The following is a 54,653-nucleotide window of genomic DNA, read 5'->3' as shown; positions in this document are numbered from 1 at the left end:
CGTAGGCATCGCCGACTTGTACACCCATGAGGGTGAGCTCGATTGTATCCACGCGGTCGAGGGCGGAGCTATAAAGTTGGCCACCGCCGATGATCCAGGCGTCGTCAAGCGTGGCGTCAAGTGCGGCGTTGAGGTTGTCCACCACGGTGGCGCCCGCAGACCACTCGTCGGGCTCGCGGCTGGACAGCACGATGTTCTCCCGGCCCGGCAGCGGGCGGAACTTGGGGTTGAGGGATTCCCATGTCTTGCGGCCCATGATGACGGGCGCGCCCATGGTCACTTCCTTGAAGTGCTTGAGATCCTCCGGCACGTGCCAGGGCATGACCACGCCGTCACCAATGATGCCGTCAAGGGACTGGGCCCAGATTGCGCCCAGCATTAAACGGACACCTGCGCCTTGATGGTGGGGTGAGGGTCGTAGCCGATGACCTCAAAATCATCGAAGTCATAGGAGAACATGTCCTGCGCCTTGTGGAGCTTGAGCTGCGGGTATGCACGGGGCTCGCGAGAAAGCTGCTCCTTGACCTGTTCGATGTGGTCGTTGTAGATGTGGCAATCGCCGCCGGTCCAGATGAGCTCGCCCACCTTCAGGCCTGCTTGCTGTGCAAACATGTGGGTCAGCGCGGCATAGGAGGCCAAGTTGAAAGGAACGCCCAAGAACATGTCCGCGGAGCGTTGGTAGACCTGCATGGAGAGTGCACCGTCAGCGACGTAGAGCTGGAACAGCAGGTGGCAGGGCATGAGCGCCATCTTGTCCAGCTCAGAGACATTCCACGCGGAGACCAGGTTGCGGCGGGAATCCGGGTTGTTCTTGAGCGTGTCCAGGGCGGCCTGAATTTGGTCGATGTGCTGGCCATCCGGCGTGGGCCAGGAGCGCCATTGGACGCCGTAGACAGGGCCCAACTCACCGTCCTCATCGGCCCACTCGTTCCAGATGCGGACCTTGTTCTCCTGCAGCCACGTCACGTTGGATTCGCCGCGCAAGAACCACAGCAGCTCACCAATCACGCCGTGGAAGTAGACCTTCTTGGTGGTCAGCAGGGGAAAAGACTCCGCCAAGTTATAACGAAGTTGGGCACCGAACAGGGAGAGGGTACCGGTACCAGTGCGGTCGCCTTTGGGAGCGCCTTCTTCCAGGACGCGGCGCAGGAGGTCCTCATATGGTGTTGTGAGGGCTGAAGAAGCGGTGGGAGTGTCACTCATGATGTCCAAGTGTAGAACGTTGGAGAAATCTTAGGTAGAGCGGTAGGGGTACTGGTGATGAGATTTGTTATTTCGACAGCTGGGCTTGATAAATAACCTCTAGAGCCTCGTCGGTTGGGGTCGCCTGCCATGAGGACGTGGCGCCGGTAAGAATTGAGGGACGGTCCCACAGGTATCTCATTTCTTGTAGGCCTCGCAGGTCCGTGCTGACAATGCCACCTAGCTTCAGCATCCATGGGCGAATCGTGATGGGGGAGTGTTGGCATCCGGCGCGTCGAGCAAATTCAGCTTGGGTGAGCGCGGGCGCGCAAGGCGTGGAAACTATAGGGGGTGTCGATTCGTTCAGTAGTGCGTCAGCTAGCGCACGGGCGAAATCGGGAAGGTACGTGACCGAGTGTTTAGCGTGTGCGTTAAAAAGAGCAAGGGGACGCTTCTTCCCAATGATGAGCTGATGGTAAACGCATCCGGGGCCGGCATCGGGTCCGTACAGATCGGCCGCGATTACCGAGGTAGTGCGCGAGGGAGAGGCTAAGCGGTTCTCGATTAGGGTCGCTCGAACACCGGGTTTGCCATTGTGGGATCGGGTTCGGGGCGTGTCAGGCGAAATTACCTCGTAAGTCTGGTCGAACCCATACATCGATTCGGGAAAGACAACGGGGATGCCCCGTTGGGCGGCTACCTCTAGCACGGTTTCTTCAGCTGGAATGAGCAGGTCGCGCCACTTTTGTGCGTCGTATGGGGCATGGATGCAGTGGGCAATTCCGTCGATCTTTTCTGGGTACGCGTCACTGTGTGTTGCATCGCCTTTCTTGAACTGCACGTTCCTACTGGCGGCGAAATGGGGCTGCCGTCGCGTCATGATTGTGCATGTGTGCCCTCTTTTAGCGAGTTCGCGTGAAAGTGATCGGCCCACGGGGCCTGCCCCGGTGATGAGAAAATGCATTAGGTGACCTCTGCTCTAAATAGTGACTAGTGCTCTCTAATTCTATAATTGCAGTTACTCAGATTCAAGAGCAGTGCTCTCTTTCTTGTTGATATAGTTTCTATATGTCAATGACCCCAAGAGCGCGTGCTCGCGAACAGACGATGTTGCGCATTGTTGAGGTAGGGCGGGAGCAGCTTGATAAAGGCGGCCCAGAAGCCTTGAATCTTCGTGCAATTGCACGTGATTTGGGGATAGTTTCTTCGGGTATCTACCGCTATGTGCCCGACAGGGCCCACCTATTAACGATGCTGATCGTTGATGCGTTTGAAGCACTTGATGATGCCGTCGCGCGAGGAATCGGTGAGGCTACCGAGACGCGGGACAGATTCCTGCGCCTTGTGTTTGCTATGAGGGCGTGGGCCTTGGAGTTTCCTCAAAGGTGGGCGCTTATTTATGGCACACCCATCATTGGATACGAAGCGCCTGCTTCAGAGACAACGGGCGCGGGTACGAAAGTTAGTAGGCGTCTGGCCGAGTTGTTAACTGAGGCCTCGGTTGAACAGTTAGAACCGCGTTCCTCTCAGTTCTCGCGCGACCTTGCCGCAGCCGCTGATGAGCTTGATGTAGAACTTTCCGCTGACGTCATGGAAAAGGCGCTTGAAGCGTGGATAAGTATTATTGGCGTAATAAATGCCGAGGTATTTGGATACCTCGGCAAAGACACGCTGCATGACCACCACGAGTTAAATGCTCGAATGGTCTCTCGTCTTGCAGATGAGTTGGGGATTTAACCTAGCTGTGCTGCATAGAAGGGTAACGCAGCACGAGAAACCTAGTAACCGCCGTTGGCCTCCGCGTAGGCGGCGGCGTGTTCCAGAATCTCGTCTGCTAGCTCCGGGCGGCAAATCAACAGATCCGGGATGAAGGTGTCCTCGTTATTGAACTTGATGGGGGAGCCGTCCAAGCGCGAGCAGTGCAGACCCGCGGCCAGGGCCACACCCACCGGGGCGGCCTGGTCCCACTCGTACTGGCCACCGGCGTGGATATAGGCGTCATAGTCACCCAAGAGCACATGGATGGCCTTCGCGCCCGCGGAGCCCGCGCCGACAGTTTCAAAGCCCATCTTCTCAGCGACATAACCCGCTACCTTCGGCGGGCGGTTGCGGGAGACCACGAACTTCTTCGACAGCGGACCCGTCACTGCGCGCACATCGGAGGACTTAAAGGTCACGCCCATGTCCGGCATTCCGACGGCCGCGTGGATCGGGGTGCCGTTTTCCACCAGCGCGATGTGGACGGCCCAATCCTGGCGGCCGGTGGCGAACTCCTTGGTGCCGTCGAGCGGGTCTATGATCCAGACGCGGTCCTTCTTCAAACGGCTCAGGTCATCGGCGGCTTCCTCCGACAGGACGCCGTCCTGCGGGCGGTGCTGCTCAAGGACGCGGGCGATCCATTCCTGAGCGGCTTCATCGCCGGCATCACCCAGCGCCAAGCCGCGCAGCAGGCCACCGTTGCGCACGCCTTTGAGGATCTCGCCACAGCCATCGGCGAGGGAGTTGGTTAGACGGGAATCAGAAATCTCAACGGTCATAGTGACCAGATTAGCGCGCGCGATACAGTAGGGCATGTCCAAAAACGTTCTGGCGAAATTCCGCCCGCAGGTGGCCGGTTGGTTCCAGGACGTTTTCGCCGCCCCCACCCCGGTCCAAGAGCAGGCGTGGGAGGCGATTTCCGGCGGCGCGAATGCACTGGTTGTAGCGCCAACTGGCTCCGGTAAGACGCTCGCGGCTTTCCTGTGGTCCTTGAATTCCCTGGTGGAGCGCGAAGGTCAAACCGCCCTGCCGCTGAGCAATGAACCGTCCCGCGAGGGTGCTCATGATGGCGTGAGAGTGCTGTATATCTCACCACTCAAGGCCCTGGGCGTGGACGTGGAGAACAATTTGCGCGCCCCGCTCAACGGCATTGCTCGCACCGCCGAACGGCTGGGCCTGGAGGTGCCGGATATTACCGTCGGCGTGCGCTCAGGCGATACCCCGCAGGCTGAGCGCGCCCGCCAGGTGCGCAAGCCGTCGGACATCCTCATCACCACGCCGGAATCGGCCTACCTGATGCTCACCTCCAAGGCGGCGGGGATTTTGAAGACCGTGGATACCGTCATCATTGATGAGATCCACGCCCTGGCTGGTACTAAGCGCGGCGTGCACCTGGCGCTGACTTTGGAGCGCCTCGGGCTTATCGCCGGGGAGTTCCAGCGCATCGGGCTGTCGGCGACGGTGCGTCCGCTGAGTGCTGTCGCGAACTTCTTGGGCGGCGACCGTCCCGTCGACATCATCGCACCACCCGCCAAGAAGCGCTGGCGGCTCGACATCCACGTGCCGGTCGAGGACATGTCGGACCTGCCCACCCCGGAGCAAGGCTCGCCCATCGGGGAGGCGACTGTCGACGATCCCCTAGGCATCACCCAAGGCCCCCAGGATGCGTTGCGCGTGCAACGCGGGTCAGGAGACTCTGCCCTGCCCACTGCGAAGTCCATCTGGCCCTTCATCGAAGAGGAGCTGTACGCCGAAATCATGGAGCAGCGCTCCACCCTCGTCTTCGTCAACTCGCGTCGCACCGCCGAGAGGCTTACTAGCCGGCTCAACGAGCTTTACGCCCAAGAGCACGATCCGGAATCCTTGAGCCCAGCGACCCGGCGCGACCCGGCCCAGCTGATGAAACAGGTCGACGTCGCCGGGAAGGCACCTGCCGTTATCGCCCGGGCGCACCACGGTTCGGTGTCCAAGGACGAGCGCGCGCTGACGGAGACGATGCTCAAAGAAGGCACGCTCAAGGCCGTGGTGGCCACGAGCTCCCTGGAGCTGGGCATCGACATGGGCGCGGTGGAGCTGGTGGTGCAGGTGGAATCGCCGCCCTCGGTGGCCTCCGGCCTGCAGCGCGTGGGCCGCGCCGGGCACTCCGTCGGCGCGGTCTCCCATGGCTCCTTCTATCCCAAGCACCGCGCGGACCTCGTGCAATCAGCACTCACCGTCGCCCGCATGGAGGAGGGCCTCATCGAGGAGATGCACGCCCCGCGCAACCCGTTGGATGTCTTGGCACAGCAGACGGTGGCGGCGGTGGTGGCGTCGGCAAGCGCGGGCACGAGCGAGGGACTCGACGCCGACAGTTGGTACGACACCGTGCGCCGCGCCTGGCCCTATAAGGACCTAGCACGCGAGGTCTTCGACTCCGTTCTGGACTTGGTCAGTGGTGTGTACCCGTCGACGGATTTTGCGGAGCTCAAACCCCGGGTGGTCTATGACCGCGTGACGGGCGTGCTCACCCCGCGCCCCGGCGCGCAACGCGTGGCGGTGACCAACGGCGGCACCATCCCGGACCGCGGCATGTTCGGCGTCTTCCTGGTGGGTACTGGTGAGGCTGGTTCCGCGCCGCGCCGCGTGGGTGAGCTCGATGAGGAAATGGTCTATGAAACCCGGGTGGGGGATATCTTCACGCTCGGTGCGACGAGCTGGCGTGTGGAGGAGATCACGCGCGACCAGGTGTTGGTGACACCCGCGCCGGGGCACACCGGGCGTTTGCCTTTCTGGAACGGTGACCAAGCTGGGCGTCCCTATGAGCTGGGCAAGGCGTTGGGTGCGTTCCGGCGTGAAGCATTTTCGGACCCGTCTATCGTGCACGGCGCCGATGAGAACGCGCGGCGTAACATCGCCGCCTACCTGCAGGAGCAGAACGAGGCCACCGGGCTCATCCCGGATGAGAAGACGCTTCTGCTGGAGCGCTTCACAGATGAGCTGGGGGATTGGCGCGTGCTGCTGCACACCCCGTTTGGTCGGCCGGTGAACGCGGCGTGGGCGCTGGCGGTGGGGCAGCGCGTGGCGGAGCGCACCGGGATGGATGCGCAGGCCGTGGCGGGCGATGATGGCATCGTGCTGCGCTTGCCGCAGGGGGAGCAGGACCCGGATGCCGCGCTCTTTCTGTTCAACGCCGATGAGATCGCCGACATTGTCACCGAGCAGGTGGGAAACTCCGCGCTCTTTGCTTCCCGGTTTAGGGAGTGCGCGGCGCGTGCGCTGCTTTTGCCTCGGCGCAACCCGGGCAAGCGCGCGCCCTTGTGGCAGCAGCGCCAGCGCGCGGAGCAGCTTCTCGACGTCGCCCGCAACTACCCCTCTTTCCCCATCATCCTGGAGACCGTGCGCGAGTGTGTGCAGGATGTCTATGACTTGCCGGCGCTCACGGAGGTCATGCGGGAGCTGGTGCACCGCCGCATTCGCATCGCGGAGGTCACCACGGAGCAGCCTTCGCCATTCGCATCTTCGCTGCTGTTCAACTACACCGGCGCGTTCATGTACGAGGGGGATTCGCCCCTGGCGGAAAAGCGCGCGGCGGCCTTGGCGCTGGACCCGGCGTTGCTAGCGAAGCTTTTGGGCACAGTGGAGCTGCGCGAGCTTCTCGACGGCTCCATCATCGCCGAGGTCCATGCCCAGCTACAGCGCACCACCCTGGAACGCCAGGCGCGTACCACCGAGGAGGTCGCGGACCTCCTGCGCGTGCTGGGCCCCATCCCGGTCGAGGAGTTTGGTGCGCACGCCACGGTGCCTCTGCGCGCACTCGATGCGCTGGGCGCGCGCATCATGCGGGTGCGCATCAACGGCCGCGAGCACGTGGCGCAAGCGCTCGATGCGCCGCTGCTTCGCGACGGCCTGGGCATCCCCGTCCCGCCCGGCATCCCCGCCCAGCAGGCCACGATTACCGACGCCCTGGATCAACTGGTCAGTCGCTGGGCGCGCACGCGCGGGCCGTTTGTGGCGCGCGATGTGCAGGAGGCCTTTGGCCTCTCGGCTGCGGTGGCGCACTCGACGCTCAACGGTCTGGACTCCATCCTGGCGGGGCACTACCGGCAAGGCGTGGAGGAGCAGGAATACTGCGCGGCTGAAGTTCTCAAGGTCATCCGCTCGCGCTCGCTGGCGGCAGCCCGGGCGGCCACGCAGCCGGTCTCGCCTGCGGCCTTCGCGCGCTTCCTCCCGGACTGGCAGCAGGTGGCCGCGGTAGGCCGGCGCCCTGTGCTGCGCGGGGTGGACGGCGTCTTTGCCGTCATTGAGCAGCTGGCCGGGGTGCGCCTGCCGGCCTCGGCCTGGGAGAGCCTCATCCTGCCTGCGCGCGTAGGGGATTATTCGCCGACGATGCTGGATGAGCTCACCGCCAGCGGCGAGGTTCTTATCGTGGGCGCGGGCAAGGCTGGCTCCAACGACCCCTGGATCATGCTGCTGCCGGCGGACTATGCCGCGCAACTCGCCCCGCAGGTTTCTGCGGAGGAGGCTGGCGTGTCCATGCTGCAGACCCAGCTGCTGGAGGCTTTACAGGGCGGCGGCAGCTACCTCATTTCCGATGTCCAACCGCAGCTGAGCGGTACGCCTGAGGAGGTCCGCGAGGCCCTCTGGGGCTTGGTGGAGGCAGGCTTGGTCAGCCCTGATTCCTTCGCTCCTATCCGGGCCCACCTTGCCGCAGGCGGTCCCGCCGGGCGTGCGGCGCATCGCGCGCGGCGCAGACCTTCGCGCTCACGACTGCGCATGGGGCGTACTTCCTTTGCACAATCGCACAACGCATCTGGTGCGCAGGCCGCGCCCGACGTGGTGGGGCGGTGGTCGCTGTCCGTGCCCGCCGCGACGGATGCAACGTCGCGTTCCATCGCGCACGGCGAGGCCTGGCTGGACCGCTACGGCGTGCTCACCCGCGGCTCTGTGGTGGCCGAGGATGTTCTCGGCGGCTTCGCCCTGGCCTATAAGGTGCTCTCCGGTTTCGAGGAATCCGGCAAGGCGATGCGCGGCTACGTCATTGAGGGCTTGGGTGCCGCGCAGTTCTCCACGCCCGCGGTTATTGACCGCTTGCGCGGCGTGGATGATTCGCCGGACGTCACCGGCTGGCCCTCCGGCACCCGCGAGCCGCAGACTTATGTTCTGGCCGCGACCGACTCCGCGAACCCCTATGGTGCGGCGCTGCCCTGGCCCACTACCGACGCCGGCGAATCCGCGGCCCGCCCCACCCGCGCCGCGGGTGCCTTGGTGGTGCTTATAGATGGACTGCCGGTGGCTCACCTGACCCGGGGCGGGAAGACGTTGACTACGTTCTTTAACGCTTTGCCCGAGGGCATCGAGCGCACCGAGGTACTAGCCGCAGTTCTTGCAGGCCTCAACGAGCTGGTGGCCGCTGGGCGCTTGAGCAAGGTGGTTATTGAGAAGGCGAACGGGCGGCCCATCTTCGAGTCGAAGCTGGGCAGCGAGCTGCGCGCACTGGGCGCGGCGCTGACCCCGAAGGGCGTGCGGATTACTGGCTCTGCCCACACCGCCTCTTCCGGCCGTGCAGGACAGCACGGCAAATCTGGAGAAGCCACGCGCTCCGCTGAACCTTACCGTCCCGCACGTCGCGGTGGGCGCCGCGCCGTCGAGGCGATGGAGGAGCTGTCCTTCGATGATCCGGAGGATTCCACTGAGTCTGGTGGCCCATCGACTGCACCGGGAAGCCCAGGCGGTTTTCGCCCGCGTCGGCGACGCCGCTGAATGATATTCACCTTCATTTAGCCCACGGGCTTTTCATGGGTCTAACCTCAAAAGCTGATAGCCCAATAGAAAAGGAGTCTTGTTTCCATGCGGCTAAAGCGCCAACTGCCCAACGTGTCCGAGCTCAAGAACCTCATGCGGTTCGAAGCACCCAACCTCGACCGCCGGACAGCACGCCTGGCAGAGGCCGCTGATGTGTGGGATCTGCGCAAGATTGCCAAGCGCCGCACACCCAAGGCTGCCTTCGACTACGTCGACGGTGCCGCCCGCGATGAGGTCAGCTACCGCGAATCCCGCGATTTCTTCCGCGACGTTCGCCTCATGCCCAACGTGCTCAATGGCGCGCACGACATCTCCTTGAGCACCGAGATCGCCGGAGAGCCCGCGGCCCTGCCTTTCGGCATCGCGCCGACCGGCTTTACCCGCTTCATGCATGCCGAAGGCGAGGACGCTGGTTCCCAAGCCGCCCGCGACGCAGGCATCCCGTTCACGCTCTCCACGATGGGCACGCGCTCGGTGGAGGAGGTCGCGGCGTCGCAAGGCAATAGCGGCCGCCGCTGGTTCCAGCTTTACCTGTGGAAGGATCACTCCGCCTGCCAGGAACTCATCGAACGCGCTGCCGCCAACGGCTATGAAACCCTCGTGGTCACCGTGGATACGCCCGTGGCGGGCCAGCGTCTGCGCGATACCCGTAACGGCATGCGCATCCCGCCGCGCCTGACCGCCGGCACCGTCTTCGACGCCGCGTGGCGCCCCGAGTGGTGGTTCAACTTCCTCACCACGGACCCGGTCACCTTTGCCTCCCTGACCTCGACCACCGGCACACTAGGCGAGCTGGTCAACACCATGTTTGACCCAGGCCTCAACTTCGAGGACCTAGCGTGGATTCGCAAGCAGTGGACGGGCAAGCTCTTCGTCAAGGGAATCGTCAACCCCGAGGACGCCCGCAAGGTCATCGACCTTGGCGCCGACGGCATCGTGGTCTCCTCCCACGGCGGGCGCCAGCTCGACCGCGTGGTCAACACCCTCCAAGCCCTTGAGGCCGTGCGCGCGGAAGTGGGCCCGGACGTGGAGATCATCTACGACTCCGGCATTATGTCCGGCGTCGACATCGCCATTGCGCTGTCTCTGGGTGCGGATTTCGTCCTCATCGGCCGCGCCTACCTCTACGGGCTGATGGCCGGCGGCAAGGAAGGCGTCGACCGCGTCATTGAGCTGCTCGCGGAGGAGTTCAAGAACACCCTCCAGCTGCTCGGCGTGAAGAAGATCGAAGACCTTTCCCGCCAGCACGTGGTTACCCCGTGGGAACCGGGCGCGTTGGCATTCGGTGCGGGAAAGGATGCGCCGGTAGAGTAGGCACCCGTTTGGTGAGGAGGTTCTGCTGTGCCCGAGGGTGATTCCGTACTGCAGCTGTCGAATCGGCTGCAGTTCATGGAAGGCCGGCGCGTAACCTCCTCCTCCCTGCGCGTGCCGCGCTATGCCACCGTGCGTTTCGACGGGCTGGTGTGCGAGGAGGTCTGGCCCTATGGCAAGCACTTCTTCATGGACTTCGGGGGTGAGCTCATCCTTCATACCCACCTCAAGATGGAAGGCACGTGGGCCATCCACTACGCCGGGGACCGCTGGCGCAAGCCCGGCCACAGCGTACGCGTGGTGCTGCAGATGGAGAATACCCCGCGTGATATTGAGTTGGTAGGGCATTGGCTAGGGCTGGTCGAGGTCTTTCCAGCCCGCGAGTTTGAGCAGCGCATGGCGCACCTGGGCCCAGACATCCTCGCGCCTGAGTGGTTAGACGGCGGCTTCGAGGAGGCCGTTCGCCGCATCGAGTCGCGCCCCGAGCGCAGCATCGGCGCGGCGCTCCTGGATCAGCGCAACGTGGCCGGCTTGGGCAACGAATACCGCGCCGAGATCTGCTTCCTGGCCGGCGTTCATCCAGCAACACCTGTAGCGCTTGTCGACGCCCCTCATATCCTCACCATCTCCCGTCGCCTCATCTGGGCCAACCGAGACTCGCCGGTACGTGTGACCACCGGCGTGAAAAGGGCAGGGGAGACAACTTACGTTTTCGGGCGCAACCGTCAACGCTGTCGGCGCTGCGGAATGCTCATTGAGAAATCCACGCTGGGTGGTGTAGACGCCCGCAGCGATGAAGGAGAGTTGGAGCGCGTCATCTGGTGGTGCTCACACTGCCAGCCACGTCGCTAGGCTGGGATGCATGAAGATCATTTTGAACATCATCTGGTTGGCAACTGGTGGCCTTGTCCTCGCACTGGGCTACTTTCTCTTAGGCATCCTGGCCTGCATCCCCGTCGTGACGATTCCTGCCGGTGTGGCCTCGATGCGTATGGCGAATTTCGCGCTGTGGCCCTTTGGGCGCTCCGTCATTCAACCGGTCAAAGGTACCGGTGGCATGTCTCGGTTCTCTAACGTTGTCTGGTTCCTTGTCGCTGGCCTGTGGTTGGCTATCGGCCACGTCACCACTGCAGCGGCGCAGGCCGTGACCATCGTGGGCATCCCGGTGGCTCTGGCCAACCTGAAGATGATCCCGGTGACCTGCTTCCCGTTCGGCCGCAAGATCGTGGACTCTGACCACATCCCCTTTGGCTGGGAATCGATGATCAAGCTCTAACGAGTATCTCTCCGGTTGCGGGGTTGCCTGGGGTACTTTAGGGTTCTGAGTCATGGGGGATTTAGAGACCTATTTCTCCTACCGCAACTCGGGGATTACTTTAGTGGGGCAAGCGGTAGGAGGAGAGAAACATTTACGCGCACTCGGCGCTTCATCAGCTGACGCCGCCGAACTGGCGCGCTTAAACTACATCTACTTCGGCGCCACCAAGTTCACGGGTAAGCAACGCACGGCCCGCAGCCGAGCTTTAGAACAAGGCCATGACCTGGCCACGCTGAGCCTCATCGAGGCCTACACGAAGAAGCTGAAGAATCAGCTGCATGCGTGGAACCTACGGGTCAAGCTTGCCGGCACACCGGCACCGAACATCCCAGCCGTGGCGGCCAAGCGCTTAAAGGAACTCAAGCCTAAACGTATCCCCACGCCCGGGGTACGCATGACCTACCGCGCTGACGGGCCGCACTCGCTCACCATTACTGATGACCCTCTGACCGTCACTGAGATGCGCGGCGTGCTGGAATCCATCAACCAGAGCAATCTGCTGGAAGCAGCCAACCACGTCTTCTTCAATAAATCCCACGGCGGAACCAAACCTGCTGTTCTCACCAGCGTGGTCGTCACCTTGGACAAGCTCGACAAAATTGTTAGCGGCGATGGTGATGACATCGTGCTTGAGCTAACTAATGGCGGCCGGATGACCGGCGCGGAGTTTCTGAACTACAAGTTCGCCGAGATCGGCTACGTAACCCTCATCCACCCCACCATCGGGCCCGTATGGCTGCACCGCATGAAACGCTTGGCCGGGTTTGAGCAGCGCATGATGGCCAGCGCCGAGCATCCCACCTGTGCCAGGAAGGGATGTAATAAACCTGCTGATTATGCCCAGGTGCATCACCTAGTGCCGTGGAAAGCAGGAGGTACCACCGATCCACCGAATCTGACAATGTTGTGTGCCTATCACAACGGCGTCAATGATGACGACCCAGAGAAACCAACAGGTGCTGGCTACGTGTTTAGGATTCGCGGCGGTGTGGACTACATCCCGCCCTGGGGAGAACCAATCACCGCTCAAGTGGCATATCAAGCCGCGCAACGCGGACTCGGACCGCCCGGCGGGTAAACCGCCACGCAACACAAAGGACACGCGGACGCCCACAGGGCCTCCGCGGCCTTGGCGATCCCGCATGCCGATTGCGCTTGAAAACGCGTGAACCCCCGACCGTTCGGCCGGGGGACGTCGCCAAGCAGTGCTTAGCGGTGGTTGCGGTACCAACCGATCAGAGCATCGGTGGAGCCGTCGCCGGATGCGGCCTCCTCCTTGCCGGAGACTGCCGGTGCCAGGTCATTGGCCTGCTGCTTGCCCAGCTCCACGCCCCACTGGTCGAAGGAGTTGATGTCCCAGATGATGCCCTGGGTGAAGACGATGTGCTCGTAGAGTGCGATGAGCGCGCCGAGGGCCTGCGGGGTGAGCTCCTCCGCCAGGATCGTGGTGGACGGGCGGTTGCCCGGCATTACCTTGTGCGGGACCACAGCCGGGTCCACGCCCTCGGCGGCAATCTCTTCCGCCGTCTTACCAAAAGCCAGCACCTTGGTCTGCGCGAAGAAGTTACCCATGAGCAGGTCATGCATCGAACCGGTGCCGTCCGCGGTGGGGAAGTCCTCCTTCGGGCGAGCAAAGCCGATGAAATCCGCCGGGATGAGGCGGGTGCCTTGGTGCATGAGCTGGAAGAAGGCGTGCTGGCCATTGGTGCCCGGCTCGCCCCAGTAAATCTCACCGGTGCCGGTGGTGACAGCGGTGCCGTCGCGGCGCACGGACTTGCCGTTGGACTCCATAGTCAGCTGCTGCAGGTAGGCCGGGAAGCGTCCGAGGTCCTCGGAGTAAGGCAGCACCGCGTGGGTCTGCGCGCCAAAGAAGTTGGAGTACCAAACGCCGAGCAGGCCCATGAGCACCGGCACGTTCTGCTCCAGAGGCGCAGTGCGGAAGTGCTCGTCCATGGCGTGGAAGCCCTCGAGGAAACGCATGAAGTCCAGCGGGCCGATGGTGCACATGAGCGACAGACCGATAGCGGAATCAACGGAGTAGCGGCCGCCCACCCAGTTCCAGAAGCCAAACATGTTCTGGGGGTCGATGCCGAACTCCGCGACCTTCTCCGCGTTGGTGGAAACGGCAACGAAGTGCTTGGCGACGGCCGACTCATCACCATCAAACTGCTCAATCAGCCAGCGGCGTGCGGCGTGAGCGTTGGCCAGGGTTTCCTGGGTGGTGAAGGTCTTGGAGGCCACGATGAAGAGGGTGGAGCCGGCGTCGAGGCCGTCGAGAGTCGCGGCGAGATCCGCGGGGTCGACGTTGGAGACGAACTCCGCGCTAATGCCCGCCACTTCGTAGGAGCGCAGGGCCTTCGCGGCCATGGCCGGGCCCAAGTCGGAGCCGCCGATGCCGATGTTGACCACCTTTTTGATGGTGTGTCCGGTGTGGCCAAGCCACTTGCCGGAGCGCAGCGCAGTGGCGAAGTCACGCATGCGGCCCAGCACCTCGTGGACGTCGGCAGCGACGTCCTGGCCGTCGACGCTCAAGTCCTTCTCCACGGGCAGGCGCAGCGCGGTGTGCAACACGGCGCGATCCTCGGTGTTGTTGAGGTGCTCGCCGGCGAACATTGCGTCGCGGCGCCCCTCGACGTCGGCAGCCCGGGCGAGGTCCACCAGTGCGGTGACTACTTCCTCATCGATGAGGTTCTTCGACAGATCCACGTGCAGGCCCGCGGCGTCGAAAGAATAGTCTGCGGCGCGGGAAGCGGAGTTAGCAAAAAGCTCACGCAGGTTGAGGTCCTTCTTGCTTTCAAAAAGCGAGGTGAGCGCGGCCCACTGCGGCTGAGCGGTGATGTCCATTGCAAAAGCCTTTCTGGCAGGTAGCAGACATGAAACTTACTGTGTCCACCGTAGTCCAGAAATCCCTTCGCTGCCGAGGCAGAAGACCGTACTGCGTTGAGCTAGGAGTAGAGCTTCAGGTTGAATTGCTCCATCGTGTTTCCGATCTCCATGGCACCAGTTTCGGGGCCGGTGTAATCATCGTAGTTGCCAAAGGACAAGACACCGACCGCGTACAGTTTGCCGTCGATGGAAGCGTAGACAGGACCGCCGCTATCACCGGGGACGCTCTCGCTGCCGAAGGTGAAGAGCCCTTGGTCTTCGAAGCGGTCAATGAAATCGTCGCAGGCAGCGCCTCCCGCGGAACCGGCAAAACACATCGTGGGCTTCTTGTGCGTGACATCCTCGAGGCTCATCCAACCGGCCAAAGGCGCATTGAAGGCCGGTGCGGTAGATACTTCGGCGGCAGGGTTGGACACTTCGATCAGTGCAATGTCGGCCGAGTTGATGCTATCGGTGTTGGTGTTGCGGGCCTTCTTTACCATCTGGCCTATCTCTACCGTACTGCCGGATTGATCCTCATAATAGAAGGTGTCACCCGTGTCCCCGCAGTGCCCGGCGGTGAGGATAAAGAGGCGCTGCCCATCGCCGGCGAAATGACCGGTGGAGCACCGGCCACCGTTTGTGCCGTTGTAGATGGGCGCACCCGGCGTCAACACCCCCAGGCTCATGAAGTAATCGGCAGCGTCAGGAGCTATCAGGTTACGTCGGGGCTCCGGTCGCTCCGCTTGAGGGATTTCGGTGGTGTTATCCCAGAGCGCATCGCCGTCGAGGGGCTCCTCGAAGCCTTGCGTTGTTCCGGATGCTGCGGAACCCTGCCTGCGGTCGGAGTCGCTGACGGCGGGAAGATCGAGCGTCGTGGTGGAAATGGTGGTCTCAGCGGAAGAAGAGGTGCTGCAGGCGGATAACACGGACGCAGCGGTGGCCGCGGCGAGAATCGCAGCCAGGCGAGAGGAAAAGCGCATGGCGCGAGCCTAACCCACCGCATGTTTAAGGGCGCGAGTGCTGGGGACTGGTCCGTGCGGCGTTTGATCAGCCGAGCTTGCCGCGCCCTAAGCGCAGGAGGGCGGAGGCGATGGCGGGGCCTTCCTCCCCGAGCTCGTCGCGGAATTCGTTGAGGATCGCGATTTCGCGGGTATGCACCAAACGGGTGCCGCCTGAGCTCATTCGCGTCTTACCAATGGTGCGCGAAATGTCGGTGCGGCGCTTGATAGCGTCGAGAATAACGCGGTCGAGGCGGTTGATCTCTTCGCGGTAGCGCTGAATCTCGGCATCACTCAGCGGGTCATCGGTGCCCGACGGCATGCGAATGTCGAGCCCATTGTCCACGACGTTGGGGTCTTGGTGCTCAGGGCTCAAGCCAGAGTCTGCGTTGCCAGGATGTGAAGAGCTCATGACATCAGATTGTGCCACCATGCCGGGAGAAAAGGGGAATTACCAGCTTTCACGCCGACCAGAAGTGCGGTGAGGGGCAATGTCCGGTGGTGCTAGTAGGTTGGAGAGCATTATGAATAACAAATCTCCTTTCGTCCCCCGTTCGTCTTCCGATTCTTCCACCGGCGGCCTGTTTCCCGCGCCCGGGAGCAACGTCGACGCCCCTTCCGGTCAGGGCTCTGATCCGTTGCTCGAGGGCTTAAATCCGCAGCAGGAAGAGGCTGTGACGCATTCGGGCTCGCCGCTGCTTATTGTGGCCGGCGCGGGCTCGGGCAAGACTGCAGTGTTGACTCGCCGCATTGCGTACCTTATGCGGGAGCGCGGGGTGGCCCCCTGGCAGATCCTCGCCATTACCTTTACCAACAAGGCAGCCGCGGAGATGAAGGAGCGCGTCGGCCAGCTTGTCGGCCCCGTCGCGGAGCGGATGTGGGTGTCCACCTTCCACTCGATTTGCGTGCGTATCTTGCGCAATAACGCCCAGCTCGTACCGGGCTTGAACACGAATTTCACCATTTATGACGGCGATGATGCCCGCCGGCTGCTCACCATGATTGCGAAGGACATGCAGCTGGATCTGAAGAAGTATTCGGCGCGTGTTCTGGCTAATCAGATTTCCAACCGCAAGAACGAGCTCATCTCCCCGGAGCAGGCGCGCGCGGAGGCAGAGAGGACGAAGAATCCTTTCGAGCTCACCGTGGCGAGCGTGTACGAGGAATATCAGCGCCGCCTGCGCGCGGCGAACGCGGTGGACTTCGATGACCTCATCGGGGAAGTAGTGCGCATCTTTAATCAGCACCCGCAGGTGGTGGAGTTTTATCGTCGCCGCTTTAAGCACGTGCTTATCGACGAATACCAGGACACCAACCACGCGCAGTATGCATTGGTCTCGGCTTTGGTGGGCAGGGGCGAGCTGCCGCCGGATGCGCCGGAACTGTGCGTGGTGGGTGATTCGGATCAGTCGATTTATGCCTTCCGTGGCGCTACCATCAGGAATATTCAGGAGTTCGAGCGGGAATACCCGCAGGCGCACACGATTTTGCTGGAGCAAAACTACCGTTCGACGCAGACCATTCTGAACGCGGCGAATGCGGTCATTGCGAAGAATGAGGGCCGCCGCGAGAAGAACCTGTGGACAGCCCACGGCCAGGGCGAGCAGATTGTCGGCTACGTCGCGGATAATGAGCACGACGAGGCGCGGTATATCGCCTCGGAAATTGATTCCTTGGCGGATAAGGGCACAGCTTATTCGGATATTGCAGTGATGTACCGCACCAATAACGCCTCGCGCGCGTTGGAGGATATTTTCGTGCGCTCGGGCATCCCGTACAAGGTGGTCGGTGGCACGCGCTTCTATGAGCGTCGCGAGATCCGGGACATGGTGGCCTACTTGCGCATCATGGATAATCCGGATGACACGGTGAGCTTGCGCCGCATTATCAACGTGCCGAAGCGCGCTATTGGTGACAAGGCACAAGCACAGATCGCTCTGCACGCGGAAAACCTTGGCGTGAGCTTTGGGGCTGCTCTTCGGGATGCAGCAGAGGGCAAGGTCGCGGGTCTCGGTACAAGGGCAGTGAATGCCGTCACCAAATTCAACGAGATGATGGAGGGCGTGCGCGCGCAGATTCCGGGCATGGTCAATGAGGTGACGGGCCAACCGGATTTGGGGGAGTTGCTCAACGCGCTTCTTGACGCCACCGGCTACCGCGCGGAGCTCGAGAACTCCAACGATCCGCAGGATGGTGCGCGCCTGGATAACCTCAACGAGTTGGTCTCGGTGGCCCGCGAGTTCAGCTCTGAGGCCGCTAATGAGATGGCATTCATGGGTGCGGACGCAGAAGAAGCACCCGAGCTAGCAGAAGGTGAAGCCGCGCCGGGCTCGCTTCAGGCGTTCCTTGAAAAGGTCTCACTCGTGGCGGATGCGGACCAGATTCCGGACCACGAATCCGGGGTGGTCACGCTGATGACGCTGCACACTGCGAAGGGCCTTGAATTCCCCGTCGTCTTCCTCACCGGCTGGGAGGATGGACAGTTCCCGCACATGCGCTCGCTGGGGGACCCGAAGGAGCTGAGCGAAGAACGCCGCCTGGCCTACGTGGGTATCACGCGTGCTAGGGAACAGCTCTACCTCACGCGCGCGATTCTTCGTTCGTCCTGGGGCAACCCGGTGACGAACCCGGCCAGTCGCTTCCTCGCCGAGGTCCCAGAGGACCTCATCGACTGGCGCCGTGAAGAACCAGACAGCTCGCTGTCTGGCGCGTGGGGCGGAGATGATTCCTACCAATACGGGCGAACCTTTGGCTCTGATAGCGGGTTCTTCCGTGGAGGCGGCTATGGCTCGCGGAGCGCTGCGTCTTCCCCTTCGCAGCGCTCGCGCAAGCCGGCCTCGGCAACGTCGATGCCGAAGAATAACCATCTCAATTTAGTTGTGGGGGACCGCGTCAACCACGCGAAATACGGGCTGGGCACGGTCATCGAGGCCTCCGGGACCGGCGCGCGGGCGACGGTCACCGTGGACTTCGGTTCAGCGGGCAAGGTTCGCCTCATGCTCATCGGCGGAGTGCCGATGGAAAAGCTCTGATGCTTTAGATGAGGATGCCGCGCTCGCTGAACCAGTCCACCGGATCGACGGCCGCGCCGCCGCCCGGGTGAACCTCGAAGTGCAGGTGCGGGCCGGTGGAGTGGCCCTCGTTGCCGATGACGGAGATTTGGTCGCCGGCCTCGACGCGGTCGCCGACGTCGACCAGCAGCTGGTCACTGGGCATGTGGCCGTAGACGGTGATGGTGCCATCGTCGTGCTGGATGCGGATCCAGTTGCCAAAGCCCTGGGCAGCGCCGGAGGAAATGACCTCGCCGTCCATGACGGCGTAGATGGGGGTGCCAATGGGGTTTGCCACATCGATGCCGTTGTGGAAGGAACCCCACCGCGGGCCGAAGCCAGAGGTGAAAGTTCCGGAGGTCGGAAAGACCACGGTGTTACCGTCCGCGTCCTGGCCGCGAGTAGGGGTGAGGCCGGAGTGATCGCCCTGCGGGGCGAAGGCCTCGGCGAGACCAGGAATGCTGGAGGGATCGAGGACGATCTCGAAGCCGTCCTGCGTGGTGTTGACCTCTGGGACGGATGCCCCGTTGAGGGCACCGGCTGTCGAAATGAGCAGCCCCGAGACGGCTTTGAAGAGGTCGGCCTTGGATTCTTCCTTGACTTCGACGTCGGCAGCGGACGGGTCCTTGGAGGACCCGTCGGAGACGTCCACGCTTGCTGCCGGTTCGGCGGCGAACGCTGGGGTCGTCACGGTGGCGGTGCTAACCGCCACGGCGGCGAGTGCGCTGAGCGTGCGCTTCATAACTTCACGTCCTTAAGTCCTGCTGTGGCCCGCTGGGTATGCGGCGGAAGCCTGTGAGCAATAGGGGAGCGGCCGTATCAGCCGCAGTGCGCCTTGCAGCCCGCGACACGCCGGTGCGGTTGCAACCGAGTGCTGAGGCTGTGTGGCAACGAGATACAAACTATCCCGCGGGACCACCCTGCGCAACGCTTAAAAATGCAGGTAAATCCAGGAATTGTTCGAAAAACTATCGAACAGCCCAGCGTGTTGCGCATGTGAAAGAAGTGAAAATTGTTACAGGGGTAAAGTAGAGGTTTAAAGAATGGGGGTGAGATTTGGGGGGTGAAAAGTGCAGCGCTCCCGGCCAATCTTTCAGCCGAGAGCGCTGGGGTTGTGGGCGCTGCTACTTGGTCAGCGCTGTTAAGTCAGGGAACGTGATTCGCTGCGATCCCGCGCGGTGAGTGGGGCCGTCTTGTCGCTGCGGTTGATCGCAGCCGCGAGGGCGGCAGCCAACAGCGGCACGACGAGCACAGCGAGGAATTGCCACCAATCCGGGGTGAAGTAGTCCTGCGGGCGCAAGCCATGGAGCGGCGTCGAGAAAACGTATCCTGAGCTATCGGCAAAGAAGTACGTGCCGAGATGTCCGGCAACCACACCAAAGAGCATGCTTACGGTGGCCAGCATCCACGTCTGCCATGCTGCCACCTTGGACATCAGCGAAGGGTGGGCGCCGATGGATTGCAGCACGGTGCTTTCCTGGCGCATGCTGCTCGCTGCGTTGGCAATGATGAGCGCGAGCACGATGAGGCAGACGAACCCCATTCCGAGGCCCAGGTAGTAGCGGAAGCTCCCGGGAGTAGAGACTGCGAAGTTTAGCGAGTATTGCGACTGCGAGGCGCTCGCTGTCAGGTCTTGCAGCTCCTCGCGCTCGGACTCACTCGGTGCTTCGTCGAAAGCAAGGGCCTGGCCCACGTAGAAGGGCTCCATGTTCAGCTTTTCTGCTGCCTGCTGGCTGATCAAGACCACATCGCGAGCCGCAGTGGGCAGGGCCTCCACAACCGGCAGATCCGCGTCCTGTGTCCCGCTCGGTTCTTGGCTATCAATGCGGTTATAGGATTTTACGGTCACCGTTCCATGCGTCTTATCGCCGACGTGGCTGCTGTGAGGGAGCACGATGCCGCCGGCATCCAACGTTTGTGCCGCTGCGCGTCGATCTTCTTCTGAGTCGAACTGCCACAGCTCGAGCTGGGAAGAATCCGTTTGAACCATCCTGCTTTGATAGATCAGCGGGTTATAGGGGAACGATGTCATCAACTCGTGGGCGCACTCCTGGCGAGCCTCTTCGGACTCATCGGTGCGCCGTCCCTGATTATCCACGAACACTGCCCTCTCAACCGGCTTGCTGAGATCGACCTGCTCGCACTGGTAATCAAACTCGGTGGTGAGCTCGTAAAAAGTGCCATCCTCTGGAAGGCTGTAGGACGTCGTCCACGAGGGGAAAGCAGAGAAGGGATACGTACGGGCGGTGGTGGTCCGCAAGATGGCCTCTACCGCGGCGCGTTCTTCCGGTGTGGACACCTGCGTTGGTTGCTCAAACGTCGTCTCCTCAATCAGTGCAGAAGTAGGCGGCATGACGAGCTCTTCTTCGGCGGTGGTCTTTGCGCTATCCGTCATGATGCCCACGCCAAACAGGGAGGCTACGAAGGCAACTGAAACGAGAGCGATGGACGTCGGCAAGGCATGCATGCTGCGCCGGGTCAGGCCGCGTCCAGCCAGCCGCAACGCGAGTGGGCCGCGGCGAGATAACAGGGAGCACAGGAAGACCAAGGCTGGGGCAGACGCGGCAACCGCGATGACTCCGAAGAGAGCCAGCACCGTAGGGATGTACTTTCCCCAGGGGGTGAAGCTGAATAGCACGAGCAGAAGCAGGAATGCAGGGCCGATGGCCATCCACCGCCGGAAGCGCAAGAGGCGGTCGGGAGCAGCGCCCTGGATTGCGGTGGATAGGGCACCACGTTGCGCCAACCACGCGGGAACGATGGAGACAATGACACAGCCTGCCACCGCCACGATCCATGCAAGGCCAATAGCTAGGAAGGGCGGGCGTGCGGCAAAGTCCGGGTAGCGGGCTGCCCACCACGCCCACGAAGCTGCCAGGCCAACAACCACGCCGATGGTGGCGCCGATAAGCCCCATCAGTAGGCCATAAGCCATCACCGCGAACATGATGTGGCGCGGTAGTGCGCCCTGGCTCGACATCAGCGCGTACAGGCGTGTATTGCGTCCGGTAGCCAGTGTGAAGACGGGCGTGAGAAGGAAAAGGATGAGCAATCCGGCGATGGCGTAGAGGCCAAAGAAGAAGAGCACGAAAAGAATACTGCTCAGGATTCCGCCAAAGGAATCCGGCTCAGAATCGGGGCGGTCCGTATCTCGCAGCTCCGCTGCCCAGATTTCCAGCCCAGCTTCACGGGCGCGGTCGGCATCCTCCTCGGTCAGCGGTGTATCACCCACGATGGCCCAGGTGGTGCGTGTTGTAAAAGAAGGGTCGCTGAGGGCCTCATTGAGGGTGGGGGAGGTGACAAAATCATAGTTTTCGGGAGCAATGGCCGCAACTGTGGCTTGGTGGTCACCGCTGAGGGCGTTGGTGCGCACGGTGATAACGTCCCCCACGGAGGCGTCGATCTTGCGCGCGGTCGAACGCGATAGAACTGCCTGGTTGGGGCCAAGATTGAACTTGTCGACGGCCTCCTGTGCTGGCTCCGGCGGATTCTCTGCGTCGAACTGATCTACCCAGGAGTTGGTTGACTTCCCATTATGGATTAGTGACGTGCTAGAAAAAGTGGCGACCGGGCTGACACTGAGGCCCTCAGGAAGCACCTCGGCAGCCAAGCGTGGTACGTCTTCGTTGCTAATGTCCGAGCGCTCGGCGCTGATCTGCCGCTCGGGTGAGCTCAAGGCCGCGGAGAGCCGACCGGAGGAATTATCAAAGAGCGCCATTCCAATCACGAGTGCCACTGGCAGCGCGATGAGCAAAACGGCGGCTAGCGTGCGCCACGGGTGGCGCCACAGGTCGCGCCTCGTCGGGCGGGTGGCGGCATTAATGCCGGACATACTAACGCACCTCCTCGCCGGTCAAACGCCCGTCGCGAACCATGACGACACGGTCGGCCCAGCCCGCGAAACGCGGCTCGTGGGTAACCAAAATGCCGGAGGCGCCGGCGTCGATACGCGCGCGCAGGACCTTCATGATCTCTTCGCCCGTCGAGGTGTCGAGGGCGCCGGTGGGCTCATCCGCAAGCAGCACCTTGCGTGGCCCAATGAGCGCTCGGGCAATGGCCACGCGCTGGGCTTGGCCGCCGGAGATTTCCTCCGGGAAGCGGTCGATGGTGCCGTCGAGACCGACCTCACTGAGAGCTTCCTCTGCGGCCTCGCGGCACTGCGCAGGCGAAAGTCCGTCCAGTTCGAGGGGCAGGGACACGTTCTCGCCCACGGTGAGGGAGGAGACCAAGTTGAAGTGCTGAAACACCAGTCCCAAGTGGCGGCGGCGGGCGATGGCCGCTTTAGCTTTGGAGAGCTGGGAGGCGTCGGCGCCGTCGAGAAGCACGCGCCCTGATGTTGGCGGCTGCAGCAAGCCCGCGACGTTGAGCAAGGTGGACTTGCCGGAACCAGAAGGGCCCATGACGGCTACCAGTTCGCCCGGCTGCAGCTGCAAGTTCACGGAATCCAAGGCAGTTACCTGGCGGGCACCGCTGCCGAAGACGCAGGTAATGTTTTCGAGCTCGAGAGGAAACGGCATGTGCTGGGTCGTGGGCGCGGAGTTGGGGGTCATCGCGGGTCCTCCTCGGTGGTGGTTGGGTTGGTTAGGGATTCCACGCGGTCGAGCCAGCGTGAGAGAGATTCCAGGTCGAAGATTTGGCGCTCAACAGCCAAACGTTGGGCGCTGCGTTCCGCAGGCAACTCAGAGGCCTGACGGTTGAGCTCGCGCAGTTGGCGGACGGTGGCGAAGCGCTGGGCGTCGAGGACGGCAATGACGTCGACGTCGGAGCGTCGTGCAGCAAGCGATACTTTGAGCACGAGCTCATCGCGCTCGATGGCGTCGTTATGCAAGGTGGACATCCACCACTGTGAGAGTTCCTCGCGGCCAGCGGGGGTGATGGCGTAGCTGGTGGCGCGCCGCCCGGTGGGGCCGGTGAGCTCACCGTCGGTGGCGATGAGGCCATCGCGCTCCAAGCGGCTCAAAGTTTGGGCGACTTGGCCCATGTTGAGCGGCCAGAGGTTGTCGAAGGTCTCAGCAAAGCGGTTTTTGATGTGGCTGGCAGTAGCGGGCTCTTCACTCAGCAGTGCAAGCACGGAATGTTTGACGGACATGGTCACCTCCTTGGCGGAGGGTAAGGGAGGAAATCTTTCGGTACATACCCAGTAAGTTACTGGGTAACCTTATGTCCGGTCAACGGTTGGTGCAGGCGGGGGTGGAAGGTGGGGGAATGCACAAGGCGGTATAGGGCAACAGTGCCCTATACCGCCTTAGCGCTGGAGGAAGGATTTAAAAGCGTGGCTTAGCTGATGTTGATGCCGCGCTCTGCGAGCCACGGAATCGGGTCTACGGCGCCCTCACCGGTGGGGTGAATTTCGAAGTGCAGGTGGGAGCCGGTGGAAAAGCCCAAGGAGCCCATGCCGGCGATCTTCTGGCCAGCGTGGACGCGCTCGCCCACGGCGACGTCGAGGGTCTGCATGTGGCCGTAGACGCTCATGGAGCCGTCATCGTGCTTGATGCGGATCCACTGGCCGTAGCCGGAGGCCGGGCCGGAGTCGATGACGGTGCCGCCCATAACGGCGAGGATGGGGGTGCCCACGGCATTTGCGATGTCAATGCCGGAGTGGAAGGAGCCCCAGCGGGGGCCGAAGCCGGAGGTGAAAGTACCCTCTGCCGGGCGGGCGATGGTCGGCGCGCGGTTCGCTTCATCGGCGGCGGCGCGGGCATCGGCGGCCTGGATGGCCTTATCGAGCTGCGTAGCTAGGTCGGCGACCGGCTTGGACTCGGCGATGGCGAGGATCTGCGGTGCTGCGTCTTCGACGGCAGCCTGCGCGTTCTTCAGCGGATCGGTATCTGCCTGCAGGGTGTAGTCGACGGACTGTGCCTTGGTTTCCCCGGCGCCAGCGGATTGGATGGTACCTGCTGCTGCGCCGCCAACGCCTGCGGTGGATACGGCGCCTGCCGCAACAGTCATCACTGCCAGACGTCCCTTCGCGGTCTGTGCGGTGGTGATTTTGCGGTGGCGTCCTACGCTTCGCTGAGTCTTGCTTCGCATGAACTCTTCTTCCGTCCTCAATTCACTATCGCCTACCCAGAGTAAACGTTACGTTTCAATCTGGGAGGTTATCCGATTGTGACCTTCCTGTTACCAACGAGATGTAACAGTAGCGTCTCGGCGAATGCAGAGCAACCCAGATTGCGGTTTTTCTTCTGGATATCTGGGAAGAGCCGCACATAATGAAACGACAGCTGATTCCTGTGAATAAAGTGAATCGATCTCCGTGGGAGTCGCCGGGGCTTTCGGTTGTCGGCATGAGTAGTGCGCACTCGTGAAGTTTTCCTTCGGGGGTGTACCGCACCATTTAGCGCTTACCTCGCCGCGCCACCCCCGGTGGGGGAGGGGGCCGTGGCAAAGTGGACGCCGATGAATAAGAACACGAGTCCCCAGTCCAGGTCGTCAGCTCGCCCACGCGCGCACGTGCGTGGGCGCGGTGATAGTGCTGAGCACTCTGAGCGCGGGCACCGCAGAGATCGTCGAGATCCAGCGCAGCGCATCAAAGGGGTCGAGTCCGACAAGGCTCGCGCCCGCCGCGCGCAGGCCCCGACCACGCTCCGCGGGCGTTTTCGCCGCATGCTCATCGTCGTCGGCGTTCCGAACCTCGTCGTCGTGCTGGGCATTCTCGTGGTCGCTATCGCGGCACTGCTTCTGACAAGTTCCCCGTCGGCGTGGCTGCCCACCATCGTCGGGGAAGCATGGATGGTCTTTAACCTTTCGCCTATTCGCGCGGGCGGTATTGACGTGGGCTTTATCCCGGTTCTGCCTGCGCTGCTCCTAGCCTGGCTGGTGGGGCGGCGCGTGCGGGCAGCGGTCAAGGATAAGGCAAGCATTAACGACCTCATCGTTGTGAGCGCGTGCGTGTTGCTGGTTCCCTTAGTCCTTACTGTCATCGCATGGCTGATGCTGTGGGACGCTGGCAAAGTCTACGATGTTTCCCCTCCGGAGCTGTACCGTGTGCTTCCCCGCATGTTGTTATTGCATGCGGTCGCCCTCATCGGTGGAATGGGCCCGCGCTTGTGGAAGGCCCTGGCCAAGCGCAGCGGGGTCCCCCGCGTGTTCGTCGATGCCGCCCAGATAGGCTTGAGCTACCTCGGATACCTTTTTGCTGCTGGTTTCATTCTCGTGGTGGTCTTGTGGGGAGTCGGTTGGTCGCGTCAATCAGAGATGCTCGCCGAGTATCCAGTCCTTAATGCACTGGGAACCGCCGGTCTTTTCCTGCTGAGCATTCTTTATCTCCCGAACGCTGCCGTGGCTGCGGGAGCGGTCCTGAGCGGTTCGGAGCTGCACATCGGTGAAGGCACCAGCGTGAGCCTCTTTAGCGGCCACGTGGTTCCGCTTCCACCGCTGCCGTTGGCTGCCGCAGTTCCACCGTCTATTAGTTCCTGGGCTGCTGTCCTGCTCATTGTTTCCGCCGTTGCGGCAGTGGTGGCGTTTTACCGTCGCCGTGCACTGGTCTCCTTCCAGGTTGCGCTCGTGGCTACCGTTACCGCCGCGGTAGCCGCTCTCGTGGCTGTGTACGGCGTGTCCGGCGCGCTGGGCGTATACGGCTACACCGGTCCCGAGGTATGGACCGCAGTGGGTCTGAGCTGTCTGTGGTGCCTAGTCGTGGGATGTGCATTCGCAACGGCACAGGCAGTGACGTCGTGGCGTGCGCGCCGCGCGGCTGCCCCGGAGGCTGCTCCTGAAGCGCCCACAGAGACTGAGGAGGCCGTGCACACACCCGTCAACGCGGCGAACGCTGTGCCGGTTTCTGCCTTGCTTGACGACGCCCCCGACGCAGCCGTTGCCGCAGAGCCCACGACCGAGGCCGAGACTGAAGCCGAGGATGACGTGGACGAGGACAGCGAGTTGGAGGCCGAGGCCGAGCCTGAAGCCGAGCCTGAGGTCGGCAGCGATGCGGATGCTGAGGTGATTGACGCAGAAGTCGTCGAATCGGACGAGACCGAGGGGGACGACGAGCAGCCAGTCGAGGAGGCAATCGAGGAGACAGAACCAGAGGAAGAAGACGTGTCTGAGGAAGAGGACGAGGCCCCCTCTAAGGAGTAAAATTCCCCGGTTCAGGGCGGCAGCGGCTAGGCTGTAGCGCGTGACTACACCGCACCAGCCCGCTGCTTCTGCCCGCCTTAACGTCGTGGTTCTTGTTTCTGGAACCGGCTCCTTGCTCCAAGCCATCCTCGATGGCCAGGATGAGCGCTATGGCGTCGTGAAGGTCGTCGCGGACGTGCCCTGCCAAGGCATCGAGCGCGCGCAGGCGGCGGGAATCGCCACCGAGGTCGTAGAGATGGGTGCTGACCGCACCGAATGGAATAAGCGTCTGGTTGCCGCAGTGGATTCTGCGCAACCAGACGTTGTTGTTTCTGCAGGTTTTATGAAGATCCTGGGGAAGGATTTTCTGGATCGCTTCGAAGGTCGCACCATCAATACCCACCCCGCGCTCTTGCCCGCCTTCAAAGGCGCGCACGGCGTGCGCGATGCGCTGGCCTACGGCGCCAAGGTCACAGGCTCGACCGTCCACTTCGTAGATGCCGGCGTCGATACCGGCGCCATCATTGCCCAAGAGCCCGTGCGGGTCTTGCCGGGGGATGATGAGGCCAGCTTGCACGAGCGCATCAAAGTGGTCGAAAGAGAACTCATCGTTGCCGTCCTTCGCGCCACGCGCGTGAAGGGCGAGGAACTCAGTATTCAGCTCTAACTACCTCTCATTACCGCAAGGAAGGCTTAAGTCCCCGTACCATGAGCGAAGATCGTAAGAACATCAAGCGCGCACTCATCAGCGTGTACGACAAGACCGGTTTGGAGGACCTTGCCCGGTCCCTGGATAAGGCCGGCGTGGAGATCGTTTCCACCGGTTCCACCGCGAAGAAGATCGCGGACTTGGGCATTGAGGTCACGCCCGTCGAGAAGCTCACCGGCTTCCCGGAGTGCCTCGAGGGTCGAGTCAAGACCTTGCACCCGCGCGTGCATGCGGGGATCCTGGCGGATACCCGCAAGGAGGACCACCTGAAGCAGCTGGAGGAGCTGGAGGTGGATCCGTTCCAGCTCGTCGTGGTGAACCTGTACCCCTTCCGTGAGACGGTGGCTTCCGGCGCGGACTTTGATGGCTGCGTGGAGCAGATCGATATCGGTGGCCCGTCCATGGTGCGCGCGGCTGCCAAGAACCACCCGTCTGTTGCTGTGGTCGTGGATCCGGCTCGCTACGGCGAGGTGGCTGACGCTGTGGCCAATGGCGGCTTTACCTTGGAGCAGCGCCGCGGTCTGGCCCGCGATGCCTTCCTGCACACCGCTGATTATGACGCCGCGGTGTCCGCATGGTTCGTCGATCAGCTCAGCGAGGGCGAGGAGACCACCCCGCTGCGCTACGGCGAGAACTCTCACCAGTCCGCGACCGTGACCCGCATCGGTACCACTGGTTTGGCCAACGCGAAGCAGTTCAACGGCAAGGAGATGAGCTACAACAACTACCAGGATGCGGACGCCGCCTGGCGCGCCGCCTGGGATCACGAGCGCCCGTGCGTGGCCATCATCAAGCACGCCAACCCGTGCGGCATCGCGGTGTCTGAGGAGTCCATCGCGGCTGCTCACCGCGCGGCTCACGCCTGCGACCCGATGTCTGCCTTTGGCGGAGTCATCGCTGTGAACCGTGAGGTCACCGTGGAGATGGCCGAGCAGGTCAAGGAGATTTTCACCGAGGTTATTGTGGCTCCGTCCTACGAGGAAGGCGCCATCGAGGTCCTCAAGGCCAAGAAGAACCTGCGCGTGCTGCAGGCAGAGCATGAAGCGCCCAAGGAGGAAGTTAAGTTCATCTCCGGCGGCATGCTCACCCAGGAGCCGGATACCTACCAGGCAGAGGGCGATAACCCGGCCAACTGGACCCTGGCTGCTGGTGAGGCTCTGAATGAGTCCGACCTGGCGCAGCTGGAGTTCGCTTGGCGCGCCGTTCGTGCGGTGAAGTCCAACGCCATCTTGCTGGCCAAGGACAACGCCACCGTGGGCGTGGGCATGGGCCAGGTCAACCGCGTGGACTCTGCAAAGCTGGCAGTCGAGCGCGCTAACACGCTGGCCGACGGCGCCAACCGCACCGAGGGCTCCTTCGCTGCTTCCGATGCTTTCTTCCCGTTTGCCGATGGCCTGGAGGTTCTCCTCGACGCCGGCGTCAAGGCCGTGGTTCAGCCGGGCGGCTCCATCCGCGATGAAGAGGTCATCGAGGCCGCCAAGAAGGCTGGCGTGACCATGTACTTCACCGGCACTCGCCACTTCTTCCACTAAGCCTGGCAAAGGCGCTGCCATGGGCAGCACACAGCCGCTTCCTTCATTCCTGCGCACCACTGCGCGGGAAGGGGAGGCGGCTTTCGCATGCACGGAAGCTTTTCCCTCGAGGACAACAACTGCCCTAAACGACGAAGTTATGCGCCGCCACGCGGTCAGAGGGCAATAACTTTGGCAACAAGGGCAGCTTCGGCGCCACGGCGTGATGACCCGGCGGTGCGCGCTACTGCGCGTGGAGCGAAGCCACCGCGAAGCCAGTGTTGTCCGCGGGATTGCCGCTGGCGTCCTTATACGTAAAAGTAAAGCGCAGATCCTGGTGATCTGCGATGTTGATGGGCATTTCGAGAGCTTCCTCTGCTGGAACCTCGAAGGAGGCCAGCTCAGCACCGTCAGCGCCGTTGACGGTAACGGTGGCACTGGCAACGTTCGTATTTGCGCGGTCATCGCTAAATCCAAAGACAGCGATAAGTTGGCTGTGTCCTTCGCTCAGCTGCACGTCAGCGATGTTGGTGCTACCGGACTGCGAGACATAGGAATCCGGGAAGAACGTGCGGGCAATGACTACGCCGCCTGCTTCCAAGTCGGTATCGATACGCCCGGCCGTGGTGATTGGAGCTCCCGCGAGCGAGGCGGTCGTCGTCGGCTCAGGGGAGCCACCGGCCTGCGAAGCGTCGGTGGACTCGCGGCCCCAGATAAACCACGCGCCCACCCCGAGGACCACGGCCAGCACGATGAATAGGGAGATCAGCGCCGCAATAGCGCCGCTGAATCGTCCCTTGCCCTTCTGAGGAGCAGGCGCGGAGTACTGGGGCGGCTGGGGTTGGGGCGGTGGCGTGGGCGCGCCACCACCGAAGGAAGGCTGCGCCGGGGTGCCAGTGGGCTGCCCACCAAACGGCGGTGTGTTGCCAAAGCCACCCGGGCGAGCCTGTGGCTGGCCGGGTGGAACGGGAGAACCGCCGGGGCGGCCAAACCCGGGGGAACCGAAGCCGGAAGGGCCGGAGTTATGCGGCGGCGTGCCCGAAGGGCCGGTAGGAAAAGTCATGGCGGGAGAATAACAGCCTTTCCGTGCGCAGGAAGGTGGAGTATAAGAGGTACCTCTAACAATCTAAACTCTGTGACACCGTCTGTGTGGTGTGAGGGACACTCCCGTGGGAGTACTCCCCGCCACGTTCGAACGCCACCGTCACCAGTGCGGCTGTGTAAAGATAGTAAAGATAGAAACGTGCCCACAGGGCGCACTTGACATGTCTAGATCTACGGAGGCACCGGTGACTGATTCAGATCGCAACCACGGATTCGGCTCCCAGCACCCGCAAGGAAATGGTGGCCAGCCACAGCCTTCCCGCAAGGAAACTCACCCGGACACTGTGGATTTTGAGGCCCCGCCCACCCAGGAACGCCCCGTGCACCCTCGGGCCTTCCCGCAGGAAGGTGAGCGCAACTACTCCAACCCCTTCGCCCAATCCGGAGCGCAAGGCAACTACGCCCAGCAGCAGTTTCCCACCCAGCAATTCCCGCCCCAGTCAGCAGCGCAGGGCGGCGGCCAGTACGAACAACAGCCGTTTGCTTATTCCACTGCTTATTCGGAGAGCGCGCCGGCACACCGTGGTTCCGGCAACGGCGGAAAGTATGTGCTCATCGCCGTGCTGATCCTGGCGGTGCTGCTCGTCATCGCCGCGCTGGCCTACCTTATCTTTTTCAAAAATAGCGGCACGGGAACTCAGGCTGATGCGCCCCTGACCACCGCGGCGCAGCTCACCGAGGACAACGACGACACCCAAGAGACGGTTTCTGCGGCGGATGAGGCGGAAAAGACCACGGAGGAAACTACGACGAGCTCCGCCTCGCAGAAACGCCCGGAGCACCCCGACTTGCCTGCGGGGGCGATTCCGGCGAACGACGCCGCGCGGAATAATGAGCCCGGCGGCAATTTCAACAGCGTCTACCGCGGTACTGAGGTGACGTCGGAGCCATTCGCCAACGCTGTGCGCGACGAGTACGTCAAGCACTGGGTGGATACCCATGAGTACGACGCCACGATTGAGGCCTTCAGCCCAACCACCAAGCAGAACTACACAATGGATTGCTCCGATAACGGTGAATTTGTCACCTGCAAAGGTGGCAACAATGCGGTTGTGTACATCCTCTAATGCGCAGGCGGTCAACGATGAAACAAGCAGCAGCACGAGTGGTGATCGCGGGGATTGCGGTGGCGTCGCTAAGCGCCTGCACCATCGGCGATGTCTCCGCGCCGGAGCAACCCACGGCAGCGAGCAGCCCCCAGCCCACCCTGCCTGAGTCCACCCCCGAAAAGGAGCCACCCGTGATTGAGGCCTCCGACATCCACGAAGCCCTCGAAGCCATCGCGGCCGACAACCCGGGGACCGGAATCGCGGTGGCCGGCGCAGATACCGTCGCCGCAGCAGGCATCACAGACCCGCAGTCCGCTTGGTCCACGGCGAAGGTGCCGCTTGCCATTGCCGCCGAGCGCGCCGGCGTGGCCGATCCGGAGACCGTGTCGCGGGCGATTACCTTTTCCGATAATGCCGCGGCCGATTCCCTCTGGGAAGCACTCGGCGGGGGAGAGCACGCCGCGCAGGCAACCCAGGAGATCATTGGCACGGCTACTGTCCCCGCCACGCCACCGCGCCCCGGCTTTAGTGCATTTGGCCAAACGCAGTGGCCGGTAGCCGAGCAAGCAGAGTTTGTCGCCGCCCTGGGATGCCAGCAGGGCACTGATCCCGTTCTGGCAGCCATGGGACAGCCCGATCCCGCACAGCAGTATGGGCTGGGCACCCTCGAAGGATCAGTCATGAAGGGCGGCTGGGGCCCAGCCGAGGACGGGGCCTATGAAGCCCGCCAGATGGGGCTTGTCTCACTGGGCGGGCACACGGTGGCGGTGGCCATCTATGCCAAGGCCGAATCCGGGGACTACGGAGAAGCCCAGCAGATGCTCACGCGCCTAGTCAAGCAGCTCGCCGCCGCCGAGGTGGAATGGCCCGATGCAGGCTGTCAGCAAGGCGCGGTCTAAGGACCCCTAGCGCGGCCAGTAATCCTCGAAGGTCCCGGCCTCGCCATCGATGTCATAGTCCGTGCCGCGGATGGTGAGTACGGAACCGGTGTCCTCGCCGCTGGTGGGGTCGAGGATGGAGGCGGTATAGGAGCTGCCCTCACCCCGGGCCGGTCCGAAAGCGGCACCGTTAGACCACACGCCGCGGTAGAAGAGCGAGTCCTGCTTTTCGCAGATAACGATGTGCGAAACCGGATCGGAACCTGCGGCGGCGAAGACCATGTCCTCGCCCTGCTGGCAACGCGCCTCCGGGTAGTCGGACCAGCCGGCCGCGGTTAGGCTCTCTGGGACGTCAGCAGCTCCAGGGCTGGCTGAGGTCTCTGGTGCTTCCTCGCTCGGCGCGCCTTCCGTGTCCTCTTCTTCGTCGTCTTCTGGTGCGGTTTCTTCCGCGGAGGATTGCGCTTGCTCCGAGGATTCGGCGGTACTGGGGGTTTCCTGGCCGGTGGAGCGGACGTGATTCCAGATCACGGCACCGGAAATCAGGAGTGCGATAAGGATGGCGATCGCGCAGATGATCGGAACGAGGTTGCGCTGGTGGGGCTGGGTCTGCTGAGGCCCGCCGTGCACAGGGCTCGTGTGCTCGTAGGGGTTAGTGCCAAATCCTGGGGTGGTCATAGGGTCCTTGGAAAACTATAGAGAACAACAGGTAGCATAACTGGCTCCCGCATGCCTGACTGAACCACGGTGAAGTCCCCTCCATTTGGGGGCGATGGGACATGGCACCCTCATGCTTGGTTGTGCATATGGTGCAATGGGGCGGTGACTAATTCCTACTTCGTGCAATGGCTGACCCAGCAGAAGCGGTACACCAACGTGTACCTGCTGGGTGAAGGCGGCATGGGGCAGGTCTTCCATGCCACCGATCCGGATCTTTCTCGTGAGCTTGCCGTCAAGGTGCTGCTGGATGATGTCCGCGATGAAGCCTCCCGCGCCCGCTTCAACAACGAAATGAAGGCGTTGACCAAGATTGGCAGTCACCCGGGAGTGGTCCAGTTCTATTCCAAGGAGTCCACGCCGCGCGGTGACGACGTCATGATGATGGCGTTCATCGACGGCGGAACCCTGGCGCACGCCATCCGGGAACGCGCGCAGGAAGGCCAGGGGTTTAGCGTGGCTGAGGTGGTCTACTACCTCACGCCGATTGCTTCGGCGCTGGACTACATGCACCACGAGCTACACCCCGGGTGGGTACACCGCGATATCAAGCCCGCTAATATCCTGCTTCGCAAGGACCCGGGCAGTTTGCCGCCTGCTGTGCTCAGCGATTTCGGGATCAGCATCGAAGAGGGGCAATCCCGTCTGACGAAGGTTGGCCACATCGTGGGCACTGAAAAGTACCTGGCCCCGGAAAATAATGGTCATGCCTACGGCGATGACGATATGTCGGCGCGCGCGGATGACTACTCGCTAGCGCTTATTGCATTCGAGATGCTCACGCTGCATCACCTCAAGGACACGATGCCGCGCAGTGAGTGGGAAGGGCAGCGGCGCATCCCGGACTTGTCCAGCGATGCTTTCACTACGTTCCTCGCGAAGGACACCGCACGGGTGGTGACTCAGGTGCAGACAGTCCTGAACAAGGCGTTGGATAGCGTGCCCATGCAGCGTTATGCGCGCGCCCAGGATTTCATTGCCGCGCTTGACGACGTCTCCCGTTCCCAGCCCACCACCAACCGGGCGACGGAACCTGCGCATCCACGGCAGGCAAAGACCCCAGGGCGGCCGACGCAACACTGGCCGCGACCTGCCGGTTCCTTTGGATCTGTCGAGCAGGCCATGCCGACCGGTTTTGTGGCTCCCGCCAACCCGGTCGCCTCACCCGGGACGGTATCTCCCTCTACGCCGGTGACTCCTGCGGTACCGGGGGCTACCGTTCACAAGCGTGCCGCGGCAGAGCCTAGAGCTGCCAAACCAGCCGCAAAGGATAATCAGAACGCTCTGATCATCACAGTCACCGTTGTTGTCATCATCCTCATTTTCGTGGTGACGTGGGCCATCGTGTCCTAGTCCCCAACAAGCTGGGGGCAAGCGGCTTGTCCCCGCAGTACTGTGGTGAGAGCCGCTACACTGTAGGGCATTGTTGAGGCATATCGCCGAGCCGAAAGGCGATGTGCGCGAATTGTCCAGCCGCCTACGGAGGTGTCCATGAGCCAGCAACAGCCACTCCCATCGCACGACGCTCCCCGGGGGCCCAGGCTGCGCATCGATGACCTGATCGGCGGCGTGCTGGTCATGGCACCAGGCGAGGAAGTAGTCGTCGGTCGCGCTGGTGACTTCCGGGTCGGCGAGGGGGACCTCACCCTGCACCGTCAGCTTTTCCAACTGTGGTACGGCGGTCAAGGCTGGATGATCTGCAACGTAGGCAGCCACATTCCGCTGCGCATCGAGCTGCGCGGGGTTAAGGGATTCTCCCGCATCGATCTCGGCCCGCGCTCGGTGGCGGCCGTGCCGCCGGGCCCGTCACGAATTACGTTTGAAACCCCGGAATGCCCCTACGAGCTCTATATCGATGTCGAAAACAGCAACTACTCGCGCCGGACTAAGCGCGAGCAGGACCTCGATGAAGAGCGCACCCGCACCCGCCATGTGCCCAACGATGAGCAGGAGGAGCTACTGCGCCAGCTAGCCAGCTACCTCAAGAAGCCGGGCTCAACTGATGCCGATATCCCCTCGGTGCGCGAGATTGCCGAGGCGCTGGACTGGACCGAAAAGAAAACCAACCACAAGATGGATCGCCTCGTGGACAGTCTTCGGGCGGACGGCGAAAAGGCCTATAAACCGTATAAGACCTTCTTGGCGCATTACGCCATCCGGCACGGTCGTTAGCGCGTCGTCTTCTTGCGGTCGGCCGCGGCAGCGGCGGCTGCCGAGATGGAGTCGTTGCGGTTCTTCAGCAGCTCCAAGGTAGTGGCTTCGGCGTTGTCGGGAGGGGTGGTGCCGAGGACGGCTAGGGCGGCGTCGGCAAGCATGGCGGATTGCTCCGGCACGCGCTGCGAGGCGTCGAAAGGCGCGGCGCCATCGTTGGGGCGCATCTCAATGACGGAAAGCGCGATGTGGAAGGGCAGTTCCACGCGCGGGTCATCATCACCAACAATGCCAGCGGCGGCAGTGCGGAAGTGCTCCTTGAGGCGATCACGCTGCTCGTGGTACTCGCCGAACTCCGGGGAGTTAGCCACCGGAAGCTGGTACAGGCGGCCGACGTTCCACGCCGACGTCAAGAGCAGGCGGGACTCCGCGGCGACCAGGGACCACAGGCGCTGCGCCGGCGCTGCATCCGAGGCCGCGAGCTCCTCCGCCAGCTCGAGTGAGGGCTCGATGGTGGAATTCAGCAGCGTGAGGAAGATATCCGTCTTGGAAGGGAAGTGATAGTACAGCGATGCCTGCCGGATGCCGACGGCATCGGCGATTTGGTGCGTCGAGGTTGTCGCAAAGCCCTGGGTGGTGAAGAGCTCGGATGAGGCATCCAGAATTTCCTCGCGCGCGGTGTTTCCCCGGCGGCGTGGGCTATTCTTCCTTGGCCTGCCAACGCTACCTGCCATGAGGCGGACTCCCTTCGATAAAACTCATGTAATAACTGACAGCAAGTCAGTAATCGTACACCCCGCCGCGAACGGCGTTCGTCAAAGCGTAGCTTTGACTTCAGCTAACCACATTACCGTGCCGGATCATTATGGATTCGACGGCAGCGGAGACTGTGCGGCACGCCGAGCCGTAGGCGGTGCGGTCCAATGGCGGAAGGTCTTCGAGAATAACGCTGTGCTTGTCGACGCCGTCGTACCACCGCCCCAATTCCAGCGCGATGCCCGTGCCCCACGCCAGGCTCAGGCCTTCTGCCTCGGCTGCGGTGAGCAATTCGCGCTCCACGCCTATAGCAAGGCGGTCAGGGGTGGGCCGAGGTGCCGGCGCTGCCCAGCGGGCGATGGCCGAAACGGGGGCGAGTAGGGAACGGCGAATGGACACCTCGGCGGAGCGGTCCGGCAGCCCATCCACGAGCTTGAGGGGCGCTGGGCGCTGCGAAACAGCCTCGGCATAGAGTTCCTCCTCGCCGCCGGTGCCCAGCGGCAGGCCGGCATCAGCGCGGGTTGAGGCGCATTCCTCCACCGCGCCGCAGGGCAATCCGGCCTCGATGATGACTTGCTCCAGCTGCTCGTCGGCGCCCAGCCAGGTGATGGGAAGTGAGGGGAGAAGATCCCCGCGGGCGGCAGCGCCTGTCAGCCGCACAGGGCTAGCGAGGCCTGGGGAGCGAACAATATCGGTGACCACGCGGGAAAACCACGCCGCAAGCTCGACCCCGTCGGTCCGGTGGGCGGTGGCATTGCGCAGAAGGTCCTGGGCTTCTTCCAATAGCCCACGCGCGTGGGCGGGGGAGTGGCAGTGGGCGGCCAGTTCGCTGAGATCGGTGAGGGATTCGTGCAGCGGCATCAGGTGTTAATTGCCTTTCCGTCAGGGGCTTTCTAGCTCTTCAATGTAGCACTGGGAATTTGTGGGGCGGCAGAGCAACCGCCCTAACCGCGAAAACGACGACCGCCGCCTGCCTGCCCCGAGAGGGGGAAGGAGGCGGCGGCCTGAAAGCTCTTTTGTCCTGTCCTAGTGAGTCACGAGTACAGCGGCAAAAGTGCGCTGTTGAAACCAGCTAGTGTTTAGCGGGACGTGAACGGCAGGAGAGCCATTTCGCGTGCGTTCTTGACGGCAGTAGCAACCTGACGCTGCTGCTGCGGGGTCAGACCGGTGACGCGACGGGAGCGGATCTTGCCGCGGTCGGAGATGAACAGACGCAGGGTCTTGATCTCCTTGTAGTCAACCTTCTCAATGCCCTCGGCCTTGAGCGGGTTCTTCTTCGGGCGGCGGGTCTGCTCCATACGGAACTTCTTGTGGTTATTACGCTTGACAGCCATTGTATGGGTACCCCTTTACCAGCTGGACTTGCGAACGCCCGGCAGCTCACCACGGTGAGCCATGCCGCGCATACGGACACGGGACAGACCGAACTTGCGGAGGTAACCGCGCGGACGTCCATCAGCGGAGTCGCGGTTACGGACGCGGACGCGGGCGGCGTCGCGCGGCTGACGGTTCAGCTCGAACTGCGCCTCGAGGCGCTCTTCGTCCGGGGTGTTCGGGTTCTTGATGATTGCCTTGAGCTCAGCGCGACGCTCCGCGTAGCGGGCGACGATTTCCTTGCGCTGCTCGTTCTTGGCGATCTTTGACTTCTTAGCCATAAATTATCGCTCCTCGCGGAATTCGACGTGCTTGCGGACGATCGGATCGAACTTCTTCAAGGTGATGCGATCCGGGTTGTTGCGCTTGTTCTTACGGGTCACGTAGGTGTAACCGGTGCCCGCAGTGGACTTCAGTTTGATGATTGGACGGATGTCATTACGTGCCATCTTTAGATCTTCTCCCCACGTGCGCGAATCTTAGCCACGACGGACTCGATGCCATCGCGGTCGATGATCTTCATGCCCTTGGTGGAAACGGTCAGGGTGATGGTACGGCCCTCAGAGGGCAGGTAGTACCGACGACGCTGCACGTTGGGGTTCCAACGGCGCGAGGTGCGGCGGTGCGAGTGCGAGACCTGCTTGCCGAATTCCGGCTTGCGGCCCGTTACCTGGCAAATAGCCGACATGGGTCTTCTTTCTCCTAGCCGCCCACATCGAAAGCGACTAACGGAGGCCTATTTCCGCGGTGAGGCGCGGCGCTCGAAAAAGTGAGGTTGAGCAGGAGGCTTAATCCGTTGAACACCAGTTGATGGGGGCGTAAAACGATTACTTTGACAACAGCAAGGGGAAATCTTACATGCCACAGCCTGCAGAACCTAATCACCGCCGGCGTGCGGGCCGGTGTGGATACCTCTGATCTATACCTGAGCTACGGCTGATCTATACCTGATCTACCGCGCGTTCCTGCCGAAGGGGCAGGTGAGGGGTGTGGTTGTGGATTCTGTCCGTCGGAGCGCGGCGGTGGAGGCCAGAGCGATTTCGGTTTTAATGCTGGTGGCCTGTAGGATATGTCAAGTTGTCGGCACGAGCCGCACAGTTTGTAAGTATAGAGACCCAACTCGGGCACGATCCTTTCACACTTCCTTCCACGCCGGAGATGTGTTGCGGAAGGAACCGACCCGTAGTTCAACCCTGAGGGAATCGACATATGAAGAAAGATATCCACCCGGATTACCACCCGGTGGTCTTCAAGGATGCCGGTACCGGCCACTCCTTCCTGACCAAGTCCACCGCTACCTCCGATCGCACCGTTGAGTGGGAAGACGGCAACGAGTACCCGCTCATCGTCGTTGACGTCACCGCTGAGTCCCACCCGTTCTGGACCGGTGCCCAGCGCGTTATGGATACCGCTGGCCGCGTTGAGAAGTTCAACCAGCGCTTCGGTGCAATGGCTCGCCGCAAGAAGAAGAACGCGTAAGGAGGATAGGAAAAGATGGCAACTCCTAAGTTTAAGAAGTCCCGCGCGAACACCCACTCTCGCCGTTCCCAGTGGAAGGCTGACAACGTCGCCCTCCAGGAAGTCACCATCGACGGCCAGACCGTGCGCATCCCGCGCCGTCTGGTGAAGGCCGCCAAGCTCGGCCTGGTCGACGTGGAGCAGTTCTAAGGCTTTCTAAGCCTCAAGGCTGCGAATTCTGCCCCGAGGGATTCACCCTTTCTGAGTGAATCCCTCGGGGCATTTGTGTTGGCCTAGTTGCCCGCTGCAGTGACTCATTCTCGAGGCTGCAGTGCTCGGCTGCGGTGCCTTTCTTGTCTGGGCGTTCGCTGATGCCACGGGTAGTGGGGTGAATAAAATCTTAAGGGGTGATTTAAGGGGGCGAAAGAACTAGGCCCACTTCGTGAATGCGCCTTAGATAGGACATAATTGGAAACATGAAGATTCTTGTCGTGGATGACGAGCAGGCCGTACGCGAATCGCTTCGCCGCTCCTTGAAGTTTAATGGCTACGACGTAATGTTGGCCGCCGATGGCGTAGAGGCTGTCGAGATGGTCCACAGGGAGAACCCAGGACTGCTCATCCTCGATGTGATGATGCCGAACATGGACGGCTTGGAAGTCTGCCGAACCTTGCGCAGTGAGGGTTGGGACCGTCCAATCCTCGTGCTCACGGCTCGTGATGGCGTGTCTGACCGCGTTGCAGGGCTCGATGCGGGTGCCGACGATTACCTGCCCAAGCCTTTCGCTCTTGAAGAGCTTTTGGCTCGTGTTCGTTCCCTGGTCCGTCGTGCTGCTGCGGAGTCGATCAGCAAGCAGCAGCCCGTTGAAACCCAGCTGAGTTTTGAGGACCTCAAGCTCGATGCCGATACGCGTGAAGTCACTCGTGGCGACCGTCAGATTTCCCTGACGCGCACCGAATTCGCCTTGTTGCGCTTGCTCATGGAGAACCCGCGCAAGGTGCTCTCCCGCAACACCATCCTGGAAGAAGTATGGGGCTATGATTTCCCTACCTCAGGCAACGCGCTCGAGGTGTACATCGGCTACCTGCGTAAGAAGACCGAAGAAGATGGCGAGCCGCGACTTATCCACACCGTGCGTGGCGTCGGCTATGTCATGAGGGAGGCTATCGCGTGATTTTGCGGAGGCCCGCGCCCGACGCGGTGCCTTCTGAAGACCTAGATTCCACGGCGTGGTTGGGCCTGTCAGGTCGTCGCGGCTGGGCTTCGCGGGCGCCGCTTCGGTGGCGCCTTTCTTTGGTTACTGGTGTCGTTGTCGCTGTCTCGGTGGCAGTGATGACGTTGGTGACCTACTGGTTGGTTGCGGCGTCGATGACGGCGAGCGTCGACAAGCAAATCATGCAGCAAGCGGACGTGCTGATGGAGCAGGCACAGGATCCGCGCTTCGTGGAGAATATCGATCAGGAGATCGCTTCTTTTAAGCTCTACAATCCTTCGACTCGGGTCTCTATCTCTCCGCCAGCAGCTACCTTTTCCTATGGTGACGCCTTGCCGGTGGGTGGGGACTTTAAACCGGACGGGGACACCATGGAAAGCTCCATCCGCACCCTGGGTGGTGAGCGCGTGCTGGCCAAGTCCCAGGAAGGTGGCGCCACGGTAGTCCTGGCCAAGGACCTTGGTCCCACGGAGGAGATTGTGTCCGCGGTGGGCTCCGCGCTGCTGATTATCGTGGCCTTTGGCGTGCTGCTTTCCGTCTTCGCGGGAATGGTGGTGTCCAAGACCGGCATGGAGCCGATCGCTCGCCTCAAGCGGGCTGCTGATTACGTGACGCAGACCAATGACCTGCGGCCGATTGCCGTGGAGAGCAACGATGAAATGGCACAACTTACTGTGTCCTTTAACCGAATGCTTTCCGCCCTGCAGCACGCGCGCGTGCAGCAATCACAGTTTGTGGCTGATGCCGGCCACGAGCTTAAGACCCCGCTGACGTCCATGCGGACGAACATTGAGCTTCTCATGATGCTCAATAAGTCCGGTGGCGGGTTTGGCATCAGTGAGGAAGACCGGCGCGACCTCGAAGATGACGTAATGGCGCAGATGTCGGAATTGGCCACCCTGATCGGTGACTTGGTTGACCTAGCGCGCGAGGACGCCACTGAGAAGGAGCCGGAGCCCGTTGAGCTGCACGAAGTGTTGGAGAATTCGCTCAACCGCGCCAAGCGCCGCCGTCCTGACGTGGACTTCCGCGTGCGGTTTATCCCGTGGATGATCGACGGCGATCCTTTTGCCCTGGGCCGCGCCACCCTCAACCTCATGGACAATGCTGCGAAGTGGTCCCCGCCGACGGGAACCGTGCGCGTGTCCATGCGGCAAATCGCCCCCGACAAGGTGCGCCTGCGCGTTGACGATTCTGGCCCCGGCATCGCTCCGGAGGAACGGGACAAAGTATTTGAGCGCTTCTACCGTTCTGCTGAAGCCCGTGCCATGCCGGGATCCGGATTGGGCCTAGCAATCGTGAAATCCGTGGTGGAGAGGCACAATGGAGAGATCACCATCAAGGATTCCGCGGACGGCGGAACGCGCATGGAGGTTATCCTGCCCGGGCACCCCACCGAAGGTGATGCCTTGGTGGACGGGCTGGAAGACTTGCCCTACGATTTCCAGTCCGAACTCTCCGCTGAGCAGCAGTCAGCGGGGCAGCTACACGACCCCGCGGTCAGCCAACCGAAAGAGCGCAACGACCGCGGCCATATCTTTGCGGAGCGGTGGTTCAATCAGGGCTAGTGTGCCAGGGATCACCCCAGCTCAAGGCGCACAGGAAACGTCCAGCTTCTCGTAGCACACTGGCAGATTAGTATCAGATACGCGCCAGCGCGATGGTGCACACTACCTGACATGAATATGAGGAATTCGAACATGGATAACCCCATGGATAGCCCGCAGAACTTTGACGGACGGGGACAATCACAGCAGCGAGGCGAGGTACCTTCTGCGGGAAGTGAATCGAATGGCTGGAATCAGCCGCGGTCGGATACATCGAGGCAAGGCGGACAGTCGCCCTACGGAAGCCAGGCGGGGCAGGGAGCCCAGGCTTCTTCTTTTGGCAACCAGCCTTCCCAGGCGCCTTACGGGGCGCAGGCGCCGTATGGCGGTTCGAATTATGGATTCGGTCAACAAGGTCAGCAGCGTTTGGCAGCACAGCAGCCTTCGGCAGGGCAGCACTCGCAGGAGGGAACACAGCCTTATGCCGGTCAGCGCTACACTGCGGCGCATGCTGGTAATCAGAACCAGTTCTTCGGCGGCCAAGAGGGGGCAGGCGTACGGGTCGTGGAACCGAGCGATGAGCCTAAGGCCAAGCGCAAGGTCGGCCTGGGCACCGCGCTGTCCATGATGCTCGTAGCCTTCATCGCTGCCGGCGGTGTTACCGGCGTGGTGGTCGGAACGGTGGGCAAGGACAAGTCCTCCACCTCGACGGTCAATGAGGTCTTGGAGCGCCAGCCGGTGGCCAACAGCACCGGTAAAGAGCCTGCCGACGGCTCCGTCGAGGACGTGGCATCGAAGGTACTTCCAGCAGTGGTATCCATTTACTCCATTACCCGCTCCGGCGGTGCCGAGGGCTCGGGCTCGATTATTTCCCCGGACGGCTACGTGTTGACCAATCACCACGTCGTCGCCGGCGCGGATCAAGGCGGGCGCTTGGAAGTGACCATGAATGATGGTTCGCGCCACAGCGCCACGTTTGTGGCCTCGGATGCGACCACGGACGTTGCTGTCATCAAGATTGATGACGTTAACGATCTTCCCTTCCTACAGTTCGGTGATTCGGACGCAGCCGCGGTGGGGCAAGAGGTCGTTGCCGTAGGTTCCCCGTTGGGACTCAACGCTACGGTGACTTCCGGAATTGTCTCGGCGAAGAACCGTCCCGTCCGTGCTTCGCAGGAAGGCGGGGAGTCCTCGCTTATCGACGCCATCCAGACCGACGCCGCCGTCAACCCCGGCAACTCCGGTGGTCCCTTGGTGGACATGGAAGGCAACATCATTGGAATGAACTCGATGATCGCCTCGCTATCGGGTGGCTCGAATTCCGAGGGCGGTTCCATCGGTCTGGGATTCGCTATTCCCTCCAACTTTGCCAAGCGGATGGCCGATGAGCTCATCAACAATGGCAAGGTCAAGCACCCAACCTTGGGCGTTAAGGTCCGCGCGCAAAGCGACACCCTTGGTGCGGAGATCGTCGATGTCGAACGCGATAGCCCAGCCGATAAGGCGGGGCTCAAGTCTGGTGACGTGGTCACCCGCGTCAACGATCGGCTTATTGAAAGCTCTGATGCCCTCATCGCGGCAACCCGTTCCCAGGAGTTCGGAGCGACCGTGACCTTGGAGGTACGGAGCCGAGACAGCGAAGATGTGAGAAAGGTAGAGGTAACTCTGGCAAGCGAGTAAGTTAACAAATACTTGGGCGGTGCGTGAGCGCCGCACGAACACCGCACCCTGAGACCTTGTGAAGAAACCACTACCGGAAGATTCCGCCCCTACCTTTAAGGAGAACCTCCGTGGCAGAAAACACCGACGCAACTGAGTTGCTGGGGCGCGATGCCTCACGCGAACTCGATGATGTCACCGAACCAGATGACGCTTTCCTCATCGCGAGCGAACAAGAACAAAGTGTGCAAGCACCGCGCCGCGCGCTCGTCGTGATCGTCACCGACCACCCAGATGATGCAGCGCAGGACACGTCGCGCTTGGCGGGCGAACTGTTGGCTGAAGCTGATTTCACCGTCGACGGCGCAGTGATCGTTCGTTCCAAGAAGTCCAAGATCCGGCAGGCGATTGAAACCGGCGTGGTTGGGGGCGTTGACTTGGTCCTCACGATTGGTGGCACGGGCGTTGGCCCGCGCGATAAGACCCCAGAGGCGACTCGCGCGGTGCTGGACCAAATGGTCCCTGGCGTGGCCCAGGCCCTGCGCTCCTCCGGCCAAGCATGCGGTGCGGTGGATGCGTGCACATCCCGCGGCATTTCGGGAGTGTCTGGTTCAACGGTGGTTGTCAACGTCGCATCTTCCCGCGCGGCGGTACGCGATGGCATGGCTACGCTGACCCCCTTGGTGCACCACCTCGTCGATCAGCTGCAGAAGTCCAGCGTCTAATGGCTGATTCCACACCGCGTACCCCGCGGGCGCGCCGTCGCGCGAAGCGTCCTTCGACGGCCGAGAATTACGATCGCAGCTTCGATGTTCCTCACGGGCCAATGTCTGGGGCCGCTGGCTCTTCTTCCGCCGCAGGGGCCGATGAGCTGCGCACCGTGAGCTTTGAGGCGGACGCAGGCGGCCCCGGTGGTGACAGCGAGGACGAGGCCACGGGAGAGGCCTTCTACCGCGAGAACATGCCGCCGCATTTTGGCACCACGCAGTAGTGCGTGAGCAGCGGGCGGAGGCAAAAGAAAATCCCGCAGAACTTCGGCGAAATGCCGGTTCTGCGGGATTTTTAGGCTTGGGGCTGCTGGCTTAGATGCTGGAGCCAGGCTTGTTGGTGGTGGTGCCACCGTTTTCAGCAGCGAGCAGGTCGCGGATCTCGCCGAGCAGCTGCTCGGTGGTCGGAGCCGGCTCCTCCGGGTCAACGCCCTGGCGGCGCTTAGCGCGCTCGGTGACGGCGTTGATCGGAGCAACGATGACGAAGTAGATGACAGCGGCAACGATGAGGAAATTGATAAGGGCGGTGATGACTGCACCGAAGTCCAGGAAGGTCTCCGGGCTATCGGTAATTGCGAAGCCCAGGCCACCAAAGTCTGGGGAGCCGAGGGAGTTAATCAGCGGCTGGATGATGTGATCGGTGATGGAGGTGACGATCGCGGTGAAGGCGGCACCGATGATGACCGCTACGGCCAACTCGATGACGTTGCCGCGCAGGATGAAATCTTTAAAGCCCTTGAGCATGGTGGTGGTTGTCCTATCTACGGGGGTAGGTGCTTCCTGTGTCTTAAGCGTCTGCTTTGCGTAGTCCGCACTCTGCGCAGGCGCGCTGTTCAGAAAAGTCGGAGAAAAGCAGGCATAGAGCCATAATGCTCTCTAAGAGAGGCCCTAGATGCGCAGGGACGCCAACGTAAGACGAAGCATGTGGAAATACTGGAATAGCGAAAGCCACTTCTGTACGCCATCCTGCAGGTGGTGCCGCGGGGTCGCGCGGCAGTCGCGAGACTGCAAGAGCAAAAAGCGCCTGAGTGGATGTGCCTATAGTAGGCAGAGTTTGCGTGTCGTGGCAACATCTTATGGAGGCCTACCAGTGCAAACGCGATGATCTTCACAACATAGCTTAACTGTGGGCGCGGTCGCCCACAATGACAACCGTGAGCGGTTGTGCCAGTGACGCGGCTGCCACAGCTTCGGCTGCTTCGGCTGGTAGCGCAACGAGGAGTGTGTGCGTGCGGGCATCCTCTCCGCCGGCACCCACCGACACGACGCGTGCGCCACGGGCAATCGTTGAGCCGCGGGCGGGGAGGGAAGCGTCGTCACCACCGTCGAGGGCACCGACAATATTGACCGTATCGCCGTGATGGAGGTTGCGGGCAACGTCTGGCTCGGCGAGCGTGAGCGGGATAAGGTGGCCGTCTTCCATCCCGAAGTCTGCGATGAGGTCCGAACTGAGCAGCCGGGTGGTGGTAAGTATTTCGCCGGCGCTGGCCGCCGCCACTAGAACCCGCCCCACCGCATCTTCTGGGTTGCTCCCTAACGCCGTGGCGGGGAGAGCGGAGGAGGGGACGCGGGCCACGGAGACATCGCCAAGCGCCAGCGTCTCCCCGGCGGCGACGTCCCGGGCCATGACCACCACGCGCGGCTGCTCGCGGGTAGAAGCGAGCGCGCTTGCCGCCGCGGCCACGAGCAAGACTGCGGCCGTTACGCGGCGCAGGAGAACGCTGCGGCGATGCCCGGGGGTGCGCAGAACGTGAAGAAAGTCCATACCTTCTTAGACTGTGCTCCGACCCGCACGGTTCCCAGGCGGCGGCATGGAATCTGAGAAGGGGCCGATTAAAGCCAGCGCATCCCGCGCTCGGTGAGGATGCCATCGACGGGACGGTCGTGTCCCTCGAAGGGGACGTCCCGGACCTCGCTGGAGTGGACGAGAGCGACGACGGGCGGGTTCCCAGTGGGAAGCGGGGTGAGTGCGCGGTCGTAGTAGCCGGCGCCTTTCCCGAGGCGCATGCCTGACTCGCTCACCGCCATCGCGGGCGCCAAGATGAGGTCGAGGTGCGCCAGGATTTCGCTGCTATGGCGCTGCCCGACGGGCTCTGCAATCCCTAATGCCCCTGGGCGCATGGCCTCCGGCCCGCCATACAGCGTCCACAAGAGCTCACCGTTTTTGCCTGAAATGGGAAGGTAGACCTCCTTGCAGAGTGCGGACACGGCCTCCACGAAGTCGGGGCCACCCGGCTCTGTTCCCAGGGGATGGTAGGCGGCAACACGCATCGCAGGAGTGAGTAATTCACCCACACCGGCGCACCACGCGGCGTTGTCATCAGCGCGCTGCTCGGCGCTGCGCTCGCGCCGAGCGTTCAGGAGTGAGGATCTTAAGGCGTCCTTGGGGGAGGTCGTCATGGTTGTCAATCATAGCGGGACGGCGTAGCGCAGCACGGGAGCGGGAAGGGCGCATTGTAAAGTGGAACTTATGGCTATTGCACACGAGGATTCCCACACCGGGATCGCTACGGTCGTTGTTCCCGCTGCTGGCATGGGCACCCGCTTCTTGCCCGCCACCAAGACCGTACCGAAGGAGCTGCTCCCCGTCGTTGATACGCCGGGTATTGAACTCATTGCGGAAGAGGCCGCGTCCGTGGGCGCCCAGCGCCTTGCGGTGATTACCGCGCCGAACAAGCAGGAAGTGATGCGGCACTTTGATGAGTTCCCCGATCTCGTCGAGACCCTCGACGCCCGCGGCAAAGACGAGCAAGTGGCCAAGGTCAAGCGTGCTGCTCAGTTGATCCACCCGATTTCCGTGGAGCAGGAAAAACCGCTGGGCCTGGGCCACGCGGTGGGCTTGGCGGAATCCGTGTTGGAGGATGACGAAGAATTCTTCGCCGTCATGCTGCCGGATGACATTGTCCTGCCGGCCACCGTCATGGGCGAGATGGCCCGGGTTCGTTCCGCGCTGGGCGGCAGCGTGCTGTGCGCCTTCGAGGTGTCACGCGAAGAGACCTATAACTACGGCGTCTTCGACGTCGAGGACACCAACGCGCCGGGAGTGAAGAAGGTTGTGGGCATGGTGGAGAAGCCGGATCCGGAAGATGCGCCTTCGAACCTCGTGGCCACTGGGCGCTACCTGCTCGACAGGAAGATTTTTGATGCCCTTCGCCGCATTAAGCCAGGTAAGGGCGGGGAGCTGCAGCTGACTGACGCCATTGAACTCCTCATTAAGGAAGGTCACCCCGTTCACGTCGTAGTCCACCAAGGCAAGCGCCACGACCTGGGCAACCCGGGTGGGTACATTCCGGCCAATGTTGACTTTGGTCTGCGTGATGAGAAGTACGGTCCTGCGCTCTACAAGGCGATCAAGAAGATTGTGGAGGACTACGAAGAAGAAAAGGGGCTGAAGGGCTAAGCCTTCGCACGCCTAGCGCGCTAAGCTCTACTCCAGTAACTTCCATCCCTTTAGGCCCCACATACCCCAGAGTAAAGGCAGGCGGTACATGCGTTCGGTCGATGACCAGATGGCGTTCATTCTTGATGCAGCGATGACTCCCGAGCCGGTACGCATCGCCATCGCGAATGCCCTAGGTCTCAAGTGCGCGGAGGAGGTGCAGGCAAACCAGCCGCTCCCGGGGTTTCCGCAAGCAGCCATTGATGGCTATGCCGTGCGCGCCGTGGACGTTGGGGGAGAAAAGGCCCTCAAGGCACGCTCCCGCCACGACGTTGAGGATGCGGATGCACCCGCCACGGAGACGGAGATTGAGCGTTCCCTGCCTGTAGTGGGGGAGGTTCCTGCAGGGTCGCGCCAGCCTTTGCGTTTGCAGCCCAAGCAAGCGGTGCGCGTGTACACGGGCGCGCCTCTGCCGACGCTTGCCGACGCCGTCCTTCCTCTCGAGTGGACCGACCGCGGCCGCAAGCGCGTGACCTCGCACCGCCCGGTGCGCTCGGGGGACTTCGTGCGCCGCGTGGGTGATGATATTCAGCCCGGGGATGTTGCCGTATCCTCCGGTACCATCTTGGGCCCAGCGCAGATTGGCCTGCTCGCGGCGGTGGGGCGTTCGAAGGTGCTGGCGTACCCCCGCCCGCGCGTGACCATCGTGTCCTTTGGCAAGGAGCTTGTCGACGTCGACCGCGAGCCCGGCCTGGGGCAAGTCTTCGACGTGAACTCTTATTCGCTTGCAGCGGCCGCGAGGGAGGCCGGCGCGGACGTGCACCGCGTCGGCATCGCCGCCGGCGAGCCGCGTCGCGTGCGCGAGGCTTTGGAAACCTACTTGGCGCGCAGCGAGGTGCTGGTGATCTCCGGTGCCGTGGGTGGCGCGGGTTCGGAAGAAATCCGCGAGGTCCTTGATGAGTTGGGAGATGTGGATACCTCACGCGTAGCAATGCACCCAGGATCGGTCCAGGGCTTCGGTCTGTTGGGGGAGGAGCGCATCCCGACCTTCCTGCTGCCCTCGAACCCGGTGTCCGCGCTGGTTATCTTTGAGGTCTTTGTGCGCCCGCTGATCCGTCTCTCCCTGGGCAAGCGCAGCGGCCAACGCCGCGTGGTGCGCGCACGCGTGCTCAACCACATGGAATCCCGCCCGGGACGCCGCGGCTACATCCGCGCCCGGCTCATGCGGGATGCCGAAACCTCTGACTATCTGGTGGAAGGACTGGGCGGTGCGGCGGGCGCGCCGGCGCACCTGCTCGCAGGGCTCTCGGAAGCGAACGCGATGATCCGCATTCCGGAGGAAGTGACAGAGATCCGTCCCGGGGACGTGGTGGACGTCCTGTTCCTGACCCAGCGCAGCTAGTCGCCGGCACACACGTCATGCTTGATCCTTTTGGTACCGCCGCGGGGCGCTTTTCTACCCCCGCCACAGGTGGGGTCAACCCCGATCATCCGGGCTGGCCAGAAGCTACACCCGCGGTACGGCTGCGGGAGTCTCGGGTCTTCCCGCGCGGGGCGACGCTACGTTTGCGCCCGTTGTTGCGGAGGGACGGTGCGGCGTGGCGACGGCAGCGCATCGAGGATAGGGATTTCCTCAAACCGGTGGAGCCGACGCTGCCGGCGGAGTGGGATGCGGCGCACTCCCAGTCGGCTTGGTGGAATCACCTGATGTTTCTGCGTGACTCGGCCCGGGCCGGGACAGTGGTGCCGCTGGTCATTGAGGTTGATGGCCACTTCCGTGGACAATTGACCTTAGGCAATATCCAGCATGGAGGGGTCAGCGAATGCTGGATTGGCTATTGGGTGCATTCCGCGGTGCACGGTGCGGGCGTGGCTACTGCTGCCTGTGCTCTTGGCGTGGACCATGCCTTTTATCGTGTGGGGCTGCATCGTGTGACGGCCACCTATCTGCCGGAGAACCCCGCTTCAGGCAAGGTGCTGCACAGCAACGGGTTCCGCGATGAAGGGTTCCTGCGCCGCAACCTGCATATCGACGGCGCGTGGCGGGACCATCACTTTTTGGCTCTTAATCGCGAGGATTTTGCCTCTGGGGCGGTGGAGCGCCTCCGTGCGGCGGGACGAATCGCGGGGGCCTAGCAGGTGGCTTAGCTGTTGGCTTAGCAGGTGCTAAGCCCGTGTTAGACCGGGGATTGTTTAGGTCAACTACCTCTACTTTCACTTGAGTAACAACCTTGTAATTTAGGGGTTCGTTGGTGCCCACGGGGCGGGGTTGGGCAGCTAGAGTAGGGGCCTAGTTATATTCCCTTTTTTCGTCGACCCCTGAAAGTGGGACTCAGCCACATGATGACTGCCGTGCCGATCATTCTCGTAATCGTGCTGTGGCTCTTCATCCTCGCTCCGTTGCTTTTGCGCTCGCAGCGTCCGATGAGCCACACAGGTGAGGCCTTTGAAGAGACCCGCGTGCTCTTCGAAGGAGATTCCGGCTCGGTGCCGGGCCGCCGTAAACCGCGCCTGGGCAAGGACGATATCCGCCCGCACGCTCCGGCAGCAGCGGAGGCCAGCGATGAGGAGGCCGAGTATGAGCTGGTTGAGGCCGAGGGGGTTGCTGATACCGCGGAGTCGCTCCAGGGCGATGCCGAAGGAAAGAGCGCTGCTGAGTCCGTAGTGGCGGACACGATTGATGGCGAAGTCGTAGAAGCTGAGGACGCCGAGGCAGACTTTGAGCTCGAGGACGATTCCGACGACGCTGCCGAGGATGATCATGGGTCGGAGCAGGAGGCTGAGAACGTTGAGGCGGATGCCGCCGAGGTATTCACGGCTCCTGCTAACGCCGGCGTGGCCGAGGATGCCTATGACTTCGATGAGACCTATACCTCGCCGGTTGATCTGATGTATCCGGGTGCCATCGACGCGGTGGAGGAAGCACCGGCTGCGTCTGATGTGAGCAACTCCGATGAAGCAGAGGTTGAAGCGGAGAGCACTGATGCCGAAGGCGCAGAGGAAGGTTCGGCCGCCGTCCCGCAGGGCCTAGACCTTGTTGCTGCTGAGACTGAGGACGAGGAAATGAGCGGAAGCGATACCGAGCTGTCCGCCGAGGAACTGGCCTTCGCCCAGCGCCGCCTGGGCCGCGGTGGCTGGGATCCGGTGAAGGAAAAGGAAGCCTCCGCCACGCGTTATCAGCGCCGCCAGCGCACGCTCATCGGCTTGGCGGTAGCAGTGGTGGCCACGGTTTGCCTGGGTATTGTTGTGGGGAGCTGGACGTGGTGGTTGGCGGGTATTGCCGGCGTTATGACCATGGTCTACCTGGTGGCCCTGCGCGCCCAGGTGCGCCGCGAGCGGGAGCTGCTGCGCCGACGCGTCTACCACCTGCGCCGCGCTCGTTTGGGGGTGCGCAATGCGGAGAACCCCGCCGAGTCATTGCCGCCCAACCTGCGCCGTCCAGGCGCGCTCATCCTAGAAATCGATGATGAAAGCCCGGACTTTGACTACCTGCCCGTCTACTCGGAGGGCGATAGCGACGATGGCTTCGACGGTCCCCATCCCTCTTCGCGCCAGCGCCGCGATGACCTAGCAGCCCGCCGAGTCGGTTAATCCACCCGGCCCCTAGGCCGGCCAGATGCCGGATGTGCCGCGGCGATGGGAGCCTACTAGGTGGGCGTCAACCATCCCGATGGCCGTCATCAGGGAGAAACACGTCACCGGGCCGACGAACTTGAAGCCGGCCTTCTTCAAAGCCTTGGACATGTCCAAGGCTTCTTCTGTGTATTTTGGAATATCCTCTTCGCTTTCCGGCGCAATCGTGTCAGCGGGCAGGAAGCTCCAGATGAATTCATCGAGCCCGCCTGTCTCCCGCAAGGCCACCGTGGCCTTCGCGTTGTTAAGCACCGCGTTGATTTTCAGACGGTTGCGGATGATCCCCGCATTGTTCATGAGGCGCTCGACTTCTTCCTCCCCGAAGCTGGCCAGTAGGTCTGCATCAAAGCCCACAAAGGCAGCGCGGAAGGCTTCGCGCTTGCGCAGCACTAGTTCCCAGCTCAACCCGGCCTGGAAACCTTCCAGGCAGAGGCGTTCCAGCAGGGCGGATTCCTCATGGACGGGCATGCCCCATTCGGTGTCGTAATACTCTTGGAGAAGCGGGGAGGTCATTGCCCAGGCGGGGCGGCCAAGCCCCGCGGAGTCATAAACAAGTCTCATATCGTTTGCCATCTGTGTACTAGTCATGCCTTCTTAGACTGCAGAATCCGCTCATTGGTTCCCCACGGCTCTCACGGCCTCGTGCCGCAGAGCGTGGCCTCGTGCTCCAACAGCATCTGCTTCGCGGCTGTGCCCCCACGATAGGAACCGAGGCCGCCGCTTGCCGGAACGACGCGGTGGCACGGCACCACGATGGGAAGCGGGTTCGTAGCACAGGCGCTTCCAGCAGCGCGGGCGGCCTGCGCACTACCGGCGGCGCCAGCGAGGCGCGAATAAGTCCAGCGCTCGCCGAACGGGATAGCGCGCAGCGCACGTTGCGCGCGGTCGCGGAATGTGTGCGGGGATGCGGGGACGTCGAGAAGCAGCTCAAAGTCCCTGCGCGTGCCCGCAAAATATTCGGTGATCTGCTGGGCAGCGGCGACGAGAGCGTCGGCCCCCGCAACACCAGCATTCGCAGTACTGGGGTGTCGGGCGCTGGTAGGGCCATCGGGGAGGCGCTGCAGACCGCTGAGATCTGGGGATTCACCGGGGAAATACACCCGTGACAAACCCCGCTTAGAGGAGACAAGGAGAAGACGGCCGAGCGGAGTGTCCAGCGAGGTCCACATGTGCATGGTAGGAGGGGAGTCCTTTCGGAGGGAGGTGGTCATCCAGGGTAGTCTATGAACCATGAATAGACCCGCCGTACGCGATGCCGCGCTGCTCATCTTCCGCGCGGTGCTGGGAGTTATCTTCGTCGCGCACGGTGTGGACAAGATGTTCTTTAGCGGTATGGACGAGGTAACCGGTCAATTCTCCGCATGGGGCGTCCCGCAGCCGCAAACCTCAGCGTACTTGGCTGCCTTCGCAGAGATGCTGGGCGGGGCGGCCCTCGTGGTCGGCCTGCTCACCACCTTTGTGGCAGGGGCATTGGCGCTGCTTATGGCATGTGCGTTGTACTTCGTGCATATGGGCAATGGCCTCTTCGCCGCCGATGGTGGCATCGAGTACCCGCTGGTTCTCATCGTGTCGCTGCTCATGATCGTTGTCTTCGGCTCCGGCCGGGCGAGTGTGGATGGGGTGTTGAGCCGTGCTGACGCATGAGCAGGTGCAAGCGGCGATCTCCGCGCAGCTCGATGGGGAAGCCCCGCAGCTGGCGCCCGATGTCATTGACGCGCATGTCTCCGGCTGCCCGGAGTGTGCCGCCTTCCGGGAGAAGGCGGCGGCCTTGTCTCGCTCACTGAGCCTCGTGGAGCCTGAGGGCCTGCCGCCGCAGGACTTGTCGGAAGTCATCCTGGCTGGCGTGGAGCCGGAGTGGCAGCGGGCCTCCAGCGCGCGGCAGGCATCGCTCACGCTGGCTCGGGTAGCTCTCGGAGTGTTGGCCGTGGCGTTTCTGATCTGGGCGATCGTGGTCGTCGTCAGTGCTTCCGGCTTGACCACCCTGGGCAGTGAAGGAACCCTCGCGGAAGGGGCCGACCCGGAGCGCGCACACCTTCTGATGGAGGCTGCGGCGCTGCGCTTCGGTCTGGCGAGCGGTTTAGTTTTTGCCGCCTGGCGCCCAGCCTCAGCGCCTGGATTGCTGCCGGTGGTCTGCACGATATTCGCGTTCTTGTGCGGCTTTACCATGCGCGACTTTGCCTTGGGCAGCGTTGTCGCGGAGCAGGTTTATATCCTCATTGGCACCGGTCTCGCAACGGCCAGCCTGGGGTGGGCGTGGGCGGCCGACCGGGGCTTCTTGCTACGGGACGTGTATAGGACGTTGTCAGCTAACCCGCGCTAAGCCTTAAAGGCCACGTCTACGAGGCCGAGTCTAAGGGCCCAAGCCTAAGCGGCTTGGGTCAGAGGGGGGGTAGGGCCAGGGGCTTAGGTCCAGGACGGTAGCCACATCATGGAGTGATACCAAGAATCCGGGATGAGGTAGCCGTAGAGAATCGGGGAGAAGTAGGCAAACATTGCCACGACGAGCGCGGCGTAGCACACGGTAAGGAAGGTGCCCAGCGGCATCGCGGCCCCAAAAAGCTCCGTGAGCCAGCGCCATTGCAGAACCCGTCCACGTCCAATCATTTGCCCCAAAGCCAGAGAGATCAGCACGATGACGAACGGAATGAACGCCGTGGCGTAGAAGAAGTACATCTGTCGGTCGAAGACCATGAGCCAGGGCAGGAAACCCGCCGCGGCGCCCACGAGCGGGATGAGGAAGGCGCGGTTGCGGCGAACGAGCAGGGACCACAGCCCCCACAGCACCGCCGGGATGACCAGCCACCAAATGACCGGGGTACCAAAGAGGTACAGCATCCTGCGGCAGGATCCGCCGTCCCCGCAAGAGATGTCCGTGGAGGAGTAGTAGAGGATCGGGCGTGCGGCCACCAGCCAAGCCCACGGCTTGGAGTCCCAGGGGTGGCTGTGGCCACCTGAGGAGGTCAAGGAGGCGTGGAACTCCAGCACAGAGGAGTGGTAGTAGAACCAACCGGCAAGAGGCTCGGGGAGGTGGAGCAGCCAAGAGCCATCCTCGATCGTGCCGTCAACCTTGGCGTGGCGGTAGACGGCGGTCTCATCGGCGAACCAGGCGCGCCAAGACCACGCATACAGGGCTACGGGGACCGCAACGAGTGAGGCCAGGGCTGCTGGGGTATCGCGTACCAGCGTGCCCACGATGTAGCGGCGTACGCCATACAAGCGGCGCAGAGCGAGATCCGAGAAAACGCTCATGAGACCGAAGAACATGATGTAGTACAGGCCGGACCACTTCACGGCCAGCGTTAGACCCAGGAAAACGCCGGCGGTAAAACGCCACCACCGGAAGCCAAATCGTGGGCCGAAGTCCGAGTCCCCCATCGTGCCTGACAGGAAGGCGGCGTGCAGGCGCTCGCGCATCTGCTGGTGATCCCGCGCCAAGGCCCAAGCGGCGGCGACAATGAAGAAGACCTGGAAGATGTCAAGCATTCCGAACTTGGAGGCCACGAGCAGCACGCCGTCGCACACGGCGAGTAGGCCGGCGAGGAAGCCCACCTGCCAGGAACCGGACAAGCGGCGTGCCAGCGCCATGGTGAGTAGCACGGTGCCCACGCCAAAGAGCGCGGCCATGGCCCGCCAGCCCAGTGGGGTGTAGCCGAAGATGGCCTCCGATATCGCGACAATCTGTTTGGCCAGCGGTGGGTGCACAACCAGGCCGTAGCCCGGGTTGGACTCGATGCCGCCGAGGAAGAGGTTGTGCCAGCTGGTGACAATGTCCCATGCCTGCGGCACGTAATGCTTCTCATCGAAGACAGGAGTTCCCTCGGAGACCGGTGCGGTGAGACCTGCGAAACGCGTGATGAAAGCCAGCACGGCGATGATGGCGGTGCTGATCGTGTCGGCCTTGGTCCAGGTGTAGTGCCGGGGAGCAGGGGGAGCTGGCCGGGTATGGATGCCGCGGGCGGCGGGGACGCGCGCGCGGCTGGTGCGGCCAGATCGATCAGTAGGGATTGCGATACTCACGCGGAAGAGTCTAGCGTGCGTGTGCCATGCTGGGGGTATGAGTCTTCAGCTTGAACCCCTGCCGCGTGGAGTCATCCTGGCCGCCACGCCGCTGGGAAATCCCGGTGATGCTTCTGCCCGATTGATGCAGGCGTTGGGCCACGCGGATGTGATCGCTGCGGAAGACACCCGCCGCGTTCGCAATTTGGCCCAGGCGCTGGGGGTAGAGATCCGCGGCAAGGTGGTTTCCAATTTCGACCACAATGAAGAGGAACGCTCGCGCGCGCTCGTCAACGCTGCCCGGACGGGCACGGTTCTCGTGGTGTCGGATGCTGGCATGCCGCTGGTCTCTGATCCTGGGCACTCCATCGTCACCGCTGCGGTGGAAGCGGATGTGCCCGTGACCTGCTTCCCGGGGCCCTCGGCGGTG

At 62.5% G+C, this 54,653-nt stretch carries 54 protein-coding genes (2 of these 54 cut by a window edge); 28 read left to right on the top strand and 26 right to left on the bottom strand.

Annotation, left to right across the window (positions count from 1 at the left end; translation table 11 throughout):
- The 3 genes from HMPREF2565_RS12500 to HMPREF2565_RS12490 all read right to left on the bottom strand — a co-directional run.
- Positions 1 to 379, bottom strand: partial view of a dihydrofolate reductase gene (locus HMPREF2565_RS12500; RefSeq protein ID WP_071407491.1) — the 5' portion only. Its footprint begins 167 nt before the window's first position; 379 of the gene's 546 nt are visible here — the first part of the coding sequence; it begins with the start codon at positions 377 to 379; the stop codon falls past the left edge of the window.
- Positions 379 to 1,203, bottom strand: coding sequence for a thymidylate synthase (locus HMPREF2565_RS12495; protein WP_049155187.1), 825 nt, complete (start codon positions 1,201 to 1,203; stop codon positions 379 to 381). Before HMPREF2565_RS12495 ends, HMPREF2565_RS12500 begins: the two co-directional genes overlap by 1 nt.
- Positions 1,204 to 1,270: 67 nt before the next feature.
- Positions 1,271 to 2,146: an NAD-dependent epimerase/dehydratase family protein gene (locus HMPREF2565_RS12490; RefSeq protein WP_071407490.1), complete on the bottom strand. Its 876-nt coding sequence runs from the start codon at positions 2,144 to 2,146 to the stop codon at positions 1,271 to 1,273.
- 104 nt (positions 2,147 to 2,250) lie between these two features.
- Between HMPREF2565_RS12490 and HMPREF2565_RS12485 the strand changes: the two genes are divergently transcribed.
- Positions 2,251 to 2,919, top strand: a complete 669-nt coding sequence (locus HMPREF2565_RS12485) for a TetR/AcrR family transcriptional regulator (RefSeq protein WP_071407489.1) — start codon at positions 2,251 to 2,253, stop codon at positions 2,917 to 2,919.
- A 41-nt stretch (positions 2,920 to 2,960) separates the two neighbouring features.
- On the opposite strand, the gene HMPREF2565_RS12480 is transcribed toward HMPREF2565_RS12485, so the two are convergent.
- Positions 2,961 to 3,719, bottom strand: coding sequence for a 3'(2'),5'-bisphosphate nucleotidase CysQ (locus tag HMPREF2565_RS12480; protein WP_186312204.1), 759 nt, complete (start codon positions 3,717 to 3,719; stop codon positions 2,961 to 2,963).
- A gap of 34 nt (positions 3,720 to 3,753) precedes the next feature.
- Here HMPREF2565_RS12480 and HMPREF2565_RS12475 point away from each other — a divergent pair, with 34 nt between their 5' ends.
- The 5 genes from HMPREF2565_RS12475 to HMPREF2565_RS12455 all read left to right on the top strand — a co-directional run bounded on the left by HMPREF2565_RS12475 (position 3,754) and on the right by HMPREF2565_RS12455 (position 12,428).
- Positions 3,754 to 8,679 (top strand): Lhr family ATP-dependent helicase, encoded by a 4,926-nt coding sequence (locus tag HMPREF2565_RS12475; RefSeq protein ID WP_071407488.1) that lies wholly within the window; start codon positions 3,754 to 3,756, stop codon positions 8,677 to 8,679.
- An 87-nt stretch (positions 8,680 to 8,766) separates the two neighbouring features.
- On the top strand, positions 8,767 to 10,035 hold the full coding sequence (locus HMPREF2565_RS12470; protein ID WP_070545548.1) for an alpha-hydroxy acid oxidase: 1,269 nt from the start codon (positions 8,767 to 8,769) through the stop codon (positions 10,033 to 10,035).
- 27 nt (positions 10,036 to 10,062) lie between these two features.
- The gene (locus HMPREF2565_RS12465; protein WP_071407487.1) at positions 10,063 to 10,884 is read left to right on the top strand and encodes a DNA-formamidopyrimidine glycosylase family protein; all 822 of its coding nucleotides are present in this window, start codon (positions 10,063 to 10,065) and stop codon (positions 10,882 to 10,884) included.
- 10 nt (positions 10,885 to 10,894) lie between these two features.
- Entirely contained in the window at positions 10,895 to 11,308 is a 414-nt protein-coding gene (locus HMPREF2565_RS12460; RefSeq protein ID WP_049155174.1) for a YccF domain-containing protein, read from the top strand.
- A gap of 52 nt (positions 11,309 to 11,360) precedes the next feature.
- Positions 11,361 to 12,428, top strand: a complete 1,068-nt coding sequence (locus tag HMPREF2565_RS12455) for an HNH endonuclease signature motif containing protein (protein ID WP_071407486.1) — start codon at positions 11,361 to 11,363, stop codon at positions 12,426 to 12,428.
- A 131-nt stretch (positions 12,429 to 12,559) separates the two neighbouring features.
- Here HMPREF2565_RS12455 and pgi read toward each other — a convergent pair whose 3' ends face one another.
- The 3 genes from pgi to HMPREF2565_RS12440 form a co-directional block, all read right to left on the bottom strand.
- Complete coding sequence (pgi, locus tag HMPREF2565_RS12450; RefSeq protein WP_071407485.1) at positions 12,560 to 14,194, bottom strand: glucose-6-phosphate isomerase; 1,635 nt, start codon at positions 14,192 to 14,194, stop codon at positions 12,560 to 12,562.
- 101 nt (positions 14,195 to 14,295) lie between these two features.
- Positions 14,296 to 15,198, bottom strand: coding sequence for a chymotrypsin family serine protease (locus tag HMPREF2565_RS12445; protein ID WP_071407484.1), 903 nt, complete (start codon positions 15,196 to 15,198; stop codon positions 14,296 to 14,298).
- Between the two features lie 67 nt (positions 15,199 to 15,265).
- The gene (locus HMPREF2565_RS12440) at positions 15,266 to 15,628 is read right to left on the bottom strand and encodes a chorismate mutase (RefSeq protein ID WP_070510536.1); all 363 of its coding nucleotides are present in this window, start codon (positions 15,626 to 15,628) and stop codon (positions 15,266 to 15,268) included.
- 112 nt (positions 15,629 to 15,740) lie between these two features.
- Here HMPREF2565_RS12440 and pcrA point away from each other — a divergent pair, with 112 nt between their 5' ends.
- Positions 15,741 to 18,248, top strand: a complete 2,508-nt coding sequence (pcrA, locus tag HMPREF2565_RS12435; protein WP_071407483.1) for a DNA helicase PcrA — start codon at positions 15,741 to 15,743, stop codon at positions 18,246 to 18,248.
- Positions 18,249 to 18,252: 4 nt separating this feature from the next.
- On the opposite strand, the gene HMPREF2565_RS12430 is transcribed toward pcrA, so the two are convergent.
- The 5 genes from HMPREF2565_RS12430 to HMPREF2565_RS12410 all read right to left on the bottom strand — a co-directional run bounded on the left by HMPREF2565_RS12430 (position 18,253) and on the right by HMPREF2565_RS12410 (position 24,296).
- Positions 18,253 to 19,008 (bottom strand): M23 family metallopeptidase, encoded by a 756-nt coding sequence (locus HMPREF2565_RS12430; RefSeq protein ID WP_046646982.1) that lies wholly within the window; start codon positions 19,006 to 19,008, stop codon positions 18,253 to 18,255.
- A gap of 399 nt (positions 19,009 to 19,407) precedes the next feature.
- Positions 19,408 to 22,098 (bottom strand): FtsX-like permease family protein, encoded by a 2,691-nt coding sequence (locus HMPREF2565_RS12425; protein WP_071407482.1) that lies wholly within the window; start codon positions 22,096 to 22,098, stop codon positions 19,408 to 19,410.
- A 1-nt stretch (position 22,099) separates the two neighbouring features.
- Entirely contained in the window at positions 22,100 to 22,816 is a 717-nt protein-coding gene (locus tag HMPREF2565_RS12420; protein ID WP_049154178.1) for an ABC transporter ATP-binding protein, read from the bottom strand.
- On the bottom strand, positions 22,813 to 23,355 hold the full coding sequence (locus HMPREF2565_RS12415; RefSeq protein WP_070681943.1) for a PadR family transcriptional regulator: 543 nt from the start codon (positions 23,353 to 23,355) through the stop codon (positions 22,813 to 22,815). Before HMPREF2565_RS12415 ends, HMPREF2565_RS12420 begins: the two co-directional genes overlap by 4 nt.
- A 188-nt stretch (positions 23,356 to 23,543) precedes the next feature.
- Positions 23,544 to 24,296, bottom strand: a complete 753-nt coding sequence (locus tag HMPREF2565_RS12410) for a M23 family metallopeptidase (protein WP_046646979.1) — start codon at positions 24,294 to 24,296, stop codon at positions 23,544 to 23,546.
- Positions 24,297 to 24,665: 369 nt separating this feature from the next.
- Here HMPREF2565_RS12410 and HMPREF2565_RS12405 point away from each other — a divergent pair, with 369 nt between their 5' ends.
- The 3 genes from HMPREF2565_RS12405 to purH are packed head-to-tail and all read left to right on the top strand — an operon-like array spanning position 24,666 to position 28,565.
- Positions 24,666 to 26,345 (top strand): cell division protein PerM, encoded by a 1,680-nt coding sequence (locus tag HMPREF2565_RS12405; protein ID WP_246819161.1) that lies wholly within the window; start codon positions 24,666 to 24,668, stop codon positions 26,343 to 26,345.
- Positions 26,346 to 26,385: 40 nt separating this feature from the next.
- Positions 26,386 to 26,991: a phosphoribosylglycinamide formyltransferase gene (gene purN, locus HMPREF2565_RS12400; RefSeq protein ID WP_046646976.1), complete on the top strand. Its 606-nt coding sequence runs from the start codon at positions 26,386 to 26,388 to the stop codon at positions 26,989 to 26,991.
- A gap of 41 nt (positions 26,992 to 27,032) precedes the next feature.
- Positions 27,033 to 28,565, top strand: coding sequence for a bifunctional phosphoribosylaminoimidazolecarboxamide formyltransferase/IMP cyclohydrolase (purH, locus tag HMPREF2565_RS12395; protein WP_049154184.1), 1,533 nt, complete (start codon positions 27,033 to 27,035; stop codon positions 28,563 to 28,565).
- Between the two features lie 223 nt (positions 28,566 to 28,788).
- Here the strand turns inward: purH and HMPREF2565_RS12390 are convergent, their stop codons facing one another.
- Entirely contained in the window at positions 28,789 to 29,607 is an 819-nt protein-coding gene (locus HMPREF2565_RS12390; RefSeq protein ID WP_049154185.1) for a flagellar basal body-associated FliL family protein, read from the bottom strand.
- A gap of 226 nt (positions 29,608 to 29,833) precedes the next feature.
- Here HMPREF2565_RS12390 and HMPREF2565_RS12385 point away from each other — a divergent pair, with 226 nt between their 5' ends.
- Positions 29,834 to 30,715, top strand: coding sequence for a hypothetical protein (locus HMPREF2565_RS12385; protein ID WP_071407480.1), 882 nt, complete (start codon positions 29,834 to 29,836; stop codon positions 30,713 to 30,715).
- 17 nt (positions 30,716 to 30,732) lie between these two features.
- Complete coding sequence (locus HMPREF2565_RS12380) at positions 30,733 to 31,596, top strand: hypothetical protein (protein WP_232745230.1); 864 nt, start codon at positions 30,733 to 30,735, stop codon at positions 31,594 to 31,596.
- Positions 31,597 to 31,602: 6 nt separating this feature from the next.
- Here HMPREF2565_RS12380 and HMPREF2565_RS12375 read toward each other — a convergent pair whose 3' ends face one another.
- A complete protein-coding gene (locus HMPREF2565_RS12375; RefSeq protein WP_071407479.1) occupies positions 31,603 to 32,250 on the bottom strand; it encodes a hypothetical protein in 648 nt (215 codons plus the stop codon).
- Positions 32,251 to 32,394: 144 nt separating this feature from the next.
- Here HMPREF2565_RS12375 and HMPREF2565_RS12370 point away from each other — a divergent pair, with 144 nt between their 5' ends.
- Both HMPREF2565_RS12370 and HMPREF2565_RS12365 read left to right on the top strand, forming a co-directional pair.
- Positions 32,395 to 33,642 (top strand): serine/threonine protein kinase, encoded by a 1,248-nt coding sequence (locus HMPREF2565_RS12370; protein ID WP_071407478.1) that lies wholly within the window; start codon positions 32,395 to 32,397, stop codon positions 33,640 to 33,642.
- Positions 33,643 to 33,780: 138 nt separating this feature from the next.
- Positions 33,781 to 34,461 carry a hypothetical protein gene (locus HMPREF2565_RS12365; RefSeq protein WP_070821788.1) on the top strand — a complete coding sequence of 227 codons (681 nt, stop codon included), beginning with the start codon at positions 33,781 to 33,783 and terminating at the stop codon, positions 34,459 to 34,461.
- Here the strand turns inward: HMPREF2565_RS12365 and HMPREF2565_RS12360 are convergent.
- The 6 genes from HMPREF2565_RS12360 to rpmB all read right to left on the bottom strand — a co-directional run bounded on the left by HMPREF2565_RS12360 (position 34,458) and on the right by rpmB (position 37,258).
- Positions 34,458 to 35,174 (bottom strand): TetR/AcrR family transcriptional regulator, encoded by a 717-nt coding sequence (locus tag HMPREF2565_RS12360; protein ID WP_049154192.1) that lies wholly within the window; start codon positions 35,172 to 35,174, stop codon positions 34,458 to 34,460. The genes HMPREF2565_RS12365 and HMPREF2565_RS12360 overlap by 4 nt on opposite strands.
- 100 nt (positions 35,175 to 35,274) lie before the next feature.
- Positions 35,275 to 36,057, bottom strand: a complete 783-nt coding sequence (locus tag HMPREF2565_RS12355; RefSeq protein ID WP_049154195.1) for a hypothetical protein — start codon at positions 36,055 to 36,057, stop codon at positions 35,275 to 35,277.
- A gap of 218 nt (positions 36,058 to 36,275) precedes the next feature.
- The gene (gene rpsR, locus HMPREF2565_RS12350) at positions 36,276 to 36,530 is read right to left on the bottom strand and encodes a 30S ribosomal protein S18 (RefSeq protein ID WP_010187626.1); all 255 of its coding nucleotides are present in this window, start codon (positions 36,528 to 36,530) and stop codon (positions 36,276 to 36,278) included.
- Between the two features lie 15 nt (positions 36,531 to 36,545).
- The gene (gene rpsN / locus HMPREF2565_RS12345; RefSeq protein ID WP_010187625.1) at positions 36,546 to 36,851 is read right to left on the bottom strand and encodes a 30S ribosomal protein S14; all 306 of its coding nucleotides are present in this window, start codon (positions 36,849 to 36,851) and stop codon (positions 36,546 to 36,548) included.
- 3 nt (positions 36,852 to 36,854) lie between these two features.
- Positions 36,855 to 37,019: a 50S ribosomal protein L33 gene (gene rpmG / locus HMPREF2565_RS12340; protein WP_010187624.1), complete on the bottom strand. Its 165-nt coding sequence runs from the start codon at positions 37,017 to 37,019 to the stop codon at positions 36,855 to 36,857.
- A 2-nt stretch (positions 37,020 to 37,021) separates the two neighbouring features.
- The gene (gene rpmB / locus HMPREF2565_RS12335) at positions 37,022 to 37,258 is read right to left on the bottom strand and encodes a 50S ribosomal protein L28 (protein WP_010187623.1); all 237 of its coding nucleotides are present in this window, start codon (positions 37,256 to 37,258) and stop codon (positions 37,022 to 37,024) included.
- A 521-nt stretch (positions 37,259 to 37,779) separates the two neighbouring features.
- Here rpmB and HMPREF2565_RS12330 point away from each other — a divergent pair.
- The 7 genes from HMPREF2565_RS12330 (at position 37,780) to HMPREF2565_RS12300 (ending at position 43,439) form a co-directional block, all read left to right on the top strand.
- Entirely contained in the window at positions 37,780 to 38,049 is a 270-nt protein-coding gene (locus tag HMPREF2565_RS12330) for a type B 50S ribosomal protein L31 (RefSeq protein ID WP_005530151.1), read from the top strand.
- 15 nt (positions 38,050 to 38,064) lie between these two features.
- On the top strand, positions 38,065 to 38,238 hold the full coding sequence (gene rpmF / locus HMPREF2565_RS12325; RefSeq protein WP_010187615.1) for a 50S ribosomal protein L32: 174 nt from the start codon (positions 38,065 to 38,067) through the stop codon (positions 38,236 to 38,238).
- 266 nt (positions 38,239 to 38,504) lie between these two features.
- Positions 38,505 to 39,203, top strand: coding sequence for a response regulator transcription factor (locus HMPREF2565_RS12320; RefSeq protein ID WP_049154197.1), 699 nt, complete (start codon positions 38,505 to 38,507; stop codon positions 39,201 to 39,203).
- Entirely contained in the window at positions 39,200 to 40,810 is a 1,611-nt protein-coding gene (locus HMPREF2565_RS12315; protein WP_049154199.1) for a HAMP domain-containing sensor histidine kinase, read from the top strand. The genes HMPREF2565_RS12320 and HMPREF2565_RS12315 overlap by 4 nt, the downstream gene beginning before the upstream one ends.
- A 111-nt stretch (positions 40,811 to 40,921) precedes the next feature.
- Complete coding sequence (locus HMPREF2565_RS12310) at positions 40,922 to 42,469, top strand: S1C family serine protease (protein ID WP_246819160.1); 1,548 nt, start codon at positions 40,922 to 40,924, stop codon at positions 42,467 to 42,469.
- Between the two features lie 110 nt (positions 42,470 to 42,579).
- Complete coding sequence (locus tag HMPREF2565_RS12305; RefSeq protein WP_071407476.1) at positions 42,580 to 43,173, top strand: MogA/MoaB family molybdenum cofactor biosynthesis protein; 594 nt, start codon at positions 42,580 to 42,582, stop codon at positions 43,171 to 43,173.
- Positions 43,173 to 43,439: a hypothetical protein gene (locus tag HMPREF2565_RS12300; protein WP_070821792.1), complete on the top strand. Its 267-nt coding sequence runs from the start codon at positions 43,173 to 43,175 to the stop codon at positions 43,437 to 43,439. Before HMPREF2565_RS12305 ends, HMPREF2565_RS12300 begins: the two co-directional genes overlap by 1 nt.
- A 91-nt stretch (positions 43,440 to 43,530) precedes the next feature.
- On the opposite strand, the gene mscL is transcribed toward HMPREF2565_RS12300, so the two are convergent.
- The 3 genes from mscL to HMPREF2565_RS12285 all read right to left on the bottom strand — a co-directional run bounded on the left by mscL (position 43,531) and on the right by HMPREF2565_RS12285 (position 45,615).
- Positions 43,531 to 43,959: a large conductance mechanosensitive channel protein MscL gene (gene mscL, locus HMPREF2565_RS12295; RefSeq protein WP_070510406.1), complete on the bottom strand. Its 429-nt coding sequence runs from the start codon at positions 43,957 to 43,959 to the stop codon at positions 43,531 to 43,533.
- 376 nt (positions 43,960 to 44,335) lie between these two features.
- The gene (locus tag HMPREF2565_RS12290) at positions 44,336 to 44,980 is read right to left on the bottom strand and encodes an SAF domain-containing protein (RefSeq protein WP_070510403.1); all 645 of its coding nucleotides are present in this window, start codon (positions 44,978 to 44,980) and stop codon (positions 44,336 to 44,338) included.
- Positions 44,981 to 45,048: 68 nt separating this feature from the next.
- The gene (locus HMPREF2565_RS12285; RefSeq protein ID WP_071407475.1) at positions 45,049 to 45,615 is read right to left on the bottom strand and encodes a 5-formyltetrahydrofolate cyclo-ligase; all 567 of its coding nucleotides are present in this window, start codon (positions 45,613 to 45,615) and stop codon (positions 45,049 to 45,051) included.
- 70 nt (positions 45,616 to 45,685) lie between these two features.
- On the opposite strand from HMPREF2565_RS12285, the gene HMPREF2565_RS12280 reads away from it, so the two are divergent.
- From HMPREF2565_RS12280 to glpR, 4 genes are all read left to right on the top strand, one after another.
- Complete coding sequence (locus tag HMPREF2565_RS12280) at positions 45,686 to 46,615, top strand: UTP--glucose-1-phosphate uridylyltransferase (protein ID WP_071407474.1); 930 nt, start codon at positions 45,686 to 45,688, stop codon at positions 46,613 to 46,615.
- Between the two features lie 88 nt (positions 46,616 to 46,703).
- The gene (glp, locus tag HMPREF2565_RS12275; RefSeq protein ID WP_046646955.1) at positions 46,704 to 47,996 is read left to right on the top strand and encodes a molybdotransferase-like divisome protein Glp; all 1,293 of its coding nucleotides are present in this window, start codon (positions 46,704 to 46,706) and stop codon (positions 47,994 to 47,996) included.
- A gap of 17 nt (positions 47,997 to 48,013) precedes the next feature.
- On the top strand, positions 48,014 to 48,730 hold the full coding sequence (locus tag HMPREF2565_RS12270; protein ID WP_082254398.1) for a GNAT family N-acetyltransferase: 717 nt from the start codon (positions 48,014 to 48,016) through the stop codon (positions 48,728 to 48,730).
- 204 nt (positions 48,731 to 48,934) lie between these two features.
- Positions 48,935 to 50,185 carry a divisome protein SepX/GlpR gene (gene glpR, locus HMPREF2565_RS12265; RefSeq protein ID WP_071407473.1) on the top strand — a complete coding sequence of 417 codons (1,251 nt, stop codon included), beginning with the start codon at positions 48,935 to 48,937 and terminating at the stop codon, positions 50,183 to 50,185.
- Positions 50,186 to 50,197: 12 nt separating this feature from the next.
- On the opposite strand, the gene HMPREF2565_RS12260 is transcribed toward glpR, so the two are convergent.
- A complete protein-coding gene (locus HMPREF2565_RS12260) occupies positions 50,198 to 50,815 on the bottom strand; it encodes a DNA-3-methyladenine glycosylase I (RefSeq protein ID WP_046646954.1) in 618 nt (205 codons plus the stop codon).
- Positions 50,816 to 50,859: 44 nt separating this feature from the next.
- Positions 50,860 to 51,438: a methylated-DNA--[protein]-cysteine S-methyltransferase gene (locus HMPREF2565_RS12255; RefSeq protein ID WP_232751606.1), complete on the bottom strand. Its 579-nt coding sequence runs from the start codon at positions 51,436 to 51,438 to the stop codon at positions 50,860 to 50,862.
- A gap of 19 nt (positions 51,439 to 51,457) precedes the next feature.
- Between HMPREF2565_RS12255 and HMPREF2565_RS12250 the strand changes: the two genes are divergently transcribed.
- Both HMPREF2565_RS12250 and HMPREF2565_RS12245 read left to right on the top strand, forming a co-directional pair.
- A complete protein-coding gene (locus HMPREF2565_RS12250; RefSeq protein ID WP_046646952.1) occupies positions 51,458 to 51,871 on the top strand; it encodes a DoxX family protein in 414 nt (137 codons plus the stop codon).
- A complete protein-coding gene (locus HMPREF2565_RS12245) occupies positions 51,858 to 52,547 on the top strand; it encodes a zf-HC2 domain-containing protein (protein WP_046646951.1) in 690 nt (229 codons plus the stop codon). Before HMPREF2565_RS12250 ends, HMPREF2565_RS12245 begins: the two co-directional genes overlap by 14 nt.
- An 83-nt stretch (positions 52,548 to 52,630) precedes the next feature.
- Here HMPREF2565_RS12245 and HMPREF2565_RS12240 read toward each other — a convergent pair whose 3' ends face one another.
- A complete protein-coding gene (locus HMPREF2565_RS12240) occupies positions 52,631 to 54,244 on the bottom strand; it encodes a dolichyl-phosphate-mannose--protein mannosyltransferase (protein ID WP_141745920.1) in 1,614 nt (537 codons plus the stop codon).
- 37 nt (positions 54,245 to 54,281) lie between these two features.
- On the opposite strand from HMPREF2565_RS12240, the gene rsmI reads away from it, so the two are divergent.
- Positions 54,282 to 54,653, top strand: the 5' end (the start) of a protein-coding gene (rsmI, locus tag HMPREF2565_RS12235; protein ID WP_046646950.1) for a 16S rRNA (cytidine(1402)-2'-O)-methyltransferase. 477 nt of this gene lie beyond the right edge of the window; the window shows 372 of its 849 coding nt (coding positions 1–372); it begins with the start codon at positions 54,282 to 54,284; its stop codon lies off the right edge, out of view.

It is taken from the genome of Corynebacterium sp. HMSC072A04 (assembly GCF_001809235.1).
GTDB lineage: Bacteria > Actinomycetota > Actinomycetes > Mycobacteriales > Mycobacteriaceae > Corynebacterium > Corynebacterium hiratae.
Note: the sequence above shows the minus strand (reverse complement) of the source record. Positions and strands in the feature narration are given on the sequence as shown.

What these genes read in the sequence shown, in the direction of transcription:
- HMPREF2565_RS12495 (WP_049155187.1), bottom strand. Translation starts at nt 1,203, where the DNA reads ATGAGTGACACTCCCACCGCTTCTTCAGCCCTCACAACACCATATGAG.
- HMPREF2565_RS12490 (WP_071407490.1), bottom strand. Translation starts at nt 2,146, where the DNA reads ATGCATTTTCTCATCACCGGGGCAGGCCCCGTGGGCCGATCACTTTCA.
- HMPREF2565_RS12485 (WP_071407489.1), top strand. Translation starts at nt 2,251, where the DNA reads ATGTCAATGACCCCAAGAGCGCGTGCTCGCGAACAGACGATGTTGCGC.
- HMPREF2565_RS12480 (WP_186312204.1), bottom strand. Translation starts at nt 3,719, where the DNA reads ATGACCGTTGAGATTTCTGATTCCCGTCTAACCAACTCCCTCGCCGAT.
- HMPREF2565_RS12475 (WP_071407488.1), top strand. Translation starts at nt 3,754, where the DNA reads ATGTCCAAAAACGTTCTGGCGAAATTCCGCCCGCAGGTGGCCGGTTGG.
- HMPREF2565_RS12470 (WP_070545548.1), top strand. Translation starts at nt 8,767, where the DNA reads ATGCGGCTAAAGCGCCAACTGCCCAACGTGTCCGAGCTCAAGAACCTC.
- HMPREF2565_RS12460 (WP_049155174.1), top strand. Translation starts at nt 10,895, where the DNA reads ATGAAGATCATTTTGAACATCATCTGGTTGGCAACTGGTGGCCTTGTC.
- HMPREF2565_RS12455 (WP_071407486.1), top strand. Translation starts at nt 11,361, where the DNA reads ATGGGGGATTTAGAGACCTATTTCTCCTACCGCAACTCGGGGATTACT.
- pgi (WP_071407485.1), bottom strand. Translation starts at nt 14,194, where the DNA reads ATGGACATCACCGCTCAGCCGCAGTGGGCCGCGCTCACCTCGCTTTTT.
- HMPREF2565_RS12445 (WP_071407484.1), bottom strand. Translation starts at nt 15,198, where the DNA reads ATGCGCTTTTCCTCTCGCCTGGCTGCGATTCTCGCCGCGGCCACCGCT.
- HMPREF2565_RS12440 (WP_070510536.1), bottom strand. Translation starts at nt 15,628, where the DNA reads ATGAGCTCTTCACATCCTGGCAACGCAGACTCTGGCTTGAGCCCTGAG.
- pcrA (WP_071407483.1), top strand. Translation starts at nt 15,741, where the DNA reads ATGAATAACAAATCTCCTTTCGTCCCCCGTTCGTCTTCCGATTCTTCC.
- HMPREF2565_RS12430 (WP_046646982.1), bottom strand. Translation starts at nt 19,008, where the DNA reads ATGAAGCGCACGCTCAGCGCACTCGCCGCCGTGGCGGTTAGCACCGCC.
- HMPREF2565_RS12425 (WP_071407482.1), bottom strand. Translation starts at nt 22,098, where the DNA reads ATGTCCGGCATTAATGCCGCCACCCGCCCGACGAGGCGCGACCTGTGG.
- HMPREF2565_RS12420 (WP_049154178.1), bottom strand. Translation starts at nt 22,816, where the DNA reads ATGACCCCCAACTCCGCGCCCACGACCCAGCACATGCCGTTTCCTCTC.
- HMPREF2565_RS12415 (WP_070681943.1), bottom strand. Translation starts at nt 23,355, where the DNA reads ATGTCCGTCAAACATTCCGTGCTTGCACTGCTGAGTGAAGAGCCCGCT.
- HMPREF2565_RS12410 (WP_046646979.1), bottom strand. Translation starts at nt 24,296, where the DNA reads ATGCGAAGCAAGACTCAGCGAAGCGTAGGACGCCACCGCAAAATCACC.
- HMPREF2565_RS12405 (WP_246819161.1), top strand. Translation starts at nt 24,666, where the DNA reads ATGAATAAGAACACGAGTCCCCAGTCCAGGTCGTCAGCTCGCCCACGC.
- purH (WP_049154184.1), top strand. Translation starts at nt 27,033, where the DNA reads ATGAGCGAAGATCGTAAGAACATCAAGCGCGCACTCATCAGCGTGTAC.
- HMPREF2565_RS12390 (WP_049154185.1), bottom strand. Translation starts at nt 29,607, where the DNA reads ATGACTTTTCCTACCGGCCCTTCGGGCACGCCGCCGCATAACTCCGGC.
- HMPREF2565_RS12380 (WP_232745230.1), top strand. Translation starts at nt 30,733, where the DNA reads ATGAAACAAGCAGCAGCACGAGTGGTGATCGCGGGGATTGCGGTGGCG.
- HMPREF2565_RS12375 (WP_071407479.1), bottom strand. Translation starts at nt 32,250, where the DNA reads ATGACCACCCCAGGATTTGGCACTAACCCCTACGAGCACACGAGCCCT.
- HMPREF2565_RS12365 (WP_070821788.1), top strand. Translation starts at nt 33,781, where the DNA reads ATGAGCCAGCAACAGCCACTCCCATCGCACGACGCTCCCCGGGGGCCC.
- HMPREF2565_RS12360 (WP_049154192.1), bottom strand. Translation starts at nt 35,174, where the DNA reads ATGGCAGGTAGCGTTGGCAGGCCAAGGAAGAATAGCCCACGCCGCCGG.
- HMPREF2565_RS12355 (WP_049154195.1), bottom strand. Translation starts at nt 36,057, where the DNA reads ATGCCGCTGCACGAATCCCTCACCGATCTCAGCGAACTGGCCGCCCAC.
- rpsR (WP_010187626.1), bottom strand. Translation starts at nt 36,530, where the DNA reads ATGGCTGTCAAGCGTAATAACCACAAGAAGTTCCGTATGGAGCAGACC.
- rpsN (WP_010187625.1), bottom strand. Translation starts at nt 36,851, where the DNA reads ATGGCTAAGAAGTCAAAGATCGCCAAGAACGAGCAGCGCAAGGAAATC.
- rpmG (WP_010187624.1), bottom strand. Translation starts at nt 37,019, where the DNA reads ATGGCACGTAATGACATCCGTCCAATCATCAAACTGAAGTCCACTGCG.
- rpmB (WP_010187623.1), bottom strand. Translation starts at nt 37,258, where the DNA reads ATGTCGGCTATTTGCCAGGTAACGGGCCGCAAGCCGGAATTCGGCAAG.
- HMPREF2565_RS12330 (WP_005530151.1), top strand. Translation starts at nt 37,780, where the DNA reads ATGAAGAAAGATATCCACCCGGATTACCACCCGGTGGTCTTCAAGGAT.
- rpmF (WP_010187615.1), top strand. Translation starts at nt 38,065, where the DNA reads ATGGCAACTCCTAAGTTTAAGAAGTCCCGCGCGAACACCCACTCTCGC.
- HMPREF2565_RS12320 (WP_049154197.1), top strand. Translation starts at nt 38,505, where the DNA reads ATGAAGATTCTTGTCGTGGATGACGAGCAGGCCGTACGCGAATCGCTT.
- HMPREF2565_RS12310 (WP_246819160.1), top strand. Translation starts at nt 40,922, where the DNA reads ATGAATATGAGGAATTCGAACATGGATAACCCCATGGATAGCCCGCAG.
- HMPREF2565_RS12300 (WP_070821792.1), top strand. Translation starts at nt 43,173, where the DNA reads ATGGCTGATTCCACACCGCGTACCCCGCGGGCGCGCCGTCGCGCGAAG.
- mscL (WP_070510406.1), bottom strand. Translation starts at nt 43,959, where the DNA reads ATGCTCAAGGGCTTTAAAGATTTCATCCTGCGCGGCAACGTCATCGAG.
- HMPREF2565_RS12290 (WP_070510403.1), bottom strand. Translation starts at nt 44,980, where the DNA reads ATGGACTTTCTTCACGTTCTGCGCACCCCCGGGCATCGCCGCAGCGTT.
- HMPREF2565_RS12285 (WP_071407475.1), bottom strand. Translation starts at nt 45,615, where the DNA reads ATGACGACCTCCCCCAAGGACGCCTTAAGATCCTCACTCCTGAACGCT.
- HMPREF2565_RS12280 (WP_071407474.1), top strand. Translation starts at nt 45,686, where the DNA reads ATGGCTATTGCACACGAGGATTCCCACACCGGGATCGCTACGGTCGTT.
- glp (WP_046646955.1), top strand. Translation starts at nt 46,704, where the DNA reads ATGCGTTCGGTCGATGACCAGATGGCGTTCATTCTTGATGCAGCGATG.
- HMPREF2565_RS12270 (WP_082254398.1), top strand. Translation starts at nt 48,014, where the DNA reads ATGCTTGATCCTTTTGGTACCGCCGCGGGGCGCTTTTCTACCCCCGCC.
- glpR (WP_071407473.1), top strand. Translation starts at nt 48,935, where the DNA reads ATGATGACTGCCGTGCCGATCATTCTCGTAATCGTGCTGTGGCTCTTC.
- HMPREF2565_RS12260 (WP_046646954.1), bottom strand. Translation starts at nt 50,815, where the DNA reads ATGACTAGTACACAGATGGCAAACGATATGAGACTTGTTTATGACTCC.
- HMPREF2565_RS12255 (WP_232751606.1), bottom strand. Translation starts at nt 51,438, where the DNA reads ATGACCACCTCCCTCCGAAAGGACTCCCCTCCTACCATGCACATGTGG.
- HMPREF2565_RS12250 (WP_046646952.1), top strand. Translation starts at nt 51,458, where the DNA reads ATGAATAGACCCGCCGTACGCGATGCCGCGCTGCTCATCTTCCGCGCG.